Here is a 56,110-nt window from a genome sequence, read left to right as displayed (position 1 = left end):
ACGGCTCGAGGATCCGGTCGACCTCGCGGGGTTCCTCCCAGCGGCGGTATCGCACCTTCACGCGGCGGTCGTGGAGGACGGCGTCGGCGACGGCTGACAGGTGGGGCGAGTCCTCGGCGTCCTGGTACCAGGCGGGGAGGTCGAGGTGGAAGCGGTTCTTCAGCCGGCCGGCGCGGTCGCGTTGGTCGGGCGCGAGGGCGGCGAGCAGCTTGAGTTCGGCCGCGCTGGTCTCGGCGGTGAGGCCGAGGGCTGCTGCCGCGCCAGGCATCCCGACGAGGAACAGGGCGGCCGCTTCCTGTTGCGTCAGTCCGGTCAGGCGAGTGCGGTACCCCTCGACCAGTCGGTATCCGCCGGCGCGGCCCTGGTCGGCGTACACCGGAACCCCCGCCGCGGCGAGCGCCTCGACGTCGCGGTAAATCGTGCGCAGCGACACCTCGAGCTCATCGGCGAGCTCGCGCGCGGTCAGTTGCCGGCGCGTCTGCAGCAACAGCAGGATCGACAGCAGCCGGCTAGAACGCATACTCCGAGGTTAATCCCGATCGCTGCCATGATCTGTCAGGTTTTGCTCGCACGCTGGGCGGTATGACGACTTGGAGCAAGGTCACCGGCGACTTCGACTTCCTGAACGGGTACTTCGACGTCCACCACCGCACCCTGAAGAAGGCCTTCGCCGACTGCGACGAGTGGCTCGAGTACGACGGCACCACGACGGCGCACACGTACTTCGACGGCCAGATCAGCATCGACGAGATGCGCTTCCCGACGAAAGGCTCGTACGGGCTGTCGCTGCGGATCTTCGACCCGGAGGCCCGGCAGTGGAGCATCTGGTGGGTCAACAGCACCACGATGGAGCTCTACCCGCCGGTGCGTGGGGGCTGGAGTGCTGACGGTTCTCATTGCCGGCTGGTCGGGGAGGACACGCTGGACGGGGAGCCGATCCTGTGCAGCTACGAGTGGTCGGACATCACGCCCGACACCGCGCATTGGGAGCAGGCGTACTCCAACGACGGCGGCGCGACGTGGGAGACCAACTGGATCATGGACTTCACCCGCCGCTCCACTCCCCCGCCCGTGCTGGACATCCCGAAGATGACCGACGACTTCGACTTCCTCGTCGGACGCTGGTCCTTCCACAACCGCCGTCGCCGCCCGGTTCTCGGGGAGCCCTTCGTGTGGCACGAGTTCGACGCGGAACTGGAAGCGACCACGTACTTCGACGGCGCGATCAGCGTCGACGAAGGCTGGTACCCGACCGAAGGCTTCCGCGGCGCGACCTTCCGCCTCTACAACCCCGAGGCGAAAACCTGGTCCATCCACTGGATCAACAGCCAACGCGGCCACCTCGAAACCCCCGTCATCGGCACCTTCACCGCCGAAACCGGCACCTTCGAAGGCCCCGACGAACTAGACGGCCGGCCCATCGACGTCCGCTTCCTCTGGACCCGAGGCACCAACAAGGCGTCCTGGACCCAATCCTTCTCCACCAACAACGGCCATTCCTGGACCGACAACTGGCAAATGACCCACACCCGCCAGCACTAACCCACGCGCCCTGTGGCGACGCGACCCCGGACCTGAACACCGAGGCCCGACGGGAACGGCTGACGATTCGCGCGGAACCTCGGACACCCTTTGAGGACTGAGCACAAGCTATTGCCTGTCCGCAGTCATCAGGGCGTATCCGAAGTACCGGTTGCCTGAGGGCTGTGGTGTCGCGACGCCCGAGGGTCTGCGGGACTGCTTGACTCTCTGGTTGGCTGAGACTTGATGATGGCGGGGTGGCTGACGAACTGGTGACGATCGGGACGTTCTCGATGCTGACGGGATTGTCGATCCCGACGCTTCGTCACTATGACGACATCGGTCTGTTGCGGCCGGCCACGGTCGACGCGCGGACGGGATACCGGCGGTACGACGTGTCTCAGGTCGAAACCGCACGACGGGTCGGGCTGCTGCGACAGGCTGATCTACCGACGGAGGCGATCGCCCGGATCCTCGACGGTGACGTCTCCGACGCCCATGAGGTCATCGCGCGGCACCGCTCCGCGCTCCGGCGGCGAACCGAGCAGATCGAGGCCCTGCTGGATCGACTGGAACAGGACCTAGAAGGAGTTCCCCCGCAGATGACATCGGCAACTGATTTCGCGCTGGCGACCATCAACATCGGCGTCGACTCCCCGGAAGCGCTGGACGTCGCGTGCACCTTCTGGGGCGAGCTGCTCGGCGTCCAACTGGAGGACTGGGGCAGCGGGAGCCGACAGGTCGTCCTCGGCGAGGGCGACGCCATCAGCTTCCTCAACGTCCGGGTGCGGTCGGCGGACGAGCCGCAGTACGGACACAGGTCCGCGTTCGGCCTCGGCGTACTCGGTCTCGACGAGGCCCATCGGCGAGCTCTGTCCGCCGGCGCCACCGAGCACTACCCGCCGACAGACGGCGAGAACATGCCCCGCCACTCGCGCTTCGCCGACCCAGTCGGCAACCGCATCGTCCTCTGGGAAAGCGCGAGATGACGCGCACGACCAACTTCAGTCGCCTGCTAGACGAACCTCGGACACCCCTTGGGGACTGGGCAACGGCTATTGCTTGTCCACACTCGCCAGGGCGTATCCGAAGTACCCGGGCGACCGCCAAGCCGTCACCTCGGGCGGCAACCGGCACGCGGCAGCGCCGCCAGCTCGGCGGCCGTCACGGGCCAGTCAGCCTGTGGTGACGCGACCGCCCGAGGCTCGACGGGACTGCTTGACGGTTTGCAGGGAACCTCGGACACCCTTTGAGGACTGGGCACAAGCTATTGCTTGTCCGCAGTCGCCCGGGGGTATCCGAAGTACCCGGGCGACTGCCACCTCGTCGCCTCGGGCGGCGCCGGCTGGGTGCGGGGGCGGCTACGCCAGTTGGCGGACGGCTGCGAGGGTGGAGAGGGCGGCTTGGGTGGCTTCGTAGCCTTTGTCTTCTCGGCTGTCGGGGAGGCCGGCTCGGTCGAGGGCCTGGGGGTCGTTGTCGCAGGTGAGTACGCCGAAGCCGACCGGTACGCCGGTGCTGACGCCGACCTGCATGAGGCCTTCGGTGGCCGCTTGGCAGACGTACTCGAAGTGTGGGGTGTCGCCGCGGATGACCACGCCGAGCGCGACCACCGCGTCGTACCCGGACTTTGCCGCATGCAACGAAGCGACTGGGAGCTCGAAGGAGCCCGGCACGCGTACGACGGTGTACGAAGCGCCGGAGTCCTCGCAGGCCCGTACGGCGCCGGCGAGCAGCCCGTCGGTCACCTTGGGGTGCCACTGGGCCGCGACGATCGCGACCCGGGCGCCTTCGACCCGCGGGACCTCGATGGTGGGTGCTCCACTACCCGACATCAGCCGGCTCCGTTCTCTTCGGTCAGCAGGCCACCAGGCAGGTGGTGACCCATTCGATCGCGCTTGGTGCGCAGGTACCGCAGGTTGTGCTCGGTCGGGTCGATCGAGATCCCGCGCCGCTCGATGACCTCGATGCCGTAGCCCTGCACCCCGGCGAGTTTGTCGGGGTTGTTGGTCAGCAGCCGGGCCTCCTTCACGCCCAGGTCGGCCAGGATCTGCGCCCCGGTCCCGTAGTCGCGAGCGTCCGCCGGCAGCCCGAGATCGAGGTTCGCGTCGACCGTGTCCCGCCCCGCGTCCTGCAACTCGTACGCCTGCAGCTTGTGCAGCAGTCCGATCCCGCGCCCCTCGTGACCGCGCAGGTACACCACCACGCCACCCTCGGCCGCGACCTGCCGCATCGCCTCGTCCAGCTGCGGTCCGCAGTCGCATCGCAGCGATCCGAACACGTCCCCGGTCAGACACTCGGAGTGCAGCCGCACGAGCGTCGGCCCGTTCCCGATCTCACCACGCACCAGCGCGAGCTGCTCCGACCCGTCCACCGTGTTGCGGTAGCCATGCGCCACAAAGTCGCCGTACCGCGTCGGTAGGGTCGTTGTCGCGACGCGCTGGATCTGCGACTCGGTTCGCCGCCGGTACCTGATCAGGTCGTCGATCGACACCAGTACGAGCCCGTGCTCGTCGGCGAAGGCTCGCAGTTCGAGGCCGCGCTTCATCGTCCCGTCGTCGTTCACCATCTCGGAGATCACCGCAGCCGGCGTCAGCCCGGCGATGCGCGCCAGGTCGATCGACGCCTCGGTGTGCCCGGGCCGGACGAGTACGCCGCCCTCGCGAGCACGCAGCGGGAACACGTGCCCCGGCTGTACCAGGTCGTACGGTTCCGAGGCCGAGTCGGCGAGCACCCGGATCGTCCGCGCCCGATCGGCCGCCGAGATACCGGTGCTGATTCCGTCCCGCGCGTCCACGGAGATCGTGTACGCCGTCCGCATCCGCTCCCGGTTGTGCGGTGTCATCAACGGGATGCCGAGCCGGTCCAGCTCCGCACCCTCCATCGGCACACACACCACACCCGAGCTGTACCGGATCAGGAACGCCAGCAGCTCCGGCGTCGCCTTGGAGGCCGCGAAGATCAGGTCGCCCTCGTTCTCGCGGTCCTCGTCGTCGACCACGATCACCGGTCGCCCGGCGCGGATCTCGTCGATCGCGTGCTCGATCGTGTCGAGCTTCAGTACGTCACCCATCTAACCCACCACCACCGGTTCGGGAGTCTGGATCCGCGCACGGTTCTGGATCTTCCACCACGACGCGAACCCGAGGACACAGAACAGCCCGTAGACGACGTACATCGTCGCCGACGGGTAGAACTTGGCTTGCACCAGCAGCGGTACGCCGACAATGTCGACGGCGACCCAGATCAGCCAGAACTCGACGAAACCACGCGCCATCCCGTACGTGGCCAGGATCGACCCGGTCAGGATCCACGCGTCCCACTGCGGACCCCAGGAGCCGAGTTCACGCAGGACGAAGTACGCGATCGCGTAGAGCACGACCGCGATACCGCCGAGCTCGAGCCGCTCGCGGGCGGTCGCCCACCGCGGCTGGACGGCCGCGGCCGCGCCACCGTGGCGGGTCTGGTACCACCGGTACCAGCCGTAGAGGCTGACGATCGCGAAGAACACCTGCCGCCCGGCCTGCCCCCACAGGTCCTTGTCCTGCGGGGTGTCGAAGATCCCGCCGACGAAGACCGTGAACAGCAAGACGTTGCCGACGATGCCGACCGGCCACGCGGACACCAGCCGGCGCATGCCGAACAGCGCGCTGGCCAGACCGAACACGTTGCCGACGATCTCCCGGACCAGCACCGGCGAGCCCGCGATCGTCACCTGCGAGGTGAGCAGCCAGTCGATCGGGTTCACCGGTTGCCTCCGTTGTCCTTCACGTTGCCTCCGGCAAGAAGTCTCTCCACGTACTTCGCGATCACGTCGACCTCGAGGTTGACCGTGTCACCCACCGCGTTCCGCCCGAGCACGGTCAGCTCCAGCGTGGTCGGGATCAGGCTGACCCCGAACGTCCCGGACGCGTCGTCGACGTCGGTCACGGTCAACGACACCCCGTCGATCGCGATCGAGCCCTTCTCGGCGATGTACTTGAGGATCTCCGGCGACGTCGCGATCCGGACGTCCTCCCAGTGCTCCCCCGGCGTCCGGCTCGCGATCGTGCCGACGCCGTCGACGTGGCCTTGGACGATGTGCCCGCCGAGCCGGGCGTGCGCGGTGACGGCCCGCTCGAGGTTGACCGGCGAACCTTTCGCCAGGCCGCCGAGGCTGGTCCGTTGCAGGGACTCGCGCATCACGTCGGCGGTGAACAGACCGTCGCCGTACTCGACGACTGTCAGGCAACAGCCGTTGACCGCGATCGAGTCGCCGTGGCCGGCGTCCGAGGTCACCTTCGGCCCGCGGATGGTGAGCCGTGCGGCGTCGCCGTCCAACAGGTCCAGGGACTCGACGGTGCCGAGTTCTTCGATGATGCCGGTGAACATCTACTTTCCTCCCAGAGGAACCAAGGTCAGCCGGACGTCGTCACCCAGCCGGGTGACGTCCGCTAGCTTGAACCGCCGCAGGTGGTCGATCGATTCCGCGCCGAGGTCGCCGACCGCGGCGAACCCGGAGCCGAGCACGGCCGGAGCGACGTACGCGACGATCTGGTCGACCAGGCCGGCGCGCACGAACGCGGCGGCCAGCGTCGGGCCGCCCTCGAGCCACAGGTGCCGGATGTGCCGGTCGTCCAGCTGCCGCAGCACCTCGGCGGGATCGTGGGTCGGCAGCAGCAACGTCTGCGCGCGGTCGTTGCGGACCCGCGCCGTCTCCGGGATCTCCCGGTCGCCGACAACGACCCGCAACGGCTGCCGGGCCGCGGGTACGTCGTCCTCGTCGCGGACCGTCAGCTCGGGGTCGTCGTCGAGCACGGTCTGGGTGCCGACGGCGATCGCGTCGCACTCCGCCCGGTGCCGGTGCACGTCGGCGCGCGCGATCGGGCCGGTGATCCACTTGCTCGTCCCGTCCGGCGCCGCCGAGCGCCCGTCGAGCGTGGTCGCGAACTTCCAGGTGACGAACGGCCGACCGACCCGGACGCTGTGCAGCCAGACGTGGTTGACCGCCTCGGCCTCGTCCCGCAGAACGCCCTCGACGACCTCGATGTTCTTGTTCCGCAGCTTGTCGGCACCACCGGCCGCGGTCCGGTTCGGATCGGGTACGGCGTACACGACGCGTGCGATCCCGGCCTCGATCAAGGCGTCCGCACACGGACCGGTCCGGCCGGTGTGATTACACGGCTCCAGCGTCACGTACGCCGTCCCGCCGCGGGCGCGCGACGCGGCCATCCGGAGCGCCTCGACCTCGGCATGCGGGCCACCGGCAACGGCATGGAAGCCCTCGCCGACCGGGTGCCCGTCGCTGCCGGTGATCACACAACCGACCACCGGGTTCGGATGGGTGCTGCCGGTCCCCTTCGCGGCCAACTCGACAGCACGCCGCATCCAGGCGACATCAATCGGCGACGCGTTGCTCACTGCTCACTGGTCCCTCGTCGTCACGGACGCACTACCGGGGTCTCGTGACGACCGGCGACCACGCTCCGCCACCCGATCTCGCCGTACGCCGTGTGACGCGCGCACCGCCCGACCGGACGTCAGAGCACACCCGCCGACCGCGTGCGCCTCCCATCCGGACTTTCACCGTCGGTCCTGGAATTCCACCAGGTCAACCGGTCGCCGAACTGCGACGACCGGGTCGCGGACTGTCACCGCCGGCTCGGAATTACACCGACCCCGGAGCACGCGAGTGGGTTCACTCGTGCTTCAAGTATGCCCTCCTCCGCAACCCACACCACGACCCAGGTCACATCGTGGTCGGACCGGAGGACCTCCGCGGGTCTCCTCCGGCTCAGCGGAGCAGGAACCAACTGGCAGCGCCGAGCAGGCCGGCCGCACCGGTGAAACACGTGACCGCGACAACGACCAGCGTCCGCCGCCCCCGGTTGGCCCGCTGCGCCGGCGGAGCCACCGCCTCCGTCGCGGTGCCGGTGGGCGGTCGCTGTGCCGGCGGAGTGACCGCCTCGGTCGCGGTGGAGGCGGGCGGCAGCGGGGGCAGGTGATCGAAGACCTCGGGTGCGTCCGGGTCGTCGGCCCACGGCGTCGTACCGGCGGCCGGGAGCGCGCCGCTGGCGGCGAGCAGACGCCCGGCCGCGCTCGCGGACTCCGGCCTGCCGGACGGATCGCTCGACGTGGTCCGGCGGACGAATTCGCCGAGCGGACCGTCGACCGCCGGCCGGGCGCCGTCCGTGCCCGGCCGTTCACCGGTCAGCAGCTCGACGGCGACGGCGCCGACGGCGTACAGGTCCTGACGTGGGTCCGGGTCCGCGCCGGCCAGCTGCTCGGGCGCCAGGTATCCCGGCGTACCGAGGACGGTGCTGTGCCTGGTCATCCGTGGCTCGTCCAGCACCGCCGCGACGCCGAAGTCCGACAACCGGAGGTGCGGCCATCCCCGGCCCGTCACGTCGAGCAGCAAGTTGGCGGGCTTCACATCGCGGTGGACGACGCCGGCGGCATGCACCGCGGACAGCCCGTGCAACAGCTGATCGAGCAGTACGGCGACGTACGACGACGGCAGCGGCCCGTGGTCTCCGAGCAGTGTCGCGACGGACCCACCGTGCACCAGGTCCATCGCGAACACCACCTTGTCGTCGTCCGCGGCCCACCCGTGCGGAGCGACCACGTGCGGGTGCTCGATCCGCAACGACTGCTCCCGCACGAACCGCAGCAGCGTCGCCGCATCATGCTGCCCGAGCACCTTGGCCGCGACGTACCCCGTGCGCCGCCGGTCCCACGCCCGCCAGACCGATCCCATACCGCCGGTCGCGATCAGATCGATCAGCTGATACCGCCCCGCGAAAGCCTCCACCCACCAGAAACTACCGTCCCGGCGGACCCTGAGGCGGACCCTGGTGCGGACCTTGCGGCGGTCCCTGGGGCGGGTACTGCTGCCACGGCTGCGCGACGGCCGGCTTCTTCCGCAGGCGCAGTACGGCGAAGGCACCGACCAGCACGAGGAGGAGCGCACCGCCACCGAGTCCGGCGATCAGGCCGAGCGGAGCACCGTCATCGGTGTCGGCGCCCTCCTTGACCGGACCGCCTGCCTCGGTCTTGTCACCCGAACCGGGCTCGGCAGGCGTCTCGCTCGTACCCGGCGTCTCACTCGCCGACGGCGTCTCGCTCGCGGTCGGCGTCACCGAGTCGCCCGACACCGGGGTGGCACCGTCGACGTACTGCGGCTTACCGGCGCCGGCCGTCCCCGGCACACCGACGGTCAGCGTCATCGGGACCGTGAACGCCGTGTCGTCGGCCTTCCGGGTCATCGAGACGATGATGTAGTACACGCCAGGCGTCGAGGTACCGGTGTCGGAGTTGTTGGCACCGTCACGGTTCAGGTAGCGGATCTCCTTGGTGGTGATCGCTTGGGTCACGCCCCGCCCGGTCAGCACGCCGCGCTTGCCGCCCGGACCGCCCGGCACCTTCTTGGGGAAGACCGCGAACGCCTCCTCGCCGGTCGGGGAGATGACGGCGGTGTCCAAGTAGCGCAGGCCCACGATCCGCCCAGCCGCCTGGGACAGCTGCGGCACCGTCGCCTGGGCCTGGATCCGCTGGCCCCAGTCGGCCTTGATCTTGTAGATCTGCAGCTCGCCCGGCAGCAGCGTGGTCTTGTAGGTCCCCGGCTGCAGCAGCGGCGCGTCGGGGAAGCTCGAGCCCGGCACGATCTCGCGCGGGTTCGTCACCGGCATCGCGGTCCACGTCGGGTCGTCCGCCCCGGCCGGCAGGCTCGTCGTCGAATCGACCGGCGGCTCCTCGTCGACCCGGAGCTCGAACGGGACGTCCTTGATCTCCCGGAAGTCCTTGCCAGGATCAACCGTCAGCAGCAACTGCTCGGCCTGCGCGCAGGTCTTGTTCGTCTTGTCGTACTTCGCCCAGCTCGACGCCGTGCCGGTCGCAAATCCCTGGTCGCCCTCCTGGATCCGGGGGAAGCTGCGGCCGCAATCCTCCCCGTCGAGGGTCTTCAGCCGCAGCTCGGTCTGGATGACCAAGCTCTTGGCACCGGCGGGCCGCCGGAAGCTGAGCCCCGTACGCAAGGTCGAGCCGGTGATCGTCCGCTTGATCAGGTAGTGCTTGGGCTGGTCGAGCAGGTCGAACTTGTCCGAGTAAAGGCCGGGGGTGACCACCGGGGCAGCCTCCGGCGCCGCGGTCCCCTCGACCGGCGTCCCGGAGATCCGGAACGGGCGGAAGGCACGGGTCGAGAGCCGGCCCAGCCCCTCCTCGAGATCGATCGTCGAGTCGGCGTCGTAGTAGTCGCCGCGCCCCTCGCGGGCGATGCACTGCAGATCCGTCCGCGCCTTGCCCTGCACGCGGAACCCGACGACGTCGATCTTCAGATCGATGCCCTGCTTGGCGATCTCCTTGGCCACCACGCACGGATCCGGCGCACAGGTGGCCTCCCCGTCCGACACCAGCACGATCGTCCGCTGGCCGCTGGGCCCGAGGTCCTTCGCGGCCTGCTGCAGCGCGTACCCAATCGGGGTCTCGCCGAACGGCTTGTACTTCGCGATCGCGGCCAGCAACTGCGGCCGGTTGCCGGTGCCGATCGGGACGGTCAGCTGGGTGTCGGTGCAGGCACCCGGCTGGCTGCGCTTGAACACGGTCGCGCCGTACACCCGCAGACCGACCTGCGCGTTCTCCGGGAGCTTGCCCACCACCTGGGTGAGCGCCGTGCGGGCCGCGACGATCTTGGTCTTGCCGTCGCCGGCCGGTTCCTTCATCGAGCCGGACGAGTCCAGCACCATGACGAGCTTGCCGTCGCCGGCCGGGTCGGGGTCAGCCGCCGCGGTCCCGGTCGTGAGTCCGGACAGGACGCCGATCAGTGTGATGGCGAGGAGTGCCCACACCGCCGGGCGGCGGTGTCTGTGCAGAGCCGTCATCGTTCCTCCAGTGAGATTCGCTGCCGCAAACATTCTCAGTTTGCAATAGCAAATGTCAAGTCGATTCCAGGCTGCAGCGGTACTGGAAATTTGCGATCGCAACTGCGAAGATGATTTGCATCGGTCACGAATGACTGATGGTCGGAGGGAGTGCCGGGATGGACCAGACAGCACACAACCTGCAGCAGCAGATCGAGCTGTACGGCGAGACGCTCGGCGAGGTCGGCCGCCGCGTCGCGCCGCCACTGGGCCTGACCCAGAGCGCCCTCGCGCAGGTGATCGGCCTGTCGGCACCGATGCTGTCCCAGCTGATGAGCGCGCAACGGGTGAAGATCGGGAACCCGGCCGTGGTGGCCCGGTTACGCGCCGTCTCGCAGCTCGCCGACCTGGCCATCGCCGGCGAGATCAACCCCGTGGACATCCCGGCCGAGCTGGACCGGATCCGCGCCGTCACCGGTGCTGTCACTGGGGCCACCACGACGCATCTCCGCCGCGCCTCCGGCGGCCCGGCGGAGGCGGCTCAACCGTCGCCCACGATGCCTTTCGCTGTCCCGAGCGGCCTGGCCGCGGACGCGCCGACTGCTGCCTGGCCGGCGGGCGGCGTACCCCAGGATCCCGCCGCGCCGCTCCCCGCGCGGGTCGTCGTACGACAGCTCCAGGACCTGCTCCGCGACATCGCCTCCGCCGACGAGATCCAGCGCGCCGCCGCGGCCGCGGCCACCGAGTCCCCGGCGATCGCCGAGCTCCTCCTCGCCTACGGCACCGGCAGGACCGCCGACGCCCTGGCCCACTACGAGCAACACCACACCTGATCCACCACCTGCCCGCGCTGAGCGGGGGTCCTGCGGGTCAGGCGGTGCCGGCGGGCGGATGACTGGCCCGGAGGCGAACGAACCGGCGTCGACCCTCGGTATCTCGTGCGCCGATCAACCGACGGCCGCGTTCGCGCACGCCCGTGATCTCGCGGGCCGACGCTGTGTTGTGGGGCCAATGGCGTGTTGTAGCGGGCCAGTGGTTCCACAAAGTGCCAGTGACGCCGGGCGCGTTCGGGGTGAGACGCGTCACGGCCGACTGTTGCCCAGGGCATGGGTTGAGCGTTGATATAGCACAAGGCGAGTGGACATTCGGGGTCGTCTCACGGGTTGTCGGCGCAGGAATTCAAGGGCACGGGGTGGTGTTGTTGCGCCGTGCGGGCGGATCTGCCTGCGTCGGGTGAGTGTGTGAGGAGAACTGTGGTGCGCGGGTTCGGCGCTGTGCGGCGGGTTGTGGGGGTTGTGGGGACGATCGGCCTGCTGGGCGCGATGGTTGCTTGTGGCAGCGACGACGGGAAGGCCGCGGACGGGCCGGATCTGGGGCTGATGAAGGCGGGCACGCTGCGGATCGGGACGCTCACCGACGCGCCGCCGAACGTGTACGTGAAGGACGGCAAGTTCACCGGGTTCGACAACGACCTGATTACCGCGGTCGCGGCGAAGCTGAACCTGAAGCCCGAGTTCGTCGGCACCGACTTCTCCGCGCTGCTCTCGCAGGTGAACGGTGGCCAGTACGACCTCGGCAGCTCGTCGATCACGATCACCGAGGCGCGCAAGAAGACCGTTGCGTTCAGCAACGGCTACGACTTCGGCTACCTCGGGCTGAACACCACCAAGGACTCCGGCATCACGAAGTTCGACCAGCTGCCGGGCAAGCGGGTCGTGGTGGTGCAGGGCACCGTCCAGGACGACTACGCCACCCAGAAGAACCTGAACCCGGTGCGGGTGCCGAACTACAACGCCGCGCTCGGTCAGCTGAAGGCCGGTACGGCGGACGCGTGGGTCTCGCCGGCCGAGATCGGCGAGAAGATGGCGAAGGAGCAGGGCGGCGGCACGGTGGTCCTGGCCGCGAAGGAACTGAGTGACGCGCCGATGGCGTTCGCGGTGGCGAAGAACAACGACAAGCTCCGCGAGGCGGTGAACAAGGCGCTCGACGAGGTGATCGCGGACGGTACCTGGACCAAGCTCGTGGAGCAGTACTACCCGGGTCGCGCCGTACCGGCGAACTTCAAGCCGGGCAGCGGGTCGGCCAAGTTCGCGACGCCCAAAGCCTGATGGACATCTGGTCCACCCTGAGTGACACCTTCCTCGACTGGGGGTCGATGAAGCAAGTCCTGCCCGAGATGCTGAAGGTCGGGCTGGTCAACACTCTGATCCTGGCGGCCGCCTCGGTCGTGCTGGGCACTGTGCTCGGCATGATCGTGGCGGTCCTCGCCCTGTCCACGAAGCCGTGGCTGCGGTGGCCGGCGAAGATCTACACCGACATCTTCCGCGGTCTGCCCGCGATCCTGACCATCCTGCTGATCGGTCAGGGCCTGTCCCCGATCACCCGGCACTGGTGGGGTCCGAACCCCTATCCGCTGGGCATTCTCGCGTTGTCGCTGATCGCCGCGGCGTACATCGGTGAGATCTTCCGTTCTGGCATCCAGAGCGTGGAGAAGGGGCAGCTCGAGGCGGCCCGTGCGCTCGGGTTCAGCTACACCGACGGCATGCGGCTGGTGGTGATCCCGCAAGGGGTACGGCGGGTGCTGCCGGCGCTCGTGAACCAGTTCATCGCGCTCGTGAAGGAGTCCAGCCTGGTCTACTTCCTGGGCCTGCTGGCGAGTCAGCGCGAACTGTTCCGGATCGGCCAGGACGCGGCCGCGACGAACGGCAACCTCTCCCCCTTGCTGCTCGCGGGCATCTTCTACCTGGTGATCACCGTCCCGCTGACCCACCTCGTGAACCACTTCGACAAGCGTTTGCGGGAAGGACGTCCGGCCGAGACCGACGACGTGGAACTGGAGGAGCTCGCGCATGCAAACCGTTGAGGCGGCCAGCCTGGAAGTCGCCGGAGTCGAGCTCGCCTTCGGCACCAACAAGGTCCTGCGCGGCGTGAATCTCGCCGTACCGGCTGGGCAGACCGCGTGTGTGATCGGTCCGTCGGGGTCCGGGAAGTCGACGTTGCTGCGTGCGATCAACCGGCTACTCGAACCGGATGCCGGCGATGTGTTGCTGGGTGGCGAGTCGGTACTGCGGGGCGATCCCGACGTACTGCGGCGGCGGATCGGGATGGTGTTCCAGCACTTCAACCTGTTCCCGCACAAGAGCGTGCTCGACAACATCACGCTGCCGCTGCGCAAGATCAAGAAGCTCGACGCCGACGCCGCGCAGACCACGGCGCGCGCGCAGCTCGAACTGGTCGGCCTTGCGCACAAGGCCGCGGCGCGACCCGGGAACCTGTCCGGCGGCCAGCAACAGCGCGTCGCGATCGCGCGCGCGTTGGCGATGACGCCCGAGGTGATGCTGTTCGACGAGGCGACGTCGGCGCTCGACCCCGAGCTGGTCAAGGGTGTGCTGGCGCTGATGGCGGACCTCGCGCAGGCCGGGATGACGATGGTCGTGGTGACGCACGAGATGGGGTTCGCGCGGGAGGTCGCGGACCAGGTCGCGTTCATGGATCAGGGTGTGGTGGTCGAGTCCGGCGTACCTGAGCAGATCTTCAGTGCCGCCGAGTCGCCGAGGTTACGTCAATTCCTGTCACAAGTGCTCTAGCGTGGTGCTTGTGAGGAAGTGAGCCACCCACCGCCCTGGGGGGAAGATGGCCGTTCGCTTGACGCGTGCGGGAAATCGGGCCGTCGGCCTGGTGATCCTGATGCTGGTGAGTACGGTGATCGGCACCGTCGTGGTGTCGACCGCGAGGTCACCGGCCAAGTCAGCCGTGCCCACTCCCGCCGCGGCGGCTCCGGCGGCCGGTACACCCGGCGCGACCCCCTCGCCGACCAAGACGCCGCTGCCGATGAAGTACGTCGTACTGACGTTCGACGACGGGCCTGACATCGAGTACACCCCGAAGGTGCTCGACGTGCTGGCGCAGTTCGACGCCAAGGCGACCTTCTTCGAGGTCGGGAAGAACGTGGTCAAGCATCCCGAGCTGACCAAACGGATCCACGAAGCCGGCCACAGCGTGCAGAACCACACCTGGGACCACGCCGACCTGCGCAAACTCGGTGCGGCCGCGTTCCAGAAGGAGGTCACGTCGACGGACCAGGCGATCCGGGCGCAGACCGGGACTACGCCTGGATGCCTGAGGCCGCCGTACGGCGGGGTGAGCGCGACCGTCCGGCAACGCGCGCTCGCGATGCACAAGGACCTCGTGGTCTGGACCGTCGACTCCCGCGACTGGACCAAGCCCGGTACGGCGGCGATCGCGCAGCGCGTACTCAAGAACGTCCACAGCGGATCGGTGATCCTGATGCACGACGGCGGCGGCAACCGCACGCAGACGGTCGCGGCACTGCCCGCGATCCTCAAGGCCCTGAAGGCGCAGGGCTACGGCTTCCGCACGCTGACCTGCTAGGCGAGTTTGGACACCAGCGGTACGACGTCGGCGATCGACGCGACGATCCGGGTCGGGCGGTACGGGAACCGCTCGACCTCGTGCTCCCCGGTCGACCCGGACAGTACGAGCACGCTTCGCAGACCCGCTTCGAGACCGCTGATGATGTCCGTGTCCATGCGGTCCCCGATCATGACGCTCGTCTCGGAGTGGGCCTCGATCCGGTTCAGCGCGCTGCGCATCATCAGCGGATTCGGCTTGCCGACGAAGTACGGCGCGACGCCGGTCGCGCGGGTGATCAGCGCCGCCACCGAGCCGGTCGCCGGCAGCGGTCCCTCCTGCGACGGGCCGGTCGGGTCCGGGTTGGTCGCGATGAACCGCGCGCCGTCGGTGATCAGCCGGATGGCCTTGGTGATCGCCTCGAACGAGTACGTCCGGGTCTCACCGAGTACGACGTAGTCCGGGTCGCGTTCGGTCAGTACGTAGCCGATCTCGTGCAGCGCCGTGGTCAGCCCCGCCTCCCCGATCACGTACGCCGAGCCGCCCGGCCGCTGGTCGTCCAGGAACTGGGCGGTGGCGAGCGCGCTGGTCCAGATCGCGCCCTCCGGGATGTCGATACCCGCGGCCAGCAGTCGGGCCCGGAGATCGCGCGGGGTGAAGATCGAGTTGTTGGTCAGCACCAAGAACTTCTTGCCCGACACCTGCAGGGCCGCGATGAACTCGTCGGCCCCGGGGATGGCGCGCTCCTCGTGCACCAGGACGCCGTCCATGTCCGTCAACCAGCTCTCCACCGGTTTGTGCTCGGTCACCCGGCTCATCGTAGTCGGGCCGCCGGAATTGTCGGTGGCCGACGCCAGAATGCACGCATGGAGCTGTCCGGGTATCGGGAGTTGTGGCGTGCGCGTGGCGTGATGGCGCTGTTGGTGTCCTCATTGCTCGCTCGACTACCCATGCTCGCGACGATGGTGCCGATCGCGTTCCTGGCGAAGGACGCGAGCGGCTCGTTCGGCTGGGCCGGTGTCGTCGCAGCTGCCTACTCGGTCGGTACGGCGTTCGCCGGGCCGCTGTGGTCACGAGCGGCCGACCGGCGCGGGCCGCGCGGCGTGCTGCTGGTGACCGGGATCGCGTGGAGCGTCGCATTGCTGGCCATCGCTCTGCTGCCGGCCGGGCTGTATCGCGTGCTTCCCGCGGTCGCGGTGATCGCGGGTGCGCTGGTGCCACCGGTCTCACAGACGCTGCGTGCCGCGTGGCCGCGGGTCGTCGAGGGTCCGACGCTCCGGACGGCGTACTCCGTGGACGCGACGGCGCAGGAGTTGTTGTTCATGGTCGGGCCGATGATCGGGGCGACCGCCGTGAGCGTGGCGAGCCCACGTCTCGGTGTCGTGCTCGCGGCGGCGATGTCAGCGGTCTTCATCTGGTGGTACGCACTGCGACAACCGAAGCCGCTCCCCCACGACGCGCAGACCGCCAGGCCACTGACCGCGCGTCAGTTGCTCTGGCATCGGCACCGGTTGGCGCTGATCCTCGCGTTCGGCCTGTGGATCACGTCGTTCAGCGGGATCTCGCTCGGCATCGTGGCGTTCGCCGACGAGCACGGCCAACGGCTGATCGCCGGGATCTTCGAGGCCGCGTGGGCGTTCGGCAGCCTGGTCGGTGGTGCCGTCGCCGGTGCGTTGCCCGCGCGACGTACGTCGTACGTGTGGCGGCGGGCCGCGCTGGTCGGGTTCGGGATGCTGTTGTGCGTGTTCGCGACCTGGTCACCGCCGTCGCTCGGGATCGCGCTGATGCTGTCGGGGCTGACGTTGGCGCCGGCGATCGGTGCGGTGTACGAGCGGTTGGGTGCGCTGACGCCTGACGGCGCGCGGACCGAGGCGTTCGGGTGGATGAGCAGCGCGGCGACGGCCGGCGGGGCGATCGGGGCCGCGATCTCCGGCGCGCTGATCGAGTCGTTCGGCGTGCGCTACGTATGGTTGCTCGCCGCGGTGCTCGCGGTGCTGGCGACGGTGTTGCTGCTGCGGATCCCGCCGGATCGGGCGGCTCAGCCGGAGCCTGAGTTACCGGCCGCCGGCCTGCTCGGCGAGACCGCGTAGCTTCTCGACCATCGCGTTCGGGTCGTCGGCGGCGTACACGGCCGAGCCGGCCACGAACACGTCGGCGCCGGCCTCGGCGCACCGCTCGATCGTCTCGACCGACACCCCACCGTCGATCTCGATCCACAGGTCCAGACCGTGCTTGTCGAGCAACTCGCGGGTACGCCGGATCTTCGGGACGCAGACGTCGAGGAACTTCTGCCCGCCGAAGCCCGGCTCCACGGTCATGATCAGGATCATGTCGAGCTCGGACAGCAGGTCCTCGTACGGCTCGATCGGGGTCGCGGGCTTGAGCGCCATCGCCGCCCGCGCGCCCTTGGCCCGGATCTCCCGGGCGGTCCGGATCGGCGCCTTGCAGGCCTCGACGTGGAACGTGATGCTCGACGCGCCCGCCTCGGCGTACCCCGGGGCCCAGCGGTCCGGGTCCTCGATCATGAGGTGGCAGTCGAGCGGCGTGTCGGTCGCCTTCGCCAGGGACTCGACCACCGGCATCCCGAGGGTCAGGTTCGGCACGAAGTGGTTGTCCATCACGTCGACGTGCAGCCAGTCCGCGTTCGACACGGCCGTCGCCTCATCGGCCAGCCGCGCGAAGTCGGCGGACAGGATGCTCGGCGCGATCTGAATGCCCATGGCGTCAATCTATCGAGCCCCTGACCGCCCACCATCAGGTGGTCAGCATCACCCACTGCGCGGCTTCTGCCACCGACTCGACGACTTCGGGTCCGGCGGGGAGCTCGGGTCGGCGGATCACGACGACCGGGAGCGAGAGCTGATGGGCCGCCGTGAGTTTGGCGGCCGTGGCGGGTCCGCCGCTGTCCTTCGTGACCAGTACGTCGATCTGGTGGCGCCGCAGCAGCGCGAGCTCGTCCGCCAGCGCGAAGGGCCCGCGGGCAAGGACCAGCGTGCACCAGGTCGGACGAGGCTCGGGCGGATCTACGCAGCGAGCCAGCGTCCAGAGTCCCGTCGTAGCGAAGTCGGCGAGCCCTTGGCGACCGATGGTGAGGAAGACTCGCGACCCGAGTTCCGGAAGCAGGTCGGCCGCAGCGGATGCAGTGTCGACCCACCGCCAGTCGTCCCCCGCTGACGGACTCCACCCAGCGCGCCGAAGCACAACGAGGGGTACGCCGGTCTGCGCAGCGGCGGCTGCCGCGTTGGCAGTCATCTGGGCAGCGAACGGATGCGTGGCGTCGACGACAGCGTCGACAGGGTTCGCACGCAGCCAGGCGATCAGACCGTCGACTCCCCCGAACCCGCCGACCCGCACGTCACCGACCGGATGCACAGCCGCCGCCGTACGACCGGCAAGCGAGGAGAGGACGTCAACGCCTTCGGCGACCAGGAGCTCGGCTAGCTCGCGGGCTTCTCCCGTCCCACCGAGCAGCAAAACCCTCATCGACTACGGGCGACCGAATAGAGGTGGCTGTCCCGGAACGCCGTCGCGCTGAGAACCTTCCCGACGATGATGACGGCGGTACGCCGGATGCTCGCCGCCTTCACCTGATCCGCGATGTCCGCGAGGGTGCCGCGGACGATGAGTTCGTTGTCGCGGGAGGCGTGCGCCACAACGGCGACCGGGCAGTCCGGACCGTAGTTCGGGATGAGTTCGTCCACCACGCGGTCGATCTGCTGCACGGCCAGGTGCAGAACGATCGTCGCCTGCCCGGCGCCGAGCGTGGCGAGGTCTTCGCCGGCCGGCATCGCGCTGGCGCTTCCGCTGATCCGGGTGAGGATGACCGTTTGGCCGACCTCCGGGACGGTCAGTTCGCGACTCAGCGTTGCGGCCGCTGCGGCGTACGCCGGGACTCCGGGAGTCACGTCGTACGGGATGTTGAGGGTGTCGAGGCGGCGCATCTGTTCGGCCATGGCGCTGAAGACCGAGGGGTCGCCGGAGTGCAGGCGGGCGACATCGTGTCCCTCGGCGTGGGCGGAGCTGAGCTCGGCGAGGATCTCGTCGAGGTTCAGGTTCGCCGTGTCGATCTTGCGGGCGCCTGGTGGACAGTGGTCGAGGAGCTCGAGCGGGACGAGCGCACCGGCGTACAGGCAGACCGGTGCGGCGGCGATCAGGTCGCGCCCGCGGACGGTGATCAGGTCGGCCGCGCCCGGTCCGGCGCCGATGAAGTGCACCGTCACTTGGTCACGCTCCAGATGGTCACAGGCATCGCGGGACGCCAGCCGGTCATGGTGCCGACGGCGGAGGCGCGCTGCACCTCGAGGCGAACCAGGTCACCGCCAACAGCCTTGTACCACTGGGCGATCAAGGCCTCGGTCTCCAACGTCACGCCGTTCGCGACCAGCCGACCGCCGGGGCGAAGGGCACTCCAGCAGGCGTCGAACATGCCCGCGGCGGTTGCTCCACCACCGATGAAGATCGCATCCGGGCTCTCGAGACCGGCAAGGGCGGCCGGGGCCGGGCCAACAATCGTCGTGACCGGTACGCCGAGGTTGGCGGCGTTGCGGTCCAGGCGTTCGGCTCGACCGGGATCGCGTTCGACCGCGATGGCCCGGCAGGCCGGGTGGTGACGGGACCACTCGATCGCGATGCTGCCCGCGCCGCCGCCGATGTCCCAGAGCAGTTGCCCAGGCACCGGCGCCAACCGGGAGAGCGTGACGGCGCGTACTTCGCGCTTCGTGAGCTGACCGTCGTTCTCATACGCGTCGTCGGGGAGTCCGGGGACGGTGGACACCACCGGCGCGTCCGGCGCGCACTGGATGCCGATCACGTTCAGGGGGTCGACGTCGTCGGACCAGTCGGCTGCCGCGGTGGAACGGATGCGTTGGGTTGGTCCGCTGAGCTGCTCGAGGACGGTGAACTCGCTGGGCCCGTAGCCGCGGGCAACCAACAGTTGAGCGACGTCGGCCGGTGTTTGCGCTCCCCGGCTGAGGACGAGCAGCCGCCGTCCGGGCTGGAGGTGCGGGTGCAGCCGCTCGACCGGGTTGCTCACCAGGCTGACCACCTGCACCTGGTCCTGCGCCCAGCCGAGTCGCGCACAAGCCAGCGAGACGCTCGACGGGTGCGGAATGACGCGTACGGCGTCGGCGCCGAGCAGGCGAACCAGCGTCGTACCGATGCCGTGGAACGTGGGGTCGCCGCTCGCGAGAACGCAGATCCGGCGGTCGCGGTGCTCCTCCAGCAATCGGGGCAGAGCGTCCGACAAGGGCGACGGCCAGGCCAGCCGCTTCGGCTCGCGACCGTCCGCGACAGGGGTTGGGAGGAGCGCCAGTTGACGCGTGCTGCCGAGCAAGACCTCGGCGGTCTGGACGGCGATGCGGGCGGCGTCGGCGAGGCCCGCCCAGCCGTCGGCACCGATGCCGACGACGGTGATCGGGTCAGCCGGCATTGCCGAGCACCTTGGTGATGGTGATCTCGAGAACCACTCGCTGCGGGTTGACGCGGGGTTCCTTGTAGCGCTTGGCGTAGCGGCGTTCGGCGTCCCGCACCCGGGCGGGATCGTCGCTGACCACCGCGCGGCCCTCGATGCTGCTCCAGCGCCGCCCGTCCACCTGGGTGACGGACACCGATGCCTCCCCCAGTCGGCGGATGGTCCGAGCCTTGTACGACGTCCCGGAGCAGATCACCCGCACGAGTCCCGCCTCGACGTCCAGGGTCGCCCCGACCGGGGTGGCGTGGACGGTCCCGTCGGGACGGACCGTGCTCAGCACGCACAGATGCCGCTCGGTCCAGAACTCGATCAGCTGCTCACTCAACACCCCAGGATCGTAGACAAGCCGCCCCGCCCGGTGAGGTGCCGGGCGGGGCGGAGGCGCTGGACCCCTCAGACCAGCGCGATCAGGGTCAGCCGATGTCGCGGCGCCGGAACGTCGCGAAGCCGGCAACGGTGAGCGCCGCGGCGATCGCGGTCAGCCAGATGACCGGAGCGGCGGAGAAGTCACCACCGGGCAGCCGAGGCGTGTGGCCGTACGGGCTGAGGTCGATCATCCACTGCGGCAGATTGAAGATCTCCCCGAACTGACCGATCAGCAGGAACACGCCGTAGAGGACCCAGCCCCCGGAGACGAGCTTCGGAGCCATGCCGAACAGGATCACGACCAGCGCGGTCACGAGCCAGATCGCCGGCAGCTGTACGGCGGCCGCCGCGAGCATCCGCGGTACCTGACGACCCATGTTGCCGAGTGACGCACCGCTCGAGACACCCGAACCCAGTCCGGCCACCAGGATGAGCGCAGCCGTACCTAGTAGTGCCATCAGCACGTGACTGGCGAGCCACTGCGCCCGTGAGACACCTGTCGCGAGCAGAGGCTCGGCGCGGAGCGCAGTCTCCTCCGAGCGCAGCCGCAGCGCGGCCTGGATGCCGAACGCCGACGCGAGCAGACCAACCATGCCCATCTCGGTCGCCAGGAACGCGTCGGTGATGCCCTCGACACCACCGAGCTTCTGCACCATCTCCTTGGCGCTCTGGCTGCTGACGAACCCGTCCACGTTGCTGGCGATGTTGCCGACCAGCAGACCGAGCAGCAGGAACGCGAAACCCCAGCCGTACAAGGAGCCTCGGTGCAACCGCCACGCCAGCGCCAGCGGTGACCGCAGCCCCGCCGACGCCCGCGCCGGACCGGGACGTGGACGCACCAGACCGGCACCGACGTCACGCCGACGGATCAGTGCGATCGCGGCAGCAACCATTACGCCGAGGAACGCCAGCGGCACCAGCAGTACGACGAACCGGTCGCCCGCGTACGCACGGACCTGCTGCGACCACCCGACCGGCGACAGCCACGACACCCATTGGGTGCTCCCGTCTGCGGACGAGTCGCCGATTGCCCGCAGTACGTACGCCACGCCCAGCACGACCGCTGTGAGCCCGTTGGCAGCCCGTGCGCTCTCGGTGACCTGTGCAGTCACCGCACCGACGCCTGCGAAGGCCAGACCGGTCGCGGCCCACATCAGTCCAAAGGCGAACGAGCCTGTCGTGTCCAGTCCGCTCCCGATCAGGGCCAGTGCCGTCACCAGGCCGAGCACGATGACAGTCCCCGCCGAGACGATCAGTGCGGCCGCCAGAGCGGCGTACCGACCGAGCACTCCGGCGCTCAGCAACTCCAGACGGCCGTTCTCCTCCTCGGTCCGGGTGTGCCGGACCACGAGGATCCCGGCGAGCAGGCCGACCAGTACGGCACCGAACGCGGTGAGCTTGAACAGCGAGACCTCCCCGAGCGAGGACTCGTCGAAGATCCGGCCGTACAGCGAGACCAGGGCGGGTGACGCGTTCGACGTCTTCGCCGCTTCGGCCAGCGACTTCGGATCGGAGTACAGGCTGATGGACGCCTTGGCCGACCCGGCCGCCGACATCACGAACACGAGGATCCAGACCGGGATCAGGAGCCGGTCCCGGCGCAGCGCGAGCCGCACCAGCGTCCCGGTGCCGACGAAGTCGTTCATCGCACAGCCGCCTCAGGCTCAGCCGGTACGTCGTCCTCGTAGTGCCGCAGGAACAGCTCTTCCAGCGTGGGCGGCTGCGCGACCAGACTCTTGATGCCGCTCGCGGACAGCTGCCGCATCACCGCATCGAGCTGTGCGGTGTCCACCTCGCACCGCACCCGGTTGCCTTCGACATCGAGATCGTGAACTCCGGGCAGCTGCGCCAGACCGTTCACCGCACCGGACAGCTCCGCGTGGATCGACGTACGGGTCAGGTGGCGCAGGTCGGACAGTGTGCCCGTCTCGACCACCTTGCCGCGGCGGATGATGCTGACGCGGTCGCACAGCGCCTCGACCTCGGAGAGGATGTGGCTGGACAGCAGCACGGTGCGGTCGCGCTGGCGCTCCTCCTCGATGCACTGCCGGAACACCTCCTCCATCAGCGGGTCCAGGCCGGAGGTCGGCTCGTCCAGGATCAGCAGCTCGACATCCGACGCCAGCGCGGCGACCAATGCGACCTTCTGGCGGTTGCCCTTGGAGTACGTCCGGCCCTTCTTGGTCGGGTCGAGGTCGAACCGGCGCAGCAGCTCGTCACGCTTCTTCTCGTCCAGCCCACCGCGGAGCCGGCCGAGCAGGTCGATCACCTCGCCACCGGTCAGGTTCGGCCATAGGTTCACGTCACCCGGCACGTAGGCCAGCCGCCGGTGCAGCTTGGCCGCGTCGTGCCACGGGTCACCGCCGAGCAGCGAGACATCACCGGCGTCACCGCGCAGCAGTCCGAGCAGGACGCGGATGGTGGTGGACTTCCCGGCACCGTTCGGGCCGAGAAAGCCATGCACCTCACCGGTCGCGACGTCGAGGTCGAGGCCGTCGAGGGCGTGCGTACTTCCGTACGACTTGTGCAGTCCAGAGACCACGATGGCTGATGTCATGATTCATAACGTACACTTCATTCAGAAGATTGTGAATCTTGCTAACACGTTTCTCACCTGTCAGGTAACCGAGCGACCCAGAGGGGATGATGGGGCGGTGAGTGCACATCGAGACGACGACGCCGTGAAGCGGTACACCGAGCAGTTCGGCAACCTGCTCGCCGACACCGGCTGGCCGCGGATGGCGGGCCGGACGTTCGCCGCGATCCTGTCGAGCGTGTCGGGCCGGATGACCGCCGCCGAACTCTCCGAGCAGCTGCAAGCCAGCCCCGCCGCCGTCTCCGGCGCGGTCAACTACCTGCTCCAGCTGCGCCTCGCGACCCGCGAACGCGAGCCCGGCAGCCGCCGCGATGTGTACGTCGTCCAGGACGACGCCTGGTACCAGACGATGATGACCGAGGACGCGTCGCTCGGCCGCTGGTCCGAATCCCTCCGCAAGGTCCTCGACGCCTCCGGCGAAGGCACCGACGCCCACCGCCGGATCCGCGTCTCCCTCGGCTTCATCGACTTCATCAACGAAGAGGTCAAAGGCCTCAGCGAACGCTGGATCAAACGCAAAGCCGAACTCGACGCCGAAATAGACGCAGAGCTCAACGCCGGCTGACCGAGCGCCCGGTCGCGCGCGGGACACCAGCGGCGTACTGCGGCGCACACGGGATCAGCGGCGTACCGCGGGGGCCTTGGACAGGATCTCGTGGGGGGACACAGGTTATTTCCTGTTCAACGCCACCGTAGGCAGGCGTCAGCCCCGGGTTCTGGCTGTCCACAGGTGGAAATTCATCCGTCGGCGAGCTTCGCGACGACTGCATCTTGTCGGTATGAATCCGAAGTTGAGCGTGCTCGCCGGCGCCCGCGGCGGCTGGTTCTGCCGTGCGGACGCGACCGAGTCCGGATACAGCGACAGTGAGCTTCGGCGAAGACTGCGGTCCGGGCAGTGGTCGCGGCTGTCCCGCGACGTGTACGTCGAGGACGCGCCGCGGCCCGATGGAGAGGAGCCTTGGGAGAGGGCCAGACGACTACATCTAATGAAGACCCGCGCCGTGATCGGGAGGATGGGGCCTGGGGTGATCGTCAGCCATCAGTCCGCCGTCCTGCTGCACGGGCTGCCGAGCTGGGGGCTCGATCTCGCGAAGGTGCACGTGACCAAGGCGAGCGGCCGAACGCGATCCGATGCCGTCGCCGCGGTGCACCGCTCGCACTTCTCCCCAGGCGAGATCACCGTGGTGAACGGCATCCCGGTCACCAGTGCCGCCCGCGCAATCGCCGAGACAGCCTGCGCCTCGTCGTACGAAGTCGGCGTCGTACTGGGAGACGCGGCGCTGCACCAGAAGCTGGTGACGGTCGACGCACTCACGACAACCGCCGACCGGCACGAGTGCTGGCGTGGTTCCCCGGCCGCGCGAGCTGCGGCGCGATTCGCCAACGGCCTCAGTGAATCGGTCGGCGAGTCACGGCTCCGGGTCCTGATGGCGAACCAGGGTCTACCGACGCCGGAGCTGCAGGTCGAGATCCGTGACCACCAAGGCCGATTCGTCGCCCGAGTCGACTTCCTGGTGGCACCCCGTGGTGTAGTCGAGTTCGACGGAGCAGCGAAGTACGGCGACAACTCGGACGCCATCGTCGCCGAGAAGTGGCGCGAGGACCGCCTCCGCGCCTGCGGATATCACGTCGCCCGCGTGAGCTGGGCCGACCTAGACCAACCCCACACGACCGCCAACCGCATCCGCAACTGCGGCAGGAATTGGGGCTGAGCCCAGGCAGCAGGTGGCTTGAACAGGTTATTTCGGGTGGTGTGGCACCGGTTCCTGTTCACGGCCCCGGGACCAGGCAGGGGCGGATGCTCCGGAGGGCGGAGCGCGGGCGACTGGAGCGCGGGCGCGCGGAGCGGAGGCGGTGCGGGGCCGCAGCGGCGCCGGCGCGGGGTTGCGGCAGCGCGGAAGGTGGTGCGGGGCGTAGTTGCGGCAAGAACTGGGGGTGAGCCCAACGGGCGGGGGGCTTGAACAGGTTATTTCGGGTGCTGTGGCACCGGTTCCTGTTCACGGCCCCGGGTTAGGGCTCGTAGATGGTGAAGATGGTGCAGTAGAGCGGGGGTGACTCCAGGCCGGGGTAGTACAAGCGGCCGGCTTCGTCGGTGATTTTGAAGTAGGCGGTGGAGGCGCCTACTTGGGACGGGGACTGCAGGGTCATCGCGACCGTGACGATCTCGCCGGGCTCGGCGTCGGGGACGCGTTCGCGGGCCGGGGAGCGGAGCCAGCCGGGGGTGCCGGCGGCGCCTTGGCGGGTGAGCCAGCGGTCGTGCCAGGAGGCCTGGCCGCTGTTGCGGAGTACCCAGGTCTTCTCGAAGGTCTCGTCGCGGCGCACCTGCATGCCGTCCGGCACCGTCTCGCCGACCAGCTCGGCGCGGTCGTCGGGGTGGTGGTCGATCGGTACGGATCCGCCGAGCAGGACCGGTTGGACGTGCCGGCGGAAGTCGCGCTGGGACATGTCGCGGCCGGCGCGGACGGCGGCGTCGAGTTCCATCAGCTGGTTGACCAGCGCCTGGTTCGCGCCGAACGAGTCGTCGTACCACTCGATGAGTTCGCGGCTGGGCTTGGTGTGGCCGCGTTCGACGCGGGACAGGTGGCCCTTGTCCCAGCCGGAGTCGGTGGCGGCGCGGGTCAACGGCACCCCGGCGGCCTCGCGCAGCTCGCGCATGCGAGCTCCGATCACGTACCGAGCCTGGGCTGGCCGCACGGCGCACTCTCCGCTCTCGCCGTCACTTATCTACACAAAATACCAAATATCCGTGATTCGGTTCCGTTGCCCACTGCGACAATCCAGTCACGCTCTGATTGTCTGCACAAAGTAGCTGATTCTCCAAGAGAACAGGCCCTGACCATCGCAGTTCAGAGCGAAAGGCAACCATCATGAGGTCCCTCCTTTCCCGTTCGTTCATGCGTCTGACCGCCACCGCCGCCCTGGGCGTACTGGCTCTCGGAGGCGCCGCCCTCCCCGCTACGACCGCAGCAGCCGCACCGGCAGAGACAGCGCCGGCGGCAACGAGCACCGCATCGACCTTCAGCCCACAGTCCCGCGCCGATGACGCGATCGCCTGGTTCTCCTCCCGCAACGGGTCCACGGCGTACCAGGGGTACTGCGAGAAGGCCGTCGAGAACGCGTACGGCACGACCGGCGTGTACGCGTCCGCCATCGCCAACTGGAACGACGCGGTGAACCGTGGCGCCGCGCACAAGGGTGACCTGAACCCGCCGAAGGGCGCACTGGTGTTCTGGAACATCAGCGCCTACGGACACGTCGGCGTGGCCACCGGTGACGGCAACTTCTGGGCCACCAGCGTCAACAGCGCGATCGGCAAGCAGAAGCTGCCGTACTTCAACAACTACCTCGGCTGGGCGCAGCCGAACTTCTGACCGGCCCGACGGCGGCGCCCGACCGCCCCGCGGGCGCCGCCACCAGCCGCCACCAGCCACCACCGCCACTCAGCCACCCCGGCTGCCCCACCAGTGGCTCACCACCTTGTTGCCCACTGCGACAACACCGTCACGGTTTGGTTCCCTGCGAGTACAACTTCACGAAAGGGAACACACCATGCGTACCGCCCTCATGCGCATCACCGCCCGTGTTGCCGTCACCACCCTGCTCGCCGGCGCCACCGCCTTCGGCACCGGCACCCTCACCGCCAGTGCCGCCACCGGCACCGTCGTCACCGACAGCGGAACCGGCGTCGCCATCCGCTCCGGGAACGCGACCAGCTTCGGCACGGTCGGCACCCAACCCAACGGCACCGTAGAGATCGACTGTCAGATCTACGGCGAGCCCGTCACCGGCAAGTACGGCCGCAGCCTCGTCTGGGACCACATCCCCGGCAAGGGCTTCATCACCGACTCCTACGTCAACACCGGCAGCAGCGGCCTGATCGCACCGCTCTGCACCAGCAACCCCCGCGCCGACAAGGCCATCGCCTGGTACGCCGCCCGCAACGGCTCGACCGCCTTCCAGGGGTACTGCGAGATGGCCGCGGAGAACTCGTACGGAAAGACCGCGATCTGGGCCTCCGCCAAGGCCGACTGGAACGATGCCGTGGCCCGCGGCGTGGCACACCGCGGTGATCTGAATCCGCCGAAAGGCGCGCTGGTCTTCTGGGACCTCGCCGCACCGTACGGGCACGTCGGGGTTGCCCGTGGTGACGGGTACTTCTGGGCCACCAGTGTGAACGGGAAGATCGGGCTCGCGAAGCTGCCGTACTTCAACAGCTACCTCGGCTGGGCCTGGCCGAACTTCTGACCTTCCCGAACACGAGCACCCGGACGCGCGTTCCGCCCCTCACGCGTCCGGGTGCTCGACCCTGTCCAGCCAGTCCGCGACCAGCGAGCGGTACGCCGCGACTCCGGGCCCGGGCAGGAAGTGATCCTCCTGATCCAGTACGGCGAACGTCGCGCGCGGGTAGTCGTCGAGGATCGCCCACGCGTCGGCGTACCCGGCGATCACATCCTGGCGGCCGGTCACGATCAGCGTCGGTCGCTCGAAGCGGATCGACGGATCCTCACGCAGCCCGTAGCTGGAGACGTTGCCCTGGATCCGGCCGAGGAACGCGAGGTCGGCAAGCGCTTCGGCCCTGTCGTAGAACAAATGCTGGCGATCGCGCTCCGCCGATGGATCGAGGTGTTCGTCGGTCGGGAGGGTGCGCCGGGAGCGGTCGATGACGATACCCGGTGCCCTGAGCAACAATCCGAGAACGCGCGCGGGGTCGCGCTTGACGAGGCCGCGGGCGTGCAGGGCGCCGGCCGACGTACCGGCGAGGGCGAAGGGCTCGGCACCGATCACCGACGTGATCAGGTCGGCGATCGCGGAGACCATGCCGTCCTGGTCGGTGATCGACGGGACGGCCGGCGACTTGCCGGTGCCGGGCGGGTCGACGTAGATCCGGCGCCAGCCTGAACGGTGCTCGAAGATCGGTTCGTGGACGGCGCGGCCCTCGCCGCCGTCGCCACCCCAGCTGGGCAGGAAGAAGAGCGGCCGGCCTTCGCCCACGGATTCGTAGTGCACGCCCCGACCCTAACCAGCGGCGCGCGAGCTCACCGAGCCTTTCTCTTGGCAGCAGAATCCGGCGGCCGCTCTCCCGAACCGCGCTCGATCAGCGCGCAGGGAAGCACGATCCGCTGCGGCGGCCGGGTGTCAGCACCGGACGCTCGGGCGAGAAGCAACCGCGCCGCGCTGCGTCCGAGTTCGGCGATGTCGGAGGCAACGACCGTGACCGGTGTCGGCAGCATGTCGGCGAGCCGGAAGTCGTCGAACCCGACCACCGCGGGCTCACGACCGAGCTCACCGAGGGCCCGCAGTACACCCTCGGTCAGGAAGTTCGTCGACGCGAAGATCGCGGTCGGCGGATCGGGGCGCAGCATCGCCTCACGGGTCGCCTTCTCGGCGGCTTCAGCGTTGCCCTCGGGCAGCTGGATCACCAGCGACTCGTCGACGTCGATCCCCGCGGCCCGGTGCGCCCGCCGGTACCCGCGCAGCCGGCGGCCGGTCGTGTAGTACGACGGGGCGAGCAGGATCGCGATCCGTTCGTGCCCCTGCGCCAGCAGGTGCTCGGTCGCGAGCCGGCCACCGCCCTCGTTGTCGACCATCGCGATGTCGGCGTCGATCCCGGTCGCGGGCCGGTCGAGGAACACCACCGGGATGCCGGCGCCCTCGAGGAACGAGTGGTCGCCCTGGTCCGGGACGATCATCAGCCCGGCGACCTGCCGGCTCACCAGTTCCTGGATCGCCCGCTTCTCCCCTTCGGGATCCTCGTCGACGGATCCGAGTACGACGGCGTACCCGGACTGCCCGGCGACTTCGAGCGCGGCCTTGGCGATACTCGCGTAGAACGGGTTGGTCAGGTCACCCAGAACGAGTGCGAGACTGGTCGACTTCTTGCCCGGACGGAGCGCGCGAGCGACCTCGTTGCGCTGGAAACCGAGCTCGTCGATCGCCGCCCGGACGCGTTGCGCGGTCTCGTCACGGACGCCGTGGCCACCGTTCACCACACGCGACACCGTGCCGAGGCCGACGCCGGCCCGCCGGGCAACGTCGATCATCGTCGGCCGGATGATCTCCGGCTTGCTTGGAAACGTTTCGGACACGGGGTTGACTTCCTTTTCACGACACGGCATCGTCACCCAACAGTAAAACGTTGGAAACGTTACCGTCCAGGAGGCCGGATGAGTAGTTCTCCTCTAGGCGGATCCACCACCAGAAAGCGCACCCGCGCCCGTGGTGGGATGAGCCGCAACGCCGGCTCCGACGTGAAGGCGGCGTACCTGTTCATCGCGCCCGCGATGATCGGATTCCTCGCCTTCGTGGGTTATCCGCTGATCCGATCGTTCTATCTCGCGCTGACGAAGTACAACGGGTTGACCGACCCGGTCTTCGTTGGTCTCGGCAACTTTCGCCGGCTGTTCACGACCGACCCGGCGTTCTGGCCGGCGATCCGGGCGACCGGCTATCTGGTGTTGCTGTACGTCCCGTTGTCGCTGATCATCGGGCTCGCGCTCGCGATGTTCTGCAACCAGCGCTTCGCCGGTGTCCGGGTGGTCCGGACGCTGGCGTACCTGCCGGTGGTGCTGCCGGCGGTCGCGACGATCACGTTGTGGAAGTTCATCCTCGACCCCCAGGTCGGGCTGATGAACACGATCCTCGACCGGCTCGGACTGCCGACCAGCCTGTGGCTGCAGAGTCCGAAGATGGCGATGCCCGCAGTGGTTCTGGTGATGCTGTGGGGCGTCGGCGGCACGATGATCATCTTCCTGGCCGCGCTGCAGTCGGTGCCGACCGAGTTGTACGAGGCCGCCAAGGTGGACGGTGCCGGTCCGTGGTCGGTGTTCTTCCGGATCACGCTGCCGATGATCAGCCCGATCATGTTGCTGCAGGTGATCCTGCAGACCACGGCCGCACTGCAGACGTTCAACCAGCCGAAGATCCTCACCGGCGGTGGCCCTGGGTTCAGCACCAACGTGCTGATGCTGGGGATCTACAACAACGGTTTCCCGACCCTGGGCAAGATCCCGCAGCTCGGGTACGCCTCGGCGCAGGTGTGGGTGCTGTTCGTGATCATCATCGCCGTGATCGCCCTGACCGCGAAGTTCTCCTCACTCTGGACGTACAGTGACAGCACTTCCGACTGAAGCTCCCCCGGTGACGCCCACGGCCACTCCGGCCGTCCCGCCACCGAAGAAGAACCCGCGAGTCGTCGGTACGACGGCGTGGTACGTCGTCGCGCTGTTCATCTGCGCGGTGATGGTCGTCCCGCTGCTGTGGATGATCACGATCGGGCTGAAGAGCCGGACCGCCGTGTTCGACATCCCGCCGAAGCTGCTGCCGCACGAGTGGACGTGGAGCAACTTCATCGACGGGCCGAAGGCGATCCACTTCCCGAAGCTGTTCCTGAACTCGATGATCATCACCGCGCTCAGCGTGCTCGGCGGGGTGATGACGGCGATGATGGCCGGCTACGCGCTGGCCCGATTGCGGTTCCCCGGGCGGAAGGTGTGGTTCTACCTGTTCGTCGGCAGCATGCTGCTCCCGGGTGTGGTCGGGCTGATCCCGCTGTTCCAGATGTACAAGAGCATCGGCTGGTACGACACCTGGCTGCCGCTGATCGTGCCGGCCTTCCTCGGCGGGAACCCGCTGTTCATCTTCCTGGCCCGGCAGTACTTCCTGGCCATCCCGTACTCGATCGACGAGGCCGCCAAGATCGACGGTGCCGGGCACCTGCGGATCTTCACGCAGGTGATGCTGCCGCTGACCCGGCCGGCCTGGCTGACGATGGCGATCCTCGCGTTCCAGGCGTCCTGGAACGACTACCTGAACCCGCTGGTCTACCTGTACTCGTCCGGCAAGTGGCCGTTGTCGGTGGGTATGGCGGCGTTCGTCTCCCCGTTCGCCGGGAAGACGCCGGACTGGAGCTACTACATGGCCACCAACCTGCTGTACATGCTGCCGCCGCTGATCATCTTCTTCGCCGCGCAGCGCTACTTCATCCAGGGCCTCGGCGCTCTCGGCAGCACGAACCAGAAATAGAGGAGATTCCTTGTGAAGAGGACATTGGGTGTCACCGCGCTGGCGTGCGCGGGGTTGCTGGCGGCGACGGCGTGCGGCGGCGGCTCGGACTCCGGCGGCTCGAGCGGCGGGCCGGTCACCGTCACGGTGATGACGTGGGAGTCGGCGGAGACCAACGCCGCGATCAAGAAGGCGCTGGCGGACTTCAAGGACGACAACATCACGGTCCAACTGCTCGACTCCCCGAGCGGTCAGTACGGCGACAAGCTCGCCTCGCTCACCCAGGCGAAGAAGCTCCCGGACCTGTTCTGGTGCGGTAACGACACCGAGCAGCAGTACACGTCGCAGGGTCTGCTCGTCGACTGGGCGGACAAGATCAAGGAGGGCGACGGCGACTTCAAGGCCGACAAGTTCGTCCCGTCCGCGATCGAGAACTGGAAGACCGCCGACGGCCAGATGGGCGGCCTCCCGTCACTGATGAACACCTACGGCGTCTGGTACAACGCCGACGCGTTCACCGCCGCGGGCATCCCGCTGCCGAAGGCCGGCTGGTCGTGGGACGACATGTACTCGGCCGCCGCAAAACTCGCGAACAAGAACGGGGCGAAATACGGCCTGGTCGCGGACCAGCTGACGTCGGCCGACGGTCCGTTCACGATGAGCCTGTACTCCACCTCGGCGGGCGGCGCACCGTTCACCGACAACGTGAACCACCCGACCAAGGCCGAGGCGGACGACAAGTACAAGGAGGGTGTGGAGAAGCTGGTCGCGGCGATCAAGAACGGCTCCGTCGCACCGCCCGGGTACGACGCCGCGAACGTGCAGTCGCTGTTCGCGGCCGGCAAGGTGCCGATGACGTTCGGCGGGCAGTGGCTGGCCGCCGGGTTCCAGACCGACAAGCCGAAGATCAAGTACGGGTTCGCGCCGTTCCCGCAGGTGCAGACGGCGACCACGCTGTACGACTCGGTCGGCATCTGCACGCCGCAGTACACGAAGGACCAGGACGCGACGTTCAAGGTGCTGTCGTACATCAACACCAAGGTGTGGGACGCCGTTCTGCCGGCTTCCCCGGTGGCGCCGCCGGCGTACACCCCGGCGCAGGCGAGCTACTTCGACGCGCTCACCAAGGCGCAGCAGCCGACGGTCGTCGACACGGTGAAGGCCGACCTGGGTGCGGAGAAGACGGTCGGGGTTCGCTTCACGACCCAGTGGGCCCAGCAGGTGGGTGACCTGACCACGGCCAACTACCAGCCGATCCTGAGTGGCAAGAAGCCGGTCAGCGAACTCCCGACGTACGTCGACAAGATCAACGGATTGATCAAGCAGGGTGGGTAATTTCTAGACTGCTTCCCACAGTGACAGGGCGAAGCGGGCTTCAGTGTCGGTCCACCATGCGGCCGACGTGAAGCCCGCTTTGCTGAGTTCGGCTTCTACTCCGGGGCGGTGGAACTTGGCGGAGATCTCGGTGCTGATCTCCTCCCCCGCCTCGAATCCGACCTCCAGGTGGATCTCCGGGATCAGCACCCGCATCGCCCGGGTGGCGCGCAGGTGCATCTCGATCCACTCGTTGTCCGGATCCCACACCGCCACATGCTCGAACGCGTCCACGTCGAAGTCCGCGCCGAGCTGCCGGTTGATCACCCGGAGCACGTTCTTGTCGAACTCGGCGGTCACGCCGGCCGCGTCGTCGTACGCCGCGACCAGCGTCGCGGGATCCTTCACGAGATCGGTGCCGAGCAGCAGAAACTCGCCGGACTCGAGGACGTCGCGGATCGCGGTGTAGAACGCCTCCCGCTCGGCCGGGATCAGGTTGCCGATCGTGCCGCCGAGGAACGCGACCACCCGCGGCGGATCACCCGGCAACTTGTCCAGGTGCGCGGTGAAGTCACCGACGACACCGTGGACGTCGAGCTTCGGGTAGTCGGTGTTGATGGCGTCGGCCGCCTCGCGCAGCGCGGACTCCGAGACGTCCAACGGCACGAACGACGTCAACGTGCCGTGGTCGCGCAGCCCGTCGAGCAGCAGCCGGGTCTTCTCCGACGACCCCGAACCGAGCTCGACCAGCGTGTGCGCGTTGGTGATCGTCGCGATCTCACCGGCCCGGGCCAGCAGGATCTCCCGCTCGGCCCGCGTCGGGTAGTACTCCGGCAGCCGCGTGATCTCCTCGAACAGCTCGCTCCCCCGCGCGTCGTAGAACCACTTCGGCGGCAACCACTTCGGCGTCGCCGTCAGCCCCGCCCGAACGTCCTCCCGCAGCGCCTTAGCCGCGTAGTCCGGAGTCAGATGTACGTCGATGAGGGTCACGCTGGTCCTTCCATCGGGGTGATGTGGAGGGTGGTGGCGGTGGCCACGAGCAGGGAACGATCGGGTACTTCGGTCCAGTCGCCGCTCGATGGTTCGGAGGCGGCCGTGATGGAGTCGTCGGTCCGGCGGACGTGCAGCGAGTGGGTCCAGGTGGTCGCGATCAGTTGCTCGCCGTCGGTCAGCAGGACGTTGAGGCGCGAGCCCGGTGCGGCGGCCTCGACGTCTCGCACCACCGACGCGACCGCGTCCTGTGCGGAATGGGTGGCGAAACGGGCGGTGATGAGGGCGAACAGGAGGGCCGAGTCGACCGGGGCGTCGAGTTGGAGCAGGTCGGCGACGGGGAGCTGTTCGGCGAGTTTCACGGTCGAGTCGGGCCAGCCGGTGATGCGGCCGTTGTGGCTGAACGCCCAGTTGCCGCGCGTGAACGGCGCGACCGCCGCCTCGGTGTGCGGCATCCGGTCGGTCCCGTTACGCACCGCGGCGACGACCGCGCTGGAACGAATCGAGCCGGCCAAGCCGGGCAGGTTGTCATCCGTCCAGATCGGAACGTTGCGCCGGTACCTCACGAGCTGGTGGTCGACGTACCAGGCGAGGCCGTAGGCGTCGGCGTTGACTGTGCCGCCGCCGCGCATGTCGGTGGGGGCCCAGCTTTGCTCGTAGAGGGAGTGGTCCGGTTCGAGCACCAGGGCGGCGAGGGTGACCGGAGGACCGAGGTACGCCAGGTGGCGGCACATCAGGACTGCAGCTCCTCGGGGCGGGGGTCGCGGGCGCAGCGGAAGCCGGCGAAGATCTGTCGGCGGATCGGGTAGTCCCAGTTCCGGAAGGTGCCGCGGGCAACGACCTCGTCGGTGCCGAAGGAGCCGCCGCGGAGGATCTTGTAGTCCGGCCCGAAGAACACCAGTGAGTACTCGTCGTACGGCCACGCGCGGAACCCGGGGTACGGCGTGAAGTCGCTCGACGTCCACTCCCAGAGGTCGCCGATCAACTGCTCCACGCCCAGCGGCGACGCCCCCGCCGGGTACGCCCCGACCGGCGCCGGGCGCAGGTGCCGCTGCCCGAGGTTCGCGTGTTGCGGACCCGGCGACTCGTCACCCCACGGGAACCGCCGCGTCCGCCCCGAGGCCGGGTCGAACCGCGCCGCGAACTCCCACTCCGCCTCGGTCGGCAGCCGCTTGCCGGCCCACTTCGCGTACGCCTCCGCTTCGTAGAAGCAGACGTGCATCACCGGCTCGTCCAGCGGCAGCCGCTCCTGGTGACCGAACCGCAACCGCCACCACTCGCCGTCGACGGTCGACCAGAACCGTGGCGCGACCAACGATGCCTTCTGAACGTGCGCCCATCCGGCCTCGGACCACCACTGCGGATCGTCGTACCCACCCGAGAGCACGAAGCTCAGGTAGTCCCCGTTCGTCACCGGCACCGTGTCGATCACGTACGGCGCGACGTGGACGGCGTGCGCCGGTCGCTCGTTGTCCAGCGCCCACGGCTCGATCGACGTACCCATCTCGAACACACCGCCCGGCACGAACACCTCGGCCGACGGCACCGCGCGACCCGGAGGCGGCGGTGGCGCGTCCAGCACGGGGGCACCGGCGCGCAACTGGTGGGTCGCCAGCATCGTCTCGTCGTGCTGCTGCTCGTGCTGCGCGATCATGCCGAACGCGAACGCGTTGTCCACCAGCTCACGCCCGGCGTCGAACTTCACATGATCGAGTACGTCGAGAACCTTGTCCCGCACCTCGGTCACATACGCGCGGGTCTCGACCGGCCCGAGCAGCGGCAGCGACGGCCGGTCCGCGCGGGCGTGCTGGAAGGCGTCGTACAACTCGTCGATGTCCTGGCGCAGTGGCTCGCGGCCGCCGACGTCGCGGACCAGCCAGAGCTCCTCCTGGTTGCCGACGTGCGCGTAGTCCCAGACCAGTGGCGACATCAGCTTCGAATGCTGCTTGACCAGGTCGTCGGTGTCGACCGCGTCGGTCAGCTGCACGGTCCGCGCCCGGGACCGCTCGAGCTGCTCCGCGACAAACGTACGCAAGCCCTCCGGCGAGAGTTCGGAGAGTTGGTGATTCATGAGGCTCGCCTTCCTTGGGTGTTGTCGACGATGCGCTGCAGCCGGGTCGCGACCGCAGCGACGAGTTCGGAGTCCGCACCGGTCCGGTCCAGCAGCTCGGTCCCGAGGGCCACCACGTCGCGGGCGGCCCGCAGTACCAAGGTGTCCTTCAGCCCTTCGCGGGCCGCGGGGAACCAGCGACCGGCGGCCGGCTCGGCAGCGGCCAACACCCGGTCGAGCGGACTGGACATCAGTGCGGTGAGCAGCAGGGTCGGGGCGATCCACCCGTCCCCCGGCTGCGCGTCGAGGTAGCGCACCTCGAGGTATCCGCGCGGTCGCACCGGCGGGAAGAGCGTGGACAGGTGGTACTCCAGGTCGTCGTACGTCGGTCTGTCGCCGGGCAGCTGTCCGTCCGCCCAGGCGCCGAAGGTCAGTCCGACGGGCGCGTTCCAGCTGTCGCCCCGGCGCAGGCACAGCACCGGCGCCTCCATCGCCATCCGGGCCCAGGCCGCGGCCGGGTCGCCGTCGAGCGGCGGCGGCTCGGTGAACGGGGCGCAGGTCCCGAAGGTCGCCTCGGTCCGCGCCGACGCCCAGCCGGTGTCCGAACCGGCGCGGCGGCGGGAGTTCGCGAACAGGCCGACCAGGGTGGGGCCGAGATCGTGCAGGGCCCGCCAGCGCAGCGCGGTCTGGTCGGCCTCGCCGGCGTCGAGGCAGACCTGCAGGCCGGCGGTGCTGCACATCATCCGTGGTCCGTGTGGGCCGACGCGCTGGAAGGCGTGTTCCATGGCCGCGTAACGCGGGACGGTGAGGATGCGGCGGGGTGCGCGGAAGGGGTCCAGGCCGTAGGCCCCCGGGACCAGGTCCGCGTCGAGGAGAAGAGCGGTGAGCTCGGCGGCATCGGCTGCGGTGTCGTCGATCAGCCGGGGGACCGAATCCGATGCCGGAAGAGAGATCTCGACCTGGCCACCCGGCTCAACGGTGACCAGGGCGCCCCGGCCCAGTGGCAGCTGCGGACTGCCTCTCACCAGGGTCGCCGGGGCGTGCACGCCCAGGGCTTTGCTCAGTCGGCCGGCGTCGAGGGGCCGGTGCGGATCCTCCGCGTGATGCACGGTCCATTCGAGTTCGACGCCGTACAGCCGGGGTGGACCGTGCTTGAAACAGACCATCGCGACGTACCCCTCCGCCTCGGCGCGGGAGCCGATCGGAGTCGTCGCCGGAGAACCACCGGGCGAGGTCACGTCAGCGAACCTAGCTCCGGGTCGGGGACTGGACAACCGACCAGGAAATTACCGGTCGGTGACGCCTGGGCAGCGGGTCGACTCATGCCCGCCATGTTCCCCGGCGCCACCGACAGATTCCGGCCGGATCAGGACATCTACGGTTGGTTCCGCTGTGAGCGAACTACTGGTGCCCGTACGCCTCGATCTCGTCCAGGAACATCCCGGTGTTGCGGTCGTTCGTGCGCAACTTGTCGAACGTCACGCGCACCCACCGCGCGGACACCGGCGCGAAACCGACGTCGTACCAGATGTTCGACGAACCGTTCACGGAACTCTGTTGCGCCCGCTGGGTGAAGTTCGTTCCGTCCGTACTGGTCGAGACCGTGACTTGATCTGGACGGTAGTCCGGATACTCCTCGTAGGCGTGCACGCGGACCTTGGCGACCGGCTGGGCCCGGCCGAGGTCGACGGTGACCACCGGCTGCACGCTGTCGCCGACGTTCAGCAGTTCGTACCCGAAGCTCTTCCCGTCACCCCAGTCGTCGCCGAGCACACCGTCGGTCGCCTCGGTCTTCGCGGCGTCCGGGAACCGCGCGGACGGCTCGGTCCGCTCGTATGCCTTCCCGCCCGCGATGTTCGGCTGCACCAGATGACTCCCCGCCACCTCGAAGTCGCGGAGCTGGTACGGCGTCGCGCCGCCACCGGAGCTGGTGGCCTCGACCCGGATGTACCTCGCCTTCGCGTTCAGCCCGACGAAGTCGTCCGCACCATCGCCAGTCCCCTGACCCGCCTCGGCCCACTTGGCGCCGTCGTACGAGATCAGGACGCGGTACTTGTTCGCGTAGGTGCTCCCCCAGCGCAGCCGTACGCCGTCCACCTGCGCCTGCCGACCCAGATCGACCTGCACCCAGTTGGTACCTGTACCGCTCGCCGGCTGCCACGCGGTGGAGCTGTTGTGGTCCACTGCCTTCGCAGCGTCGCCACTGGACGCCGAGGCCGTGCGCACCAGGTTGTTTGGCGCTACGGGCAGCCCGGCAGCTGCGTCCAGTGCGATCGCACGGATCCGCTGCATGTAGTTCACGTCCGGCGAGTACTTGTCGCTTCGCTGCACCAGACTGGTCGCCAGGTCGTGTGCGAGACCCGGATTGGTCCTGCCGAGGTGGTTGAGGACCTCCCAGTCCTCCATACCGTCCCGCAGCGATTCGTACCGCGGTGATGCCTCGACGGTGTTGTGCACAGCGTCCGGTCTGACGATGTAGCCATCGCCCTTCACGTCCTGGTTGTCCATCTTGTACTGCCAGTTGCCGTACGCCCAGTGCAGATACCCGGTGGCGCCGCGCCCGTACGCGAGCCACATGGTCTGCCGCTGACTCCACTCCGGCTGGTCGATGAACCTGTTCAGGTGATTGCCGACCGGGATGTTGCAGTTGTAGAACCACAGCGGCTTGCCCTTGGCCCGCTCGGCGTCGAACGGCGCCGGGTTCAGGGTGTAGGTGAACAGATTCGGGATCACGATGTCCTCGGACTGCGCCACGCGCGCGGCCAGGTCGTTCACCACCGCGTCACCGATCTTGACGTCCGGCCAGTACTGCCGCAGCTTGTTCGCGACACCGAACCAGCCCGGGTCACCACCGGCCCCCGGCTCGTCGCCGACATGCATCCAGAACATGCTCAGCCAGCCCTTGTCGGCCAGGTGCTGCCGCAGCGCCGGATAGAACTGCTTGTACCAGTTCTCCGCCTCAGGCGTGTCCCACCAGACGTAGTCCGGCACCTGCTTGCCGGTCTCCTTCGGTGTCACCTCGACCAGGTACCGCGGGTACTGGCTGTTGTGGTCCTTGTTCTGCGGACCGGCGCCGGTGAAACCCTCGAGACGGTTCACCACGCCCTTGTCGACGAACCGCTGCACGACCTCGTCGAAGCGGCTGAAGCTGAACGTATAGTTGCCGTCCGCATCGACCTTGCTGCCGCCGTCGGTGAGCAGGTTCAGCAACGGCAGCTGCAGGTTGTTCTGCCGGTACTTCTTCATGGTGTCGGCCCAGTTGTCGATCAGCTGCCACCAGCCCGGTGAGTACCGGTCGTGCCCGTAGAACAGCTTCACGGTGTCGCCGTCCCCAGGGTCGTATGACGTCAGCCCGAGGAAGTTGGTCCACATCACGTTGGTGAACTGGCTCTGGTTCGCCGGCGGGATCACCACGTTGCGCGCGTTCACCGTGATCGGGACCTTCAGGTTCCCGTTCGTCGTACGGACCGTGGCGCGGCCGCGGTAGACGCCGCCCTTCGCGGTCGCAGGGACGTGCACCCGAACCCACAGCGACTGCGTCTGGTTCGCCGGTACATCGATACTCGGCTGGTTCAGCAGCCGGTCCGGGAAGTCGCCCGGTGCGGTTCGCGTGGTCGGGTACACCGCCTGATTCCCGCCGAACACCGAGTTGTGGTTCAGGTACTCGTACCCGACCGGGTTGTAGCTCAGCTCGCTCACCGGGATCGCGTCGCCCGGCCCGGTCAGCGGGCTGAAGTCGACCGTCTTCACGGTGAACGCAGCCGGCCCGCGGAGCACGATCTGCGCCGCCTCGTAGTCGTTCTTGGCGGTATCGAGCCGGATCTCGTCACGGGCGTCCGCCGACCGCCCGCTGTCCTTGAAGACCGAGCTGTACGACGTCTCGGTCCACATGCCCGGTGTCGCGCCGGCTGCTCGCGCCACAGGCGCCAGTCCGACCGTCGTCACCATCAGTCCACTCGCCACCACTACTCGTGTCCAGCGCATGCCGACCAGCCTTCGCGGCTCGGCAGGACCCGGCAATCCTCTCGGAGCAGCCCGGATAGACCAATCAGCGGAAACGCGGGCAGGTGGTGCAGGCCGTCACCTTCGGCAGCACGTAGAAGTAGCAGCACGACGTCCGGAGCTTCTGCTCCAGCGAGACTCCGAACGCGGCCGCAGCCTGTTCCGCGTACGGCGCTTCCTCGGGCAACCGGATCGCCGCTCGCACTTCGTCGTCGACGGCACCGAAGCGCTGCAACGACCCGAGCTTCACTCCGGGCTGGTAGCTGTCCAGGAACGCTGTGGTGTGGGCCTTCAGCTGTTGAGCCGCAGTGTCCAGCGGCACGACCACATCGGACAGCAACGCGACGTCGGTCGGGTAGTGCGCCGTCGGATGCCGCTTGAACGCCAACGCGGACGGGGACACGTCTGGCGACATCCCAGTGACCGCAGTGGTGACAGCCGCGACCAGTGCGGGGACCTGGACGTACCACATGAGCGTGAACATCGCCGCGACCTGGACAGGTGCCGCGATGTCGTAGTCCCGGGCGTAATCCGCTGCCGCGGCAGTGCGCCACCCGAGAGTCGGATCGCCGCCCGCCTGCTGTTCCGCGAGCAGGTCCGCGCAGGACACCCAGTCCGGTCCGGGCACCGCAGGCGCCGTACGCACGGACATCCAGCTGACCGAGTCGGCCAGCACGTCCGCCAGACGGCTCACGGTGTACGTCACCCAGTCAGCCTACGGTCAGGTACGACGACCGGCGCCCCGCCGACTTCCACGACGGTCGCCTTCAAACCGAACACGTCGGCCAGCAGATCAGCCGTCAGTACGTCGACCGGACGGCCCGCTGCTGCGATCTTCCCGTCCCCCATGACCACCAGGTGATCGGCGTACTGCGCCGCCAGCGTCAGGTCGTGCAGCACTGCCACCACAGTCCGCCCGGTGACCGCGGCCGCGTGGACCACGTTCATCACATCCACCGCGTGCGCCAGGTCCAGGTACGTCGTCGGCTCGTCGAGCAGCAGGTGCTGAGTCCCCTGGGCCAGCACCATCGCGATCCACACCCGCTGGCGCTGACCACCGGACAGCTGGTCGACAGGTCGCTCACGAAGCTCTGTCAGCTCAACGGCCTTCAGCGCCTCCTCGATCGCCGCGTCGTCGTCAGACGTCAGCCGCCCGAACAGGCCGCGATGCGGATGGCGTCCCCGCGACACCAGCTCCGCCGCAGTGATCCCTTCCGGTGTTACCGGTCCTTGCGGCAGCACACCGAGCTTCCGGGCCAGCTCACGTGCCGGCAGCTGGTGGATGTCCTTGCCGTCCAACAGCACCTGCCCACTCCGCGGCGTGAGCAGTCTGCTCATCCCCCGGAGCAGCGTGGACTTGCCGGACCCGTTAGGACCGACGATCGCCGTCAGCTGACCGGACGGCACCTCCAGCGTCAGCCCTTCGACGACAGGTACATCGGCGTCGTACGCGAGGGTCAGGTTCTCGATGTGCACTAGCGTCCCTTCTGCTGACGACCAATGAGGTGAAGCAGGTACGGCGCTCCGCACGCGGCCGTGACGACACCGACAGGCAACTCGTACGGACCGACCTGCGCCCACTGCAACCCGTTCCGAGCCAGCAGGTCAGCCAGTACGACGAACAGCGCGCCGAGCATCGCAGTGGTCAGCAAGGGCGGCCGCTCCATCCGAGTCAGCCGCTGTGCGATCTGTGGGGCGACCAACGCGACGAACGCGATCGGACCGGCGCCTGCGGTCGCCAGGGCAGCCAGCACAGTCGCGATCACCAGCAGCGCCAGTCGGATCCGCGCGACGCGGACGCCAAGGGACGAGGCAACGTCGTCGCCGAGCACCAGTGCGGACAGGTCCCGGTTGAACATCATTGCGACCGGCAATAACAGCACGACCGCTATCAGCACCGGGACCGCATCGCTCCAGGCCCGGGCGTTCAGCGAACCGGCCAGCCAGGCAGCCGCCCGGCCCGCGTCGTTCACGTCGCCGACCACCAGCAGCCAGGCGACCAGCGAGTTGGCGGCGGCCGCGATCCCGACGCCGATCAGCACCACCTTGCCCGCGTCGACCACACCACGCTGGATCGACAGCGCCCCGACGATCAGCGTCGCGATCAGCCCGCCGAGCACCGCGGCCAGCGGGATCCCGACCTTCGCCGCGACTCCGGAGATGTTGCCGCCGCCGCTGCCCGCGAGCACGATCACCGCGACGGCACCCGCGGACGCACCCGAGTTCACGCCGACGATGTCCGGACTGGCGAGCGGATTGCGCGACAGTGTCTGCAACAGCGCACCAGACACTGCGAACGCGATGCCGACCAGCAGACCGGTGGCAACCCGCGGCAGGCGCAGCTCGAGGACGACCAGCCGGGTACCGCGACGGCCACCACCGAGCAGTACTTCGACCACGTCCGCGATCGGGAGTTTCGTCGTACCGACGCTCAGGGAGACGATGGCGACGACGAGCGCGAGGGCGGCGAAGACGATGCTGAGGACAACGGTCCGCGATCTCACAGGGCCACCGCCCGGCGACGTACGACGAGCACGAACAGCGGAGCGCCGACGACCCCGAGGACCACGCCGGCCTGGACTTCACCGGCACCACCGACCAGCCGGCCGACGAGGTCCGCGAGTACCAAGCTGGTGGCGCCGATAACGCCGGCGGCCGGGATCAGCCAAGTGTTGCGGGCCCCGAAGATGCGCCGCGCGACGTGACCGGACAGCAGGCCGAGGAACCCGATCGGACCACACGCGGCGACACCGGCCGCGGTGAGCAGGCCGATCGCCCCGAGGCCGACCAGTCGCGCGCGGCGGACCGACAGACCGAGTCCGGCCGCCACGTCGTCGCCGAGGGCAAGCATGTCGAGATCCCGCGCGTTGACCGCGGCCAGCAACAGCCCGACCAGCGCGAACGGCAGCACCTGCCCGGCCACGTCGAACCCACGGCCCGCCACCGAACCGACCGCCCAGAAGCGATAGCTGTCCAACGTATCCGCGTCCAGCAGCACGATCGACGACGTCAACGCACCCAGCAACGCAGCCACCGCGGCGCCGGTCAACGCCAGCCCGACCGGCGACGCCCCACTCCCCCGCGAGGCCAACTGCTGTACGGCGAACGTCGCGATCAACGCGCCGACCAGCGCGACCCAGACCGTCGACGCAACCGACTCGACCAGCCCGAGCTGCAGCCCGAGGACGACGGCGAACGCAGCACCGGAGCTCACCCCGAAGATGCCGGGCTCGGCCAGCGCGTTCCGGGTGTGCCCCTGCATCAACGTGCCGGCGATCCCGAGACACAGACCGATGAGCAGGGCAACGACCGTCCGCGGGAAGCGCAGGTTGCGGATGATCACGTCCGGGTCGGACCCGGTGTTCGCGGTCAGCGCGTGCCACAAGGCGCCCGGGCCGAGCCAGCGCGAACCGAACGCGAGGCTGGCCGCGAACGCCAGCACGGCAACGACGACGAGGGCGAGCAGCCAGGAGGTACGTCGTACCGCACGACTCGCAGTGCGCGGTGCCGACGGGGCGGCGGAGGACATATGGTTAGGTTTGCCTTACTTCGTGAGGACCTGAGTCACCTTAACCTGTGCCTGGAGACACCTGTGCGCTTGCCCCGCATCACCGCCCTGCTCGCTGCCGCCGCGCTCGCGCTGACCGCCTGTGGATCGTCGGACTCCGGCGACTCGAAGGCCGCCGCCGACTCGACCGCGGGCTTCCCGCGCACCGTCGAGCACGCCATGGGCAAGACCGAGATCAAGACCAAACCGAAGCGGGTGGTCGCGCTCGACGCCAGCTTCGTGGACGCGACGCTGATCCTGGACACCCCGGTCGTCGGCTACACCGACTACCGCAGCATCAACGGGAAGCTGCCGGAGTACCTCGGCGAGGACGCGACCAAGTACGGCTCCGAGGCGCAGGCCGTCGGCACGCTGGCCGAACCGAACCTGGAGAAGATCGCCGAGCTGAACCCGGACCTGATCGTGACCGCGAAGGTCCGGCACGAGAAGCTCTACGACCAGCTGTCCGCGATCGCGCCGACGATCATGTCCGAGACCACCGGGGCGACCTGGAAGGACAACATCCGGATGGAGGCGAAGGCGCTCGGCGAGGAAGACCTCGCGGAGAAGGAGATCACGTCGTACGAGAAGTCGGCCAAGACCGTCGGTGACGCGATCAACGCCAAGGCCAACAACCCGACGATCTCGGTGGTCCGGTTCGTCGACGGGCCGACCCGGCTCTACCAGAACGCGAGCTTCTCCGGGATCGTGCTGAAGGACGCCGGCCTGAAGCGGCCGAAGCCCCAGGACGTGAACGACTTCGCGCTGGAGATCAGCCCGGAACGCATCAAGGACGCCGACGGCGACGCGATCTTCGTCACCCAGTACGCCGACGAGAAGGGGCTGAGCGCGAAGACGGCGGCCCAGTTCAAGGCCAACCCGCTGTGGAAGCCGCTCGCCGCCAAGGTCCACGAGGTCCCCGACCTCACCTGGATGACCGCGGTCGGGCTCCAGGGCGCGTGGGCGATCCTGACCGACCTCGCCAAGACCTTCGACGTCGCGGCACCCGTCAAGGGCGCTTAGCTAGGGTGCCGGTATGACGGCGCTCACTCGATGGCATGTCGGTCCGTGGACGACGCGCGGGACCCGCCCCGGCGAGGAGTTCGTGCCGGGGCGGAAGCGGACGCCCGACGAGCTGAACTTCGACATCGTGGGGTTGTCGCGGATCGTCGGGCGGCGGCAGTCGTTGCCCGAGGAGATGCTGATGCGGCGCTGCCAGGGCGCGTTGCGTCCGACGGATCCGCGACTGTGCGGTGTGCAGACCTTGGATGCCGAGCTGGCCGCCGAGCTCGGCGAGGTTGCCGAGCAGGCCTTCAGCTGGCTCACCACGCGAGCTCCCGCGGGGTACCGCTTCGTGCGGACGGACGCCGTCGAGTTGATCCCTTCCCTCGACCTCGAGGCCGAGGTCGTGGCCGTCGAAACGGTGCTCGAGCTCGCCGGCACGCACTTGCCCGCCGGTCGTCTGGCCACGGCTCATGTACGACGGTCCGCGGCCGGCGACTGGTACGCCGGGGACGCGGTGTGCAACTGGTCCGGTCCCCACGAGAACGCCGACGCGGCAGTCGCCGCGGTCCAACAGGCTCGCGCCGCGCTGATCGAACAGCTCCGAGCAGCCGGCCGAGGAGACCTCGCCGGAACGGCCGACCGCTGGCCGGCCGTTCCGGTGGAATCCACCTAGGCGAGATGCGCCGGCGTCCAGTTAGGCGGGGTGTGTTGGCGCCGGGGCGGCGGCCAGGTGTTTCTGGAGGAAGCTGAGCTCGGCCTCGACGACCTGGGCGTGCGCCGCCAGGAACGGGGCGTAGTGGTTGCCGGGGACCTGAAGGACCGTGGCCTTCGGCGTGGTGGCGGCTGCCTTCAGCGTGGGTGCTGCCAACGCTGACTGATCGTCCGCGCAGACGACGTACAGGATCGGGCAGCGGGCGTCGGCGGCGTACTTGGTGGGGCGGTAGAACACGGCCGGCAGGACCGACCGCGCGGCGATCGCCTGCTGCCAGTCGGGGTACCGGTTGTCCGGGTTGAGGGTCGCGTCGCTCAGCTGGGCGTCCGGCGTGTTGAGCAGCGCGACGGTCCCGGGCGGCCCGGCGAGATCCACCAACCGCGGCGGACGACCGAACAGCCCACCGACTGTGTCGAGCAACGCGCGACCGAACAACCTGAGCGCCGACCACGGCGTCTGATAGCGGGACGCGTTGCGCGCGACCACCGGCCCGTCGACGTTCGCGGACTGTGCGATCGCCGCCGCCAGACCGAGATCCTCGGCGGCCAACTGCACGACGTACCCGCCGGCCAGCGAGAACGCCCAGATGGCGACCCGCTCCACCTCCGGAAGTGTCTTCGCGTAGGCGATCGCCGCCCGCCAGTCGGCGAGCTGATCCGTCACCCGGGCGACCTGCCGGGGCTGACCTTCACTCTCGCCGAAGTGCCGATGGTCGAACGCCAGCACACTGAACCCCGCCGCGGCGAACTGCTCCGCGAACCGGTCCGTCCCCGGCTCCTTCGTAACTCCGAAGCCGCCGGTCATCACCACGCACCCACCGTTGGTTCCCGGGTAGTGCCAGGCGGCGCACGCGACGCCCGCACTCGGGAAGCTCACCTTCTCACGCATACCTGAAGTGAACCACGTGGTTCGCAAACTGTCTACGCTTGTTCCTCACGCTCCAGCGCCCGCACCAGCGCCTCGAACCCGGCCTCGATCCCGTCCGAGTCGCCACTCGTGCGCCACTCGATCAGGAATCCGCGCAACGTCGCGAGGACCAACTCCGCCACCTCACGCTTCCGCGCCTCCGGCCAGCTCGCCGGACAGATCGACAGCAGCGCCGGCAGGTACTGGCGTGACGCGGACCGCGCGAGGTCGGCGTACCGGCCGGCGTCGTACATCGCGAGCCCGATCGCCTGGTCGAGCACCCAGGACTCGGCTCCGATCAGGGTCGGCCACATCGACCGCACCCGATCCGCCAACGTTCGCTCCGCCGCCCCACCCGTCGCCGCCTCGAGCGCCCGCGTGATGCGCCGCTCGCGCAACTGCAGGACCGCCTGCGTCAGCAGGTCCTCGGTTCCCTCGAAGTGGTACAGCAGCACCTTGTGCGTCGTACCGGCCGCTTTCGCCGCGCGCCGGAGCGAGAAGTCGACGAGCCCGTTCGTCCCGAGCTCGTCCGCGACCTTGTCCAGCAGATCCTTGCGCCGCGCCTCTCCGCGCGGTGACTTCGCTGACCGTCGATACCCCGTGCGTTCCTCAGTCACCCCGCCAGTATCAGTGACGCCGTCCACGTCCGCAGGTACTTCGTCAGCTCGGCAGCGTCATCGGTGATCGCAGCGACGTACCCGTCCGGCCGGATCAGCACGTACCCCGACCGCGGGTAACTGTTGCCCTCGACATCGATCGCGACCGCGCCGTCGACTGCCGGAACCCCGATCGCCAGCAGCGTGAACCGCCGCTCGCGGAACAGGTCGAACAGCCGCACAGTCCGCCCATCGGCCGTCCGCCCGATCCCGTCCGGCGCGGTGTCACCGGGCCGCAGCCCACGCCGCCGCTTACCCGGAACGGTCAGCGGCGACTCGTGGTACCGCGGGTGATCGTTGCGGCCGCGCTTGTTCATGCCGGCCAGGAACCGCTTCACGATGTGCGGCAGGATCGGCCGCAGGAACCGCGGCGGCGTGGTCGCCGACGCGAACCGGCGGTCACTCTCCTCGAGGATCGCCCGCCCGACCGGCAGCCGTTCCTCCTCGTAGGTGTCGAGCAGTGCCTCCGGCGCGCCCCGCAGTACCAGCGCCAACTTCCACGCGAGGTTGTACGCGTCCTGTACGCCGGTGTTCAGCCCGAACGCCCCGAACGGACTGTGCACGTGCGCCGCGTCACCTGCCAGAAACACTCGCCCGACCCGGTACCGCGACGCCATCCGCAGGCTGTACCGCCATACCGACAGCCAGCGCGGGTTGCTCACCCGCAGCGTGTCGATCCCGCTGCGCTCCACCACCGCGCGCTGCAACCACTCCAGCGACGGCTCCTCGTCCGCGCCGATCGACGCGATCGCCTGCCACGGCTCCCCCTCGCGGTACGGCCGCAACGCCAGCATCTGCTGATTCCCACCCCAGATGTGAACGGCGTGATCCGGCAGCCCGGTCACGTCGACGTCGGCCAACAATGCCCGGGCGTCCTCTTCGGTCCGCCCGTCGAAGGCGATCCCGAGCGCCTTCCGCACCGAACTTCGGCCCCCGTCGCACCCCACGAGGTACGCCGCTCGCTCCTGCCTACCGTCCTCGAACGTCACCACCACCGAGGAGCCCTCGTCGACGAACCCGGTGACCGTCGTACCGAACTCCACCGAAACGCCGCGGCGCTCGAGCCCGTCGCGGAGGATCTGCTCGGTGCGCCACTGCGGCAGCGACACGTAGTTCGGGAACGGTCTGGCCGGCGTCGGCGGATCGGGCTCGATCGTGAAGTCCGCGAGCAAGGCGCCGCCGAGATGCACCTTGGTCCGCCCGTTGGTCCCGGTCGCGGCGACGAACTCGTCCGCGACGCCGAAGCTCTCGAAGATCTCCAGCGTGCGCGGCTTGATCCCGAACCCGCGCGATCCCGGCTGCGGGCCCGGCGACCGGTCGACGATCCGCACCGAGAGTCCCCACCGGCTCAGCTCCGTCGCCACCGTCAGCCCGGTCGGCCCGGCTCCCACCACCAGCACATCCACCATCGGTCGGCTCCCCTCAGCTCATCGTGAGGTCACCACATTAATGTCAACTTGTACATGTCAACAATGACATGTGTCATGGTACGGTCGCGGCATGTCGTTGCGTCACGGCCTGCTCGGTCTGCTCGACCAGGCGCCGGCCACCGGGTACGAGCTGACCAAGTCGTTCGAGGAGATCAGCCAGTGGGCCTGGCACGCCTCGCACAGCCACATCTATCCGGAGCTCCGCAAGATGCTGGACGCCGGACTGATCGAGGTCGTCGACGAGCAGTCCCGGAACCGGAAGCGGTACGGCATCACGCCGGCCGGCCGCGACGAACTGCGACGCTGGATGCTCGAACCGACCGACGAGGTGGTCCGCAGCGGCGCCGCCCTCCGCCTGTTCCTGGTCGGCTCACTCGAACCGGACGAGGCGCGCGCGTTCTTGCAGCAGACCATCGACCAGACCGAACGCCGCCTGGAAGCCCTGGAAGCGCAGATCGAGGAGGCCGGCCCGGAGTGGCGCGCCGACCCGCTGGCCTTCGGCCGCCTCGCCGCCGAACGCGGCCGCCACATGCTCCCCGCCCTCCGCGACTGGGCGAAATGGGGCCTGGAGCAGCTCGAATCTAAGTGAAGCTCGCGGCGAAGTAGCCCACGCCGTACGGCGCTGCGTCGTACAGCAGCTGGCCCGTCAGGCCGGTGGCTTGCAGTGCGCCGGCCAGGACCTGCCAGGGTCCGCGGCCGGCCGCTTGGAGGACGGTCGCGAGATCGGGATCCAGCGCGGCGAGCACCTCGAGATCCGTTTCCTGCAAGGCCTTGGCGACTGTTGCGTCGAAGATCTCGGCGCGTGGATGCAGGTGCACCGGCGCGTGGTCGCTGCGCCGGGCCGAGCCGTCGCCCATCACCAGCAGACCCACCCGATCGCCTGCGGCGATCTCCCTGCCGATCTCCAGACACCGCGTCGGCGTCTCGTCCGCGGCGACTGCGACGTACGTCCGCGGCACCCCGGCGGCTTTGGACTGTTCGAGCAGCCAACCGCCGACCGTCAACGACAGCGGCAGGACGGGCGCGCCGGTCCCGATCCGCACCTCCGGCGCACCGTACGGGCCGAACGAGCCGCCCGCGTCGGCGTCGTACGTTGCCGCTGCGGGCGCCGAGCCGACGACGATCAGGCTGGAGACGTCCGCGAAGGCATCGACCGCCGTCAGGCAGGCGGCGCGCAGTGGATCGAGTTCCGGCGCGGCACCGAAGGCGAGCTCGGGCACGATGATCGGCGGGTGCGGACAGACGGCCGCTGCGACGACTGGCACTAGCGCGGCTCCCGACCGTGCCGCAGGAACAGGAACCCGTCCTCCGTGGAGAGGACGTGCAGCAACGACAACGCCCGTGCCTCGGTGGCCGCCAGACCGTCGGTGATCCGGCGCGCTCCCGGGCCGGCGAGCAGCGGCGACACGGTCAGGCACAGCTCGTCGACCAGGTCGGCATCGGTGAGCGAACCCAGCAGGTGCGGACCGCCCTCACAGAGGATCTGCGTCAGGCCACGCTCGCGTAGCGCATCCACGGCCGCGGTCAGGTCGACGGCGTCGTCGCCGCACACCAGCACGTCCGCGACCTCAGCAAGGGCGTCGCGCTGATCTTCCGGAGACGCCGCGCACGTTATGACGATCGGCCGCGTCGGCGCCTCGGTGAAGACCGGACTGTCGGCCGCCAGCTCGAGCCGTGCACTGACGACCGCGAGGGTGGGGTTCTCGGGCCATCCGTGATCCGCACGCCAGGCCCGCCGCTTCGCGCCGAGGCGCAGACCGCCGTACCCCTCCGCGCGCAGCGTGCCGGCGCCGACCAGGACGACGTCGGCGAGCATCCGGAGCCGGCCGAGCATGTTCTGGTCGTCCTTGCTGGACAGACCACCGGACAGGCCTTCGAGGGTTACCGCGCCGTCGAGGCTGGTGACGAAGTTGGCCCGCAGCCGGAGAACGGAACGGTCGGCCACGGTATAGGCGGCGATCAGCTCGTCCTCGGTGAGCTCGGTCCCGGCGGCACGGTCGTGGATCACACCAGACTCCTTCGGGTGTACGCGGGGGTCGCGGTCTTCTGCAGTACGGCGACCAGGTCGAGCGCCTGCCGGACACCGGCGACGTCGTGGACCCGGAACACCCGGGCGCCGAGCCACGCCGCAACGCTCACCGCGGCCAGCGTCGCCGGACCGCGGCGGCCGGACGGCAGGTCCAGCGTCTCGCCGAGGAAGTCCTTGTTCGACATCGCCATCAGCACCGGCCAGCCGGTCGCCGCGAGTTCGTCGGCCCGCCGGGTCACCTCGAGCGAGTGCAGGGTGTTCTTCCCGAAGTCGTGCGTCGGGTCGATGACGATGCCGTCCGCGCGGACACCGGCCGCGATCGCCCGCTCCGCCAGCGCGGTGGTCGTCCGGATCACGTCCGCGACCACGTCGTCGTACGCCATCCGGTGCGGGTCGGTGCGCGGTTTGAGACCGCCGACGTGACTGCAGACCAGGCCCGCGCCGACCTCGCCGGCCGCTCCGGCGAGCTCGGGATCGTGACCGGACCAGGTGTCGTTGATCAGGTTCGCGCCGGCCGCGCCGACCCGGCGGGCGACGCCGCTACGGTACGTGTCCACGCTGATCAGGAGTTCCGGGTGCCGCTCCCGCACCGTGGCGACGAAATCGACCGTCCGGCGCAGTTCCTCCGCCTCGTCGACGGGCTCGCCGTACCCGGCCTTGACGCCGCCGATGTCGACCAGATCCGCACCGTCGGCGACCGCCTGGTCGATCGCACTGAGGGCCGCCTCGGTCGCGTACGTCGCGCCGCCGTCGAAGAACGAGTCCGGGGTCCGGTTCACGATCGCCATCACGGCGAACTCACCCACCCCGAACGACCGGCTGCCCAGCCGGAGTACCCCGTCACGCTCGTCCGCCACAGCCCCGACTCTATCCGGGCGGCTGTCCGCCGACCGGCCACCGCTGCCCAAATCGCCACATATCCTATAGGATTCCTCGCGACAGTCCCGCCCACCGCAGCAGATCGGGTCCTCGATGCCACGATTCACCGAGTTCGAGACGTACGACGTCCGCTTCCCCACGTCCCTGGACCTTGACGGCTCGGACGCGATGAACACCGACCCGGACTACTCCGCGGCGTACGTCATCCTGCGCACCGACGCCGGCGACGGGCTGGAGGGGCACGGGTTCGCGTTCACCATCGGGCGCGGCAACGACATCCAGACGACCGCGATCGAGGCACTCCGCGACCACGTCGTCGGGCTCGACCTGGACGCGACGCTGAACGACCTCGGCGGGTTCTGGAAGTCGCTCGTGCACGACTCGCAGCTGCGCTGGCTGGGCCCCGAGAAGGGCGTCATGCACATGGCGATCGGCGCGGTCGTCAACGCGGTGTGGGACCTCGCCGCCAAGCGGGCCGGCGTACCGCTGTGGAAGCTGCTGTCCGACCTGACGCCGGAGCAGATCGTCGACCTGGTCGACTTCCGGTACCTGACCGACGCGCTCACCCCCGACGAGGCGCTGGACATCCTCCGGTCGGCGAAGGCCGGGCGTGCGGAGCGCGAGGCGGTACTGCGCGAGCGCGGGTACCCGGCGTACACGACGACGCCCGGCTGGCTCGGGTACGACGACGCGAAGCTGGTCCGGCTCTGTCACGAGGCGGTCGCCGAGGGGTTCACCCAGATCAAGCTGAAGGTCGGCGCCGACCTGGACGACGACATCCGCCGGATGCGGCTGGCCCGCGAGGCGGTCGGCCCGGACATCCGGATCGCGATCGACGCCAACCAGCGCTGGGACGTCGCCGACGCGGTCCGCTGGGTCGAGGCGCTGGCGCCGTACGACGTGTGGTGGGTCGAGGAACCGACCAGCCCGGACGACGTCCTCGGGCACGCGGCCATCGCGCGCGCCATCGCACCGATCCGCGTCGCGACCGGCGAGCACGTGCAGAACCGGGTCGTGTTCAAGCAGTTGCTGCAGGCCGAGGCGCTGTCCGTGCTGCAGCTCGACTCCGCGCGGGTCGCCGGCGTGAACGAGAACATCGCGATCCTGCTGCTGGCCGCGAAGTTCGGCGTACCGGTGTGCCCGCACGCGGGTGGGGTAGGACTGTGTGAGCTGGTCCAGCACCTGTCGATGTTCGACTACGTGGCGGTCAGCGGAACACTGGACGACCGGGTGATCGAGTACGTCGACCACCTGCACGAGCACTTCCTGGACCCGGTCGTGATCCGGGACGGGCACTACGTGGCGCCGGTGCGGCCGGGGTTCGGCGCCGAGATGGACGCTGAGACCCTGACCGACTTCCGGTATCCGACCGGCAAGATCTGGACCGATCTGAACAAGGAGCACAAGTGACCGATTTCGACGGCCTGCGCGCAGTAGTCACCGGCGGCGCTTCGGGCATCGGCCTCGCCGCCGCCTCGCTGCTCGCCGCCCGCGGCGCCCGGGTGGTCGTCTTCGACCTGAAGCCGGAGGTCGACGAGCCGCTGACCGGGATCGCCGCCGACGTCACCGACGACGGCTCGGTCCGGGACGCGGTCGCCGCCGCGGCGCTGCAGCTCGGCGGGATCGACATCGTGGTGAACAACGCCGGCATCGGCGCCCAGGGCACGGTCGCCGCGAACGACGACGACGAGTGGCACCGGGTGCTGGACGTGAACGTCGTCGGGATCGCCCGGGTGACCCGCGCCGCGCTGCCGTACCTGCGCAAGTCGGACGCCGCCGCGATCGTCAACACCTGCTCGATCGCCGCCACCGCGGGCCTGCCGAACCGGGCGCTGTACTCCGCGAGCAAGGGCGCCGTACTGGCCCTGACGATGGCGATGGCCGCCGACCACGTCCGCGAAGGGATCCGGGTGAACTGCGTGAACCCGGGGACCGCGGACACCCCGTGGGTCGGCCGGCTGCTGGACGTCGCGTCGAACCCGGAGGCCGAGCGGGCCGCGCTCGAGGCCCGGCAGCCGATGGGCCGGCTGGTGTCCGCCGACGAGGTCGCCACCGCGATCGCGTACCTGGCCAGCCCGCTGTCGGGGTCGACCACGGGGACCGCGCTGGCAGTGGACGGCGGGATGCAGAACCTGCGGCTCCCGGCGGCCGGGAAATGACGTCGCGGTTCACGCTCTTCCCGGACGGCCAACGGGTCGGACTCGGCGGCGCCCCGCTCGGCAACCTGCTCGGCGAGGTGAGTGACGCCGAGGCGACCGCGGCCGTGAACGCCGCCTGGGACGAGGGCTGGCGGTACTTCGACACCGCGCCGCACTACGGTCTCGGGCTCGCCGAGGAGCGGCTCGGGGTCGCGCTGCGGGACAAGCCGCGGGACTCCTATGTCCTGTCCAGCAAGGTCGGGCGGATCATCTACTCCTCGGACACGGCGGCCACTGATGACGAGGGCTTCGACATCAATACGACGCGGCGCCGGCGCTGGGACTTCTCCCGGGACGGTGTACTGCGGAGCATCGAGGACTCGCTGCGCCGGATCGGGACCGACCGGCTGGACGTCGTGTTCGTGCACGACCCGGACGATCACTACGAGGAGGCGGTCGCGACCGCGTTCCCGACGCTGGTCGAGCTTCGGGACCAGGGCGTGATCCGGGCGATCGGGTCGGGGATGAACCAGACGGCGATGCTGACCCGGTTCGTGCGCGAGGTCGACATCGACGTGATCATGCTGGCCGGCCGGTACACGCTGATCGATCCGGACGGTCTGGACGACGTACTGCCGGCTTGTGTCGAGAACGACGTACAGGTGGTTGCTGTCGGCGTTTTCAACTCCGGTCTGATGTCGCAGCCCCGTCCGGCGGCCGGCGCCACGTTCAACTACGAGCCTGCCGCGCAGTCCCTGCTGGACAAGGCGAACAAGCTCGCGGACCTGTGCGAGGCCCACAACACCACGCTGCCTGCTGCGGCGCTGGCGTTCCCTCTCGCACATCCGGCCGTCGCAGGAATCGCGGTCGGTTGCCGCACACCCGAAGAGGTTCACACGAACGCGACACTGGCCCGCACCGAGGTCCCGGCCGCTCTGTGGTCGGACCTGAAGTCGTCGGGCCTGCTTCGCGAAGACGCACCCACGCCGTAGGAGCTGCCTCTCCTCCTACTCCGTCCGCGTAGTGCGGGACGCCAAGTGGAGGGCGAGGCGCTCGTCGGGGTTCGTGAGGTCTACGCCGAGTAGATGCTGGATCTTGGCGATGCGGGCAGCTGCGGTGTTGCGGTGGATGCCTAGTACTGCCGCGGTCTCGGCGAGAGACGACTCGGTGTCCAGGTAGACGGCCAGTGTGGTGACCAGGTCACCAGGCTGGTCTTTGATCGGCGCGAGGAGGGCCTGCGCGGCGGGCTGGAACGTGTCGGTGCGTGTCCAGGCCAGCAGCAGCTGCGCCAAGCCCAAACGATCCACATGCAGGAAGCGACCGGTCTCCGCACGACCACGGGCCAGACCGGCCGCGTCACCAGCCTCGGCGAGGGTCGTGGCGATTCCACTCGGACCAGGCTGCACCCGGCCGACACCGACGTACGCGTCGACCGTCGGGACCAGACGACGCTGCACCCGGCGGATAGCGGCCGCCTGCTCCTGTACCTCGGTCGCCGTCGGCTCACTGACCGCGGTGATCCACGCCGACCAGCCCTCCCCCTGCTCGACCACGACAGCCCGCAGCCCCTCCGCGTCGAACGCCTCCACCACATCGCCCCAGCGGCCGGCGACATCTACCGGACCGTCGGCACCGATCCGGATCCCCGTGTGCCAGCCGTCGAGCTGCCAGCCCAGATCGACCGCACGCCGCCGCGTCGCCTCCGACGGCTCGCCGTGCAGCAGCTCACCGAGTAGCGACGTACGTTGCCGCGCGTCTCGCTCCAGTTCCAACCGCCGCAGTACCAACTGCTCCCCCACGGCCGGTGCGACGACGCTGAGCACCTCAGGTACGGCGGCAACCTCGGCAGGCACCACGCCGGGCAACCGAGCCACCAACCAACACACCGGCCCGACGCTGAGCACGGCCACCGCGATCAGCACCGCACCACTCGGCAAATCAACCCGGTACGGCGCCGCCCACGCGACGGGCACCCGTGGCAGTGCAGCGACCAACGCAGCCCGATCAATCGACTCCAACGGCTCACCGGCGAGCGTGCCACCGTCAGCTCCAGCCAACGTGATCGGCCGACTCAGTACGCCGGATGTCGTCCGCAGTACCGAGGTCAGATCAGCGTCTGCTCGTCGCAGTGCCGACACGGCCCGCAGTACCAGATCCGATCGCACCACTTCGGGCTCGCTGGTGACGCGCCGCAGATGCTCATGCGCCGCCAGCGGATCCGGACAGCCCAGCACCGGCAGCTGCAGACGTTCTGCCAGCAGCTGCGCTCCACGCCCCAACGGCTCCACTCCGGCCAGCAACAACGCGGCAGCCCGCGCTGCGGCCGCCCGACTGATCAGGGCGTCGATCCGCCAGTCGGTGTGGTCATTTGCGAGCAATACGACGAGCATCTGCCCGTCCATGCGTTCCGGGTGCTCAGACACCTCCAGCACAACCCGGGACCCGATCAGCCGCGGCCCCGGATCCGTGGGACCACCCAGCACCACCACCTCCCGCCAACCGGGTGAGGTGAGCATCGCCACCAGCGTGGGGCCGGTCATCACGACTCCCGTGAACGAGTCATGAGGCCTCCAGCAGGCGCGGGTCGCAGCCGAGTCCGAACGCCCGCGGGCCGACATGCGTGATGCGGTCCGGGCGGCGCCACCAGGTCGGTCCGGGGAGTGCGAGGACCAGCACCTCGTCGCCAGTACGCACCGCGTCCACGGCGATCGGCTGCAGGGTACGGCGGTCCAGTACGCACAGCAGGTCCGGCGTACTGACAACCGGCGTGCCGTCGACGAGTGCCAGGAGGTACTCGTTCTCGGTCTCGATCCGGATCACCGCCCGGCTGCCGGAGTCGACCACGCAGACGCTCCCCCGACCGAACGCAGCCCCACCGTCGGTGATCAGGTGCCGGGCGACCTCGTCGACCCGACCACTCGCCAGCACCCGGCCACCGAGGTCAGCGGCGATGACAGCCGGCGTCGCACCGGGATCCAGGGCGGCGTGGGCGCGACCGAGCGTCAGAGCCCGCGTCAGACTTCCCTCCACCGCATCCGCCGTCGCAGCGTCCACTGCGGTGGGCGCCAACGCCAGCACCGCCCACCCACCGGTCTCCGCGACGAAGCTGCGGACAGCGCGTTCCAGACCGGCCGCGTCGACGTTGTCGACCACGATCACCTGCCCACTCGGCTCACTGAGCGCGCACGGCGTCAGCGACCGTCCCGCCACCGCCCACGAGAACTGGTCGAGCCGCGGCAGCGCCCGACCCATCAGGTCGGCATCCACCACCGGGAGGTCCAGATCGAGCGCGGCGA

The 56,110-nt window shown here is 69.0% G+C and carries 57 protein-coding genes and 1 riboswitch (2 of these 58 only partly in view); of the genes, 21 read left to right on the top strand and 36 right to left on the bottom strand.

What is annotated here, in order from left to right; translation table 11 throughout:
• A protein-coding gene (locus tag AC0662_RS38230; RefSeq protein WP_478306806.1) for a helix-turn-helix transcriptional regulator crosses the window boundary here: on the bottom strand, positions 1 to 520 show its 5' portion. 446 nt of this gene lie to the left of the window's left edge; the window shows 520 of its 966 coding nt (coding positions 1-520); it begins with the start codon at positions 518 to 520; its stop codon lies off the left edge, out of view.
• Positions 521 to 582: 62 nt separating this feature from the next.
• On the opposite strand from AC0662_RS38230, the gene AC0662_RS38225 reads away from it, so the two are divergent.
• Entirely contained in the window at positions 583 to 1,542 is a 960-nt protein-coding gene (locus AC0662_RS38225; protein WP_478306804.1) for a hypothetical protein, read from the top strand.
• Between the two features lie 236 nt (positions 1,543 to 1,778).
• On the top strand, positions 1,779 to 2,510 hold the full coding sequence (locus AC0662_RS38220; RefSeq protein WP_478306802.1) for a MerR family transcriptional regulator: 732 nt from the start codon (positions 1,779 to 1,781) through the stop codon (positions 2,508 to 2,510).
• Between the two features lie 372 nt (positions 2,511 to 2,882).
• Here AC0662_RS38220 and ribH read toward each other — a convergent pair whose 3' ends face one another.
• The 7 genes from ribH to AC0662_RS38185 all read right to left on the bottom strand — a co-directional run bounded on the left by ribH (position 2,883) and on the right by AC0662_RS38185 (position 10,373).
• Complete coding sequence (gene ribH, locus AC0662_RS38215) at positions 2,883 to 3,353, bottom strand: 6,7-dimethyl-8-ribityllumazine synthase (protein WP_452200113.1); 471 nt, start codon at positions 3,351 to 3,353, stop codon at positions 2,883 to 2,885.
• Complete coding sequence (locus AC0662_RS38210; protein ID WP_452200112.1) at positions 3,353 to 4,591, bottom strand: bifunctional 3,4-dihydroxy-2-butanone-4-phosphate synthase/GTP cyclohydrolase II; 1,239 nt, start codon at positions 4,589 to 4,591, stop codon at positions 3,353 to 3,355. The genes ribH and AC0662_RS38210 overlap by 1 nt, the downstream gene beginning before the upstream one ends.
• A complete protein-coding gene (pnuC, locus tag AC0662_RS38205) occupies positions 4,592 to 5,266 on the bottom strand; it encodes a nicotinamide riboside transporter PnuC (RefSeq protein WP_452200110.1) in 675 nt (224 codons plus the stop codon). It lies immediately after the preceding gene.
• Positions 5,263 to 5,889 (bottom strand): riboflavin synthase, encoded by a 627-nt coding sequence (locus tag AC0662_RS38200; RefSeq protein ID WP_478306799.1) that lies wholly within the window; start codon positions 5,887 to 5,889, stop codon positions 5,263 to 5,265. The genes pnuC and AC0662_RS38200 overlap by 4 nt, the downstream gene beginning before the upstream one ends.
• Positions 5,890 to 6,918, bottom strand: a complete 1,029-nt coding sequence (gene ribD / locus AC0662_RS38195; protein ID WP_478306797.1) for a bifunctional diaminohydroxyphosphoribosylaminopyrimidine deaminase/5-amino-6-(5-phosphoribosylamino)uracil reductase RibD — start codon at positions 6,916 to 6,918, stop codon at positions 5,890 to 5,892.
• A gap of 138 nt (positions 6,919 to 7,056) precedes the next feature.
• Positions 7,057 to 7,188: riboswitch (FMN riboswitch) on the bottom strand.
• A 103-nt stretch (positions 7,189 to 7,291) separates the two neighbouring features.
• Positions 7,292 to 8,308, bottom strand: a complete 1,017-nt coding sequence (locus AC0662_RS38190) for a serine/threonine-protein kinase (RefSeq protein WP_478306795.1) — start codon at positions 8,306 to 8,308, stop codon at positions 7,292 to 7,294.
• Between the two features lie 10 nt (positions 8,309 to 8,318).
• On the bottom strand, positions 8,319 to 10,373 hold the full coding sequence (locus tag AC0662_RS38185; RefSeq protein ID WP_478306793.1) for a vWA domain-containing protein: 2,055 nt from the start codon (positions 10,371 to 10,373) through the stop codon (positions 8,319 to 8,321).
• 158 nt (positions 10,374 to 10,531) lie between these two features.
• On the opposite strand from AC0662_RS38185, the gene AC0662_RS38180 reads away from it, so the two are divergent.
• From AC0662_RS38180 to AC0662_RS38160, 5 genes are all read left to right on the top strand, one after another.
• A complete protein-coding gene (locus AC0662_RS38180; protein ID WP_478306791.1) occupies positions 10,532 to 11,185 on the top strand; it encodes a DNA-binding protein in 654 nt (217 codons plus the stop codon).
• A 408-nt stretch (positions 11,186 to 11,593) separates the two neighbouring features.
• A complete protein-coding gene (locus tag AC0662_RS38175) occupies positions 11,594 to 12,460 on the top strand; it encodes a substrate-binding periplasmic protein (protein WP_478306789.1) in 867 nt (288 codons plus the stop codon).
• Positions 12,461 to 12,507: 47 nt separating this feature from the next.
• Positions 12,508 to 13,215 (top strand): amino acid ABC transporter permease, encoded by a 708-nt coding sequence (locus AC0662_RS38170; protein ID WP_452200098.1) that lies wholly within the window; start codon positions 12,508 to 12,510, stop codon positions 13,213 to 13,215.
• Positions 13,202 to 13,939, top strand: a complete 738-nt coding sequence (locus AC0662_RS38165) for an amino acid ABC transporter ATP-binding protein (RefSeq protein WP_478306787.1) — start codon at positions 13,202 to 13,204, stop codon at positions 13,937 to 13,939. The genes AC0662_RS38170 and AC0662_RS38165 overlap by 14 nt, the downstream gene beginning before the upstream one ends.
• A gap of 46 nt (positions 13,940 to 13,985) precedes the next feature.
• Positions 13,986 to 14,744 carry a polysaccharide deacetylase family protein gene (locus AC0662_RS38160; RefSeq protein WP_478306785.1) on the top strand — a complete coding sequence of 253 codons (759 nt, stop codon included), beginning with the start codon at positions 13,986 to 13,988 and terminating at the stop codon, positions 14,742 to 14,744.
• Here AC0662_RS38160 and AC0662_RS38155 read toward each other — a convergent pair.
• Positions 14,741 to 15,541 (bottom strand): HAD-IIA family hydrolase, encoded by an 801-nt coding sequence (locus tag AC0662_RS38155; protein WP_452200092.1) that lies wholly within the window; start codon positions 15,539 to 15,541, stop codon positions 14,741 to 14,743. The genes AC0662_RS38160 and AC0662_RS38155 overlap by 4 nt on opposite strands.
• Positions 15,542 to 15,589: 48 nt before the next feature.
• Between AC0662_RS38155 and AC0662_RS38150 the strand changes: the two genes are divergently transcribed.
• Positions 15,590 to 16,813, top strand: coding sequence for an MFS transporter (locus tag AC0662_RS38150; protein ID WP_478306782.1), 1,224 nt, complete (start codon positions 15,590 to 15,592; stop codon positions 16,811 to 16,813).
• Here the strand turns inward: AC0662_RS38150 and rpe are convergent.
• The 7 genes from rpe to AC0662_RS38115 all read right to left on the bottom strand — a co-directional run bounded on the left by rpe (position 16,778) and on the right by AC0662_RS38115 (position 23,116).
• Positions 16,778 to 17,443 (bottom strand): ribulose-phosphate 3-epimerase, encoded by a 666-nt coding sequence (rpe, locus tag AC0662_RS38145; protein WP_478306780.1) that lies wholly within the window; start codon positions 17,441 to 17,443, stop codon positions 16,778 to 16,780. The two genes, AC0662_RS38150 and rpe, sit on opposite strands and share 36 nt — an antisense overlap.
• Before the next feature lie 34 nt (positions 17,444 to 17,477).
• Positions 17,478 to 18,206, bottom strand: a complete 729-nt coding sequence (locus tag AC0662_RS38140; RefSeq protein ID WP_478306778.1) for a cobalt-precorrin-6A reductase — start codon at positions 18,204 to 18,206, stop codon at positions 17,478 to 17,480.
• Positions 18,203 to 18,943 (bottom strand): precorrin-4 C(11)-methyltransferase, encoded by a 741-nt coding sequence (cobM, locus tag AC0662_RS38135; RefSeq protein WP_452200084.1) that lies wholly within the window; start codon positions 18,941 to 18,943, stop codon positions 18,203 to 18,205. The genes AC0662_RS38140 and cobM overlap by 4 nt, the downstream gene beginning before the upstream one ends.
• Positions 18,940 to 20,151, bottom strand: coding sequence for a precorrin-6y C5,15-methyltransferase (decarboxylating) subunit CbiE (cbiE, locus tag AC0662_RS38130; protein WP_478306775.1), 1,212 nt, complete (start codon positions 20,149 to 20,151; stop codon positions 18,940 to 18,942). The genes cobM and cbiE overlap by 4 nt, the downstream gene beginning before the upstream one ends.
• Positions 20,141 to 20,521: a PPOX class F420-dependent oxidoreductase gene (locus AC0662_RS38125; protein ID WP_452200080.1), complete on the bottom strand. Its 381-nt coding sequence runs from the start codon at positions 20,519 to 20,521 to the stop codon at positions 20,141 to 20,143. The genes cbiE and AC0662_RS38125 overlap by 11 nt, the downstream gene beginning before the upstream one ends.
• Positions 20,522 to 20,606: 85 nt before the next feature.
• Positions 20,607 to 22,205, bottom strand: coding sequence for an ABC transporter permease (locus AC0662_RS38120; protein ID WP_478306773.1), 1,599 nt, complete (start codon positions 22,203 to 22,205; stop codon positions 20,607 to 20,609).
• Positions 22,202 to 23,116 (bottom strand): ABC transporter ATP-binding protein, encoded by a 915-nt coding sequence (locus tag AC0662_RS38115; protein WP_452200076.1) that lies wholly within the window; start codon positions 23,114 to 23,116, stop codon positions 22,202 to 22,204. Before AC0662_RS38115 ends, AC0662_RS38120 begins: the two co-directional genes overlap by 4 nt.
• Before the next feature lie 97 nt (positions 23,117 to 23,213).
• On the opposite strand from AC0662_RS38115, the gene AC0662_RS38110 reads away from it, so the two are divergent.
• Both AC0662_RS38110 and AC0662_RS38105 read left to right on the top strand, forming a co-directional pair.
• A complete protein-coding gene (locus AC0662_RS38110) occupies positions 23,214 to 23,720 on the top strand; it encodes a GbsR/MarR family transcriptional regulator (protein ID WP_452200075.1) in 507 nt (168 codons plus the stop codon).
• A 214-nt stretch (positions 23,721 to 23,934) separates the two neighbouring features.
• Entirely contained in the window at positions 23,935 to 24,867 is a 933-nt protein-coding gene (locus AC0662_RS38105; protein ID WP_452200073.1) for a type IV toxin-antitoxin system AbiEi family antitoxin domain-containing protein, read from the top strand.
• Positions 24,868 to 25,165: 298 nt separating this feature from the next.
• Here the strand turns inward: AC0662_RS38105 and AC0662_RS38100 are convergent, their stop codons facing one another.
• The gene (locus tag AC0662_RS38100; protein ID WP_478306770.1) at positions 25,166 to 25,810 is read right to left on the bottom strand and encodes an NBR1-Ig-like domain-containing protein; all 645 of its coding nucleotides are present in this window, start codon (positions 25,808 to 25,810) and stop codon (positions 25,166 to 25,168) included.
• 239 nt (positions 25,811 to 26,049) lie between these two features.
• On the opposite strand from AC0662_RS38100, the gene AC0662_RS38095 reads away from it, so the two are divergent.
• Both AC0662_RS38095 and AC0662_RS38090 read left to right on the top strand, forming a co-directional pair.
• Positions 26,050 to 26,526, top strand: a complete 477-nt coding sequence (locus AC0662_RS38095) for a CHAP domain-containing protein (RefSeq protein ID WP_452200070.1) — start codon at positions 26,050 to 26,052, stop codon at positions 26,524 to 26,526.
• Between the two features lie 178 nt (positions 26,527 to 26,704).
• Positions 26,705 to 27,400, top strand: a complete 696-nt coding sequence (locus tag AC0662_RS38090) for an SH3 domain-containing protein (RefSeq protein WP_452200068.1) — start codon at positions 26,705 to 26,707, stop codon at positions 27,398 to 27,400.
• A gap of 39 nt (positions 27,401 to 27,439) precedes the next feature.
• On the opposite strand, the gene AC0662_RS38085 is transcribed toward AC0662_RS38090, so the two are convergent.
• On the bottom strand, positions 27,440 to 28,162 hold the full coding sequence (locus AC0662_RS38085) for an alpha/beta fold hydrolase (RefSeq protein ID WP_452200066.1): 723 nt from the start codon (positions 28,160 to 28,162) through the stop codon (positions 27,440 to 27,442).
• A gap of 29 nt (positions 28,163 to 28,191) precedes the next feature.
• Positions 28,192 to 29,241 (bottom strand): LacI family DNA-binding transcriptional regulator, encoded by a 1,050-nt coding sequence (locus AC0662_RS38080; RefSeq protein WP_452200064.1) that lies wholly within the window; start codon positions 29,239 to 29,241, stop codon positions 28,192 to 28,194.
• 78 nt (positions 29,242 to 29,319) lie between these two features.
• Between AC0662_RS38080 and AC0662_RS38075 the strand changes: the two genes are divergently transcribed.
• From AC0662_RS38075 to AC0662_RS38065, 3 genes are read left to right on the top strand one after another with little or no spacing between them, the layout of a single operon-like run.
• Entirely contained in the window at positions 29,320 to 30,282 is a 963-nt protein-coding gene (locus tag AC0662_RS38075; protein ID WP_478306767.1) for a carbohydrate ABC transporter permease, read from the top strand.
• Positions 30,283 to 30,292: 10 nt separating this feature from the next.
• Positions 30,293 to 31,177 carry a carbohydrate ABC transporter permease gene (locus AC0662_RS38070; protein ID WP_478306765.1) on the top strand — a complete coding sequence of 295 codons (885 nt, stop codon included), beginning with the start codon at positions 30,293 to 30,295 and terminating at the stop codon, positions 31,175 to 31,177.
• Between the two features lie 12 nt (positions 31,178 to 31,189).
• A complete protein-coding gene (locus AC0662_RS38065; protein ID WP_452200059.1) occupies positions 31,190 to 32,491 on the top strand; it encodes an ABC transporter substrate-binding protein in 1,302 nt (433 codons plus the stop codon).
• A 3-nt stretch (positions 32,492 to 32,494) separates the two neighbouring features.
• On the opposite strand, the gene egtD is transcribed toward AC0662_RS38065, so the two are convergent.
• The 9 genes from egtD to AC0662_RS38020 all read right to left on the bottom strand — a co-directional run bounded on the left by egtD (position 32,495) and on the right by AC0662_RS38020 (position 43,041).
• Positions 32,495 to 33,460 (bottom strand): L-histidine N(alpha)-methyltransferase, encoded by a 966-nt coding sequence (egtD, locus tag AC0662_RS38060; protein WP_478306763.1) that lies wholly within the window; start codon positions 33,458 to 33,460, stop codon positions 32,495 to 32,497.
• Positions 33,457 to 34,194, bottom strand: a complete 738-nt coding sequence (gene egtC / locus AC0662_RS38055) for an ergothioneine biosynthesis protein EgtC (protein ID WP_452200055.1) — start codon at positions 34,192 to 34,194, stop codon at positions 33,457 to 33,459. Before egtC ends, egtD begins: the two co-directional genes overlap by 4 nt.
• Positions 34,194 to 35,531, bottom strand: coding sequence for an ergothioneine biosynthesis protein EgtB (egtB, locus tag AC0662_RS38050; RefSeq protein ID WP_478306761.1), 1,338 nt, complete (start codon positions 35,529 to 35,531; stop codon positions 34,194 to 34,196). Before egtB ends, egtC begins: the two co-directional genes overlap by 1 nt.
• Positions 35,528 to 36,748, bottom strand: a complete 1,221-nt coding sequence (locus AC0662_RS38045) for a glutamate-cysteine ligase family protein (protein ID WP_452200052.1) — start codon at positions 36,746 to 36,748, stop codon at positions 35,528 to 35,530. Before AC0662_RS38045 ends, egtB begins: the two co-directional genes overlap by 4 nt.
• 163 nt (positions 36,749 to 36,911) lie before the next feature.
• A complete protein-coding gene (locus AC0662_RS38040; RefSeq protein WP_478306759.1) occupies positions 36,912 to 39,494 on the bottom strand; it encodes a glycoside hydrolase domain-containing protein in 2,583 nt (860 codons plus the stop codon).
• 64 nt (positions 39,495 to 39,558) lie between these two features.
• Positions 39,559 to 40,218 carry a (2Fe-2S)-binding protein gene (locus AC0662_RS38035; RefSeq protein WP_478306757.1) on the bottom strand — a complete coding sequence of 220 codons (660 nt, stop codon included), beginning with the start codon at positions 40,216 to 40,218 and terminating at the stop codon, positions 39,559 to 39,561.
• Positions 40,215 to 40,988, bottom strand: a complete 774-nt coding sequence (locus tag AC0662_RS38030) for an ABC transporter ATP-binding protein (protein ID WP_452200047.1) — start codon at positions 40,986 to 40,988, stop codon at positions 40,215 to 40,217. The genes AC0662_RS38035 and AC0662_RS38030 overlap by 4 nt, the downstream gene beginning before the upstream one ends.
• Positions 40,988 to 42,016, bottom strand: coding sequence for a FecCD family ABC transporter permease (locus AC0662_RS38025; RefSeq protein WP_478306755.1), 1,029 nt, complete (start codon positions 42,014 to 42,016; stop codon positions 40,988 to 40,990). Before AC0662_RS38025 ends, AC0662_RS38030 begins: the two co-directional genes overlap by 1 nt.
• Positions 42,013 to 43,041: a FecCD family ABC transporter permease gene (locus AC0662_RS38020; RefSeq protein WP_478306753.1), complete on the bottom strand. Its 1,029-nt coding sequence runs from the start codon at positions 43,039 to 43,041 to the stop codon at positions 42,013 to 42,015. Before AC0662_RS38020 ends, AC0662_RS38025 begins: the two co-directional genes overlap by 4 nt.
• Positions 43,042 to 43,104: 63 nt before the next feature.
• Here AC0662_RS38020 and AC0662_RS38015 point away from each other — a divergent pair, with 63 nt between their 5' ends.
• Both AC0662_RS38015 and AC0662_RS38010 read left to right on the top strand, forming a co-directional pair.
• Complete coding sequence (locus AC0662_RS38015) at positions 43,105 to 44,082, top strand: ABC transporter substrate-binding protein (protein ID WP_478306751.1); 978 nt, start codon at positions 43,105 to 43,107, stop codon at positions 44,080 to 44,082.
• 13 nt (positions 44,083 to 44,095) lie between these two features.
• Positions 44,096 to 44,737, top strand: coding sequence for a hypothetical protein (locus tag AC0662_RS38010; RefSeq protein WP_478306749.1), 642 nt, complete (start codon positions 44,096 to 44,098; stop codon positions 44,735 to 44,737).
• Positions 44,738 to 44,758: 21 nt separating this feature from the next.
• On the opposite strand, the gene AC0662_RS38005 is transcribed toward AC0662_RS38010, so the two are convergent.
• From AC0662_RS38005 to AC0662_RS37995, 3 genes are read right to left on the bottom strand one after another with little or no spacing between them, the layout of a single operon-like run.
• The gene (locus AC0662_RS38005; protein WP_478306747.1) at positions 44,759 to 45,664 is read right to left on the bottom strand and encodes an alpha/beta hydrolase; all 906 of its coding nucleotides are present in this window, start codon (positions 45,662 to 45,664) and stop codon (positions 44,759 to 44,761) included.
• 32 nt (positions 45,665 to 45,696) lie between these two features.
• Positions 45,697 to 46,299, bottom strand: coding sequence for a TetR/AcrR family transcriptional regulator (locus AC0662_RS38000; RefSeq protein WP_478306745.1), 603 nt, complete (start codon positions 46,297 to 46,299; stop codon positions 45,697 to 45,699).
• Positions 46,296 to 47,747: an FAD-dependent monooxygenase gene (locus tag AC0662_RS37995; protein WP_478306743.1), complete on the bottom strand. Its 1,452-nt coding sequence runs from the start codon at positions 47,745 to 47,747 to the stop codon at positions 46,296 to 46,298. The genes AC0662_RS38000 and AC0662_RS37995 overlap by 4 nt, the downstream gene beginning before the upstream one ends.
• Before the next feature lie 91 nt (positions 47,748 to 47,838).
• Here AC0662_RS37995 and AC0662_RS37990 point away from each other — a divergent pair, with 91 nt between their 5' ends.
• Positions 47,839 to 48,357, top strand: a complete 519-nt coding sequence (locus AC0662_RS37990) for a PadR family transcriptional regulator (protein ID WP_452200033.1) — start codon at positions 47,839 to 47,841, stop codon at positions 48,355 to 48,357.
• Here AC0662_RS37990 and AC0662_RS37985 read toward each other — a convergent pair.
• From AC0662_RS37985 to folP, 3 genes are read right to left on the bottom strand one after another with little or no spacing between them, the layout of a single operon-like run.
• A complete protein-coding gene (locus tag AC0662_RS37985; protein WP_452200031.1) occupies positions 48,350 to 49,033 on the bottom strand; it encodes a class III extradiol dioxygenase subunit B-like domain-containing protein in 684 nt (227 codons plus the stop codon). The two genes, AC0662_RS37990 and AC0662_RS37985, sit on opposite strands and share 8 nt — an antisense overlap.
• Positions 49,033 to 49,776 (bottom strand): pyrimidine reductase family protein, encoded by a 744-nt coding sequence (locus AC0662_RS37980; protein WP_478306740.1) that lies wholly within the window; start codon positions 49,774 to 49,776, stop codon positions 49,033 to 49,035. Before AC0662_RS37980 ends, AC0662_RS37985 begins: the two co-directional genes overlap by 1 nt.
• Positions 49,773 to 50,654, bottom strand: a complete 882-nt coding sequence (gene folP, locus AC0662_RS37975) for a dihydropteroate synthase (protein ID WP_478306738.1) — start codon at positions 50,652 to 50,654, stop codon at positions 49,773 to 49,775. Before folP ends, AC0662_RS37980 begins: the two co-directional genes overlap by 4 nt.
• Before the next feature lie 115 nt (positions 50,655 to 50,769).
• Here folP and AC0662_RS37970 point away from each other — a divergent pair, with 115 nt between their 5' ends.
• The 3 genes from AC0662_RS37970 to AC0662_RS37960 are packed head-to-tail and all read left to right on the top strand — an operon-like array spanning position 50,770 to position 53,806.
• Positions 50,770 to 52,086, top strand: a complete 1,317-nt coding sequence (locus tag AC0662_RS37970) for an L-fuconate dehydratase (protein ID WP_478306736.1) — start codon at positions 50,770 to 50,772, stop codon at positions 52,084 to 52,086.
• Positions 52,083 to 52,835, top strand: a complete 753-nt coding sequence (locus AC0662_RS37965; protein WP_452200024.1) for an SDR family NAD(P)-dependent oxidoreductase — start codon at positions 52,083 to 52,085, stop codon at positions 52,833 to 52,835. The genes AC0662_RS37970 and AC0662_RS37965 overlap by 4 nt, the downstream gene beginning before the upstream one ends.
• Positions 52,832 to 53,806 carry an aldo/keto reductase gene (locus tag AC0662_RS37960; RefSeq protein WP_452200022.1) on the top strand — a complete coding sequence of 325 codons (975 nt, stop codon included), beginning with the start codon at positions 52,832 to 52,834 and terminating at the stop codon, positions 53,804 to 53,806. Before AC0662_RS37965 ends, AC0662_RS37960 begins: the two co-directional genes overlap by 4 nt.
• Positions 53,807 to 53,821: 15 nt before the next feature.
• Here AC0662_RS37960 and AC0662_RS37955 read toward each other — a convergent pair whose 3' ends face one another.
• Together AC0662_RS37955 and AC0662_RS37950 are read right to left on the bottom strand one after the other, a co-directional pair.
• Positions 53,822 to 55,354 carry a PucR family transcriptional regulator gene (locus AC0662_RS37955; RefSeq protein ID WP_452200020.1) on the bottom strand — a complete coding sequence of 511 codons (1,533 nt, stop codon included), beginning with the start codon at positions 55,352 to 55,354 and terminating at the stop codon, positions 53,822 to 53,824.
• Between the two features lie 19 nt (positions 55,355 to 55,373).
• Positions 55,374 to 56,110: the 3' portion of a DUF917 domain-containing protein gene (locus AC0662_RS37950; protein ID WP_478306733.1), read on the bottom strand. 334 nt of this gene lie beyond the right edge of the window; only the last 737 of its 1,071 coding nucleotides appear in the window; its start codon lies beyond the right edge, outside the window; the stop codon is at positions 55,374 to 55,376.

The sequence above is a fragment of the Kribbella sp. NPDC043289 genome (assembly GCF_056436705.1).
Note: the sequence above shows the minus strand (reverse complement) of the source record. Positions and strands in the feature narration are given on the sequence as shown.

What these genes read in the sequence shown, in the direction of transcription:
- ribH (WP_452200113.1), bottom strand. Translation starts at nt 3,353, where the DNA reads ATGTCGGGTAGTGGAGCACCCACCATCGAGGTCCCGCGGGTCGAAGGC.
- AC0662_RS38090 (WP_452200068.1), top strand. Translation starts at nt 26,705, where the DNA reads ATGCGTACCGCCCTCATGCGCATCACCGCCCGTGTTGCCGTCACCACC.
- AC0662_RS38180 (WP_478306791.1), top strand. Translation starts at nt 10,532, where the DNA reads ATGGACCAGACAGCACACAACCTGCAGCAGCAGATCGAGCTGTACGGC.
- egtC (WP_452200055.1), bottom strand. Translation starts at nt 34,194, where the DNA reads ATGTGCCGCCACCTGGCGTACCTCGGTCCTCCGGTCACCCTCGCCGCC.
- AC0662_RS37960 (WP_452200022.1), top strand. Translation starts at nt 52,832, where the DNA reads ATGACGTCGCGGTTCACGCTCTTCCCGGACGGCCAACGGGTCGGACTC.
- AC0662_RS38155 (WP_452200092.1), bottom strand. Translation starts at nt 15,541, where the DNA reads ATGAGCCGGGTGACCGAGCACAAACCGGTGGAGAGCTGGTTGACGGAC.
- AC0662_RS38075 (WP_478306767.1), top strand. Translation starts at nt 29,320, where the DNA reads ATGAGTAGTTCTCCTCTAGGCGGATCCACCACCAGAAAGCGCACCCGC.
- AC0662_RS37990 (WP_452200033.1), top strand. Translation starts at nt 47,839, where the DNA reads ATGTCGTTGCGTCACGGCCTGCTCGGTCTGCTCGACCAGGCGCCGGCC.
- AC0662_RS38095 (WP_452200070.1), top strand. Translation starts at nt 26,050, where the DNA reads ATGCGTCTGACCGCCACCGCCGCCCTGGGCGTACTGGCTCTCGGAGGC.
- AC0662_RS38200 (WP_478306799.1), bottom strand. Translation starts at nt 5,889, where the DNA reads ATGTTCACCGGCATCATCGAAGAACTCGGCACCGTCGAGTCCCTGGAC.
- AC0662_RS38140 (WP_478306778.1), bottom strand. Translation starts at nt 18,206, where the DNA reads ATGAGGGTTTTGCTGCTCGGTGGGACGGGAGAAGCCCGCGAGCTAGCC.
- AC0662_RS38160 (WP_478306785.1), top strand. Translation starts at nt 13,986, where the DNA reads ATGGCCGTTCGCTTGACGCGTGCGGGAAATCGGGCCGTCGGCCTGGTG.
- AC0662_RS38120 (WP_478306773.1), bottom strand. Translation starts at nt 22,205, where the DNA reads ATGAACGACTTCGTCGGCACCGGGACGCTGGTGCGGCTCGCGCTGCGC.
- cbiE (WP_478306775.1), bottom strand. Translation starts at nt 20,151, where the DNA reads ATGCCGGCTGACCCGATCACCGTCGTCGGCATCGGTGCCGACGGCTGG.
- egtB (WP_478306761.1), bottom strand. Translation starts at nt 35,531, where the DNA reads ATGAATCACCAACTCTCCGAACTCTCGCCGGAGGGCTTGCGTACGTTT.
- AC0662_RS38150 (WP_478306782.1), top strand. Translation starts at nt 15,590, where the DNA reads ATGGAGCTGTCCGGGTATCGGGAGTTGTGGCGTGCGCGTGGCGTGATG.
- AC0662_RS38115 (WP_452200076.1), bottom strand. Translation starts at nt 23,116, where the DNA reads ATGACATCAGCCATCGTGGTCTCTGGACTGCACAAGTCGTACGGAAGT.
- AC0662_RS38005 (WP_478306747.1), bottom strand. Translation starts at nt 45,664, where the DNA reads ATGCGTGAGAAGGTGAGCTTCCCGAGTGCGGGCGTCGCGTGCGCCGCC.
- AC0662_RS37970 (WP_478306736.1), top strand. Translation starts at nt 50,770, where the DNA reads ATGCCACGATTCACCGAGTTCGAGACGTACGACGTCCGCTTCCCCACG.
- AC0662_RS38170 (WP_452200098.1), top strand. Translation starts at nt 12,508, where the DNA reads ATGAAGCAAGTCCTGCCCGAGATGCTGAAGGTCGGGCTGGTCAACACT.
- AC0662_RS38210 (WP_452200112.1), bottom strand. Translation starts at nt 4,591, where the DNA reads ATGGGTGACGTACTGAAGCTCGACACGATCGAGCACGCGATCGACGAG.
- AC0662_RS38040 (WP_478306759.1), bottom strand. Translation starts at nt 39,494, where the DNA reads ATGCGCTGGACACGAGTAGTGGTGGCGAGTGGACTGATGGTGACGACG.
- AC0662_RS37955 (WP_452200020.1), bottom strand. Translation starts at nt 55,354, where the DNA reads ATGACCGGCCCCACGCTGGTGGCGATGCTCACCTCACCCGGTTGGCGG.
- AC0662_RS38105 (WP_452200073.1), top strand. Translation starts at nt 23,935, where the DNA reads ATGAATCCGAAGTTGAGCGTGCTCGCCGGCGCCCGCGGCGGCTGGTTC.
- AC0662_RS38100 (WP_478306770.1), bottom strand. Translation starts at nt 25,810, where the DNA reads ATGCGCGAGCTGCGCGAGGCCGCCGGGGTGCCGTTGACCCGCGCCGCC.
- AC0662_RS38165 (WP_478306787.1), top strand. Translation starts at nt 13,202, where the DNA reads ATGCAAACCGTTGAGGCGGCCAGCCTGGAAGTCGCCGGAGTCGAGCTC.
- AC0662_RS38010 (WP_478306749.1), top strand. Translation starts at nt 44,096, where the DNA reads ATGACGGCGCTCACTCGATGGCATGTCGGTCCGTGGACGACGCGCGGG.
- AC0662_RS38185 (WP_478306793.1), bottom strand. Translation starts at nt 10,373, where the DNA reads ATGACGGCTCTGCACAGACACCGCCGCCCGGCGGTGTGGGCACTCCTC.
- rpe (WP_478306780.1), bottom strand. Translation starts at nt 17,443, where the DNA reads ATGGGCATTCAGATCGCGCCGAGCATCCTGTCCGCCGACTTCGCGCGG.
- AC0662_RS38020 (WP_478306753.1), bottom strand. Translation starts at nt 43,041, where the DNA reads ATGTCCTCCGCCGCCCCGTCGGCACCGCGCACTGCGAGTCGTGCGGTA.
- AC0662_RS38225 (WP_478306804.1), top strand. Translation starts at nt 583, where the DNA reads ATGACGACTTGGAGCAAGGTCACCGGCGACTTCGACTTCCTGAACGGG.
- AC0662_RS37995 (WP_478306743.1), bottom strand. Translation starts at nt 47,747, where the DNA reads ATGGTGGATGTGCTGGTGGTGGGAGCCGGGCCGACCGGGCTGACGGTG.